Below are 57,671 nucleotides of genomic sequence, written 5' to 3'. Positions count from 1 at the left end.
CTCAAACTAGTCTGGTGACGATGGCGAAGAGGTCACACCCGTTCCCATCCCGAACACGGAAGTTAAGCTCTTCAGCGCCGATGGTAGTTGGGGGTTTCCCCCTGCAAGAGTAGGACGTCGCCAGGCACCAAGGTCATTACCAATAGGTAATGGCTTTTTATTTTCTGAAATTAACTTAAACAAAATCATTATAAACTAAGAATATGTTAGTTTACTAATGAAAAACGCCAAGATTCGAATTCGAATCTTGGCGTTTTTCTTGATTAAAGGGAAACGTTAAGAATGCCAGAGTTGGCGTTAAGATCCGAAAGTTGACGTTAGAATCGTGAAGTTGACGTTAGCAACCCTTATAATAGATAGAAGCAAAGGAAGCATGGTTTACCCAATAAAAAGAGGAGGTATCTCACGCGATGAAAATACTTGTAGTAGACGATGATCCAAATATTTTAGAGCTTGTAAATATAAACTTATCGCAGGCAGGATACACGGTGATGAAAGCACTTGATGGTTTTGAGGCGTTAAAGCTGTTGGAGGAAGATATGCCAGATTTGGCGGTTGTTGATGTGATGATGCCGGGGATGGATGGGTATACGTTGACGAAGAAGCTAAGAACTGAGTTGGACATTCCGGTTTTATTGCTGACAGCGAAGGGAGAACTTGAAGATAAAGAAAAAGGCTTTCTTGCGGGATCGGATGATTATGTTGTGAAGCCGTTTGAGCCGAAAGAATTGTTGTTTCGGATTAATGCAATATTGCGTAGATATGATAAAGCAGTGGATGTTTTCATTCAGGCAGGTCCGATGAAAATAAACCGGCAGAGCTATGAGGTGTCTGTCGGGAAGAAAGTGTTGCTTCTTCCGTTAAAGGAGTTTGAGTTGCTTTCGGTGTTGGCTTCAAGGTTGAATCACGTATTTACGAGGGAAATTCTTATCGAACGTATTTGGGGTTATGATTACCAAGGAGACGAACAGACGTTGAATGTTCATATAAAAAGATTGCGGGATAAGCTTGAAAAATTGACGGAAAGCGTGATGATTTCAACTGTACGAGGGGTAGGTTATAAGCTCGAGGTTTCGACGTTATGAGGTCGCTTTATGGGAAATTCATTGCGTTCACGGTTGGTATTATGCTGGCGAGTACGGTTATCGCATTTCTTGCAGTGAATACATATTACCATCAACAGCTGAAGGGCCAAAATGATGAGAAGAATATGAGCATTGCCGAGAGTATCGCTTCATATATTGAATCAGCAAGTAGCGTGGATCTTGAGAAATATCTTGAAGCGCAATCTGCAACTGGCTATAAGTTATATGTCATCAATGCCCAACGAGAGGCTACAGATTATGGCGTACCGTTCCGTGTTGAAAATCTTGCACAAGCGTCTATAGATCAGGTACTGAAAGGTGAAAGATATCACGGGATGAGGGACCTACCAGGTGAAACGTTTGTTACTGGTTTTTTCTCGGATGAGCTTGCAAATACGGTAGGTGTTCCGTTTGAATATGAAGGAAAGGCCTATGCGCTCTTCCTTCGCCCAGATATTAAATTGCTCTTCACGGAGGTACATTATATCCTTGGTGGAATGGTGTTAGTGATGGCGATATTCAGCCTACTCTCCATGTTGATAGTCGCTAAAAAGTTGATTGAGCCGATTACTAAATTGACGGCCGCTACGAAAATGGTTGGAGAAGAACAGTTTTCTGGAACGCTTGAAATTAATAGGCAAGATGAAATCGGGCAGCTGGCGCAAAGTTTCCAACGGATGACGGAGAGACTAGGTGAAAATGATCGCATTCGAAAAGAGTTCATTAGTGATGTTTCTCATGATTTTCAATCGCCATTGCTTAATATTAAAGGGTATGCAGAACTTCTGATGGATAGCGGACTCCCAGAGGATTCTCGGAAAAGTTATGCGCAAGTCATACAATCTGAAACGGAGCGCCTGTCTTCATTGACGAAACAGCTGTTACTTTTAACGTCGCTTGACCAACTGACGGCTCCGCTTCAAGTTAAGGCATTCAGGTTGGATGAACAATTGAAAGAGATTATTCGAAAATACAGGTGGTTGCTTGTGGAGAAGGACATGTCACTTTCGATGGAAATTGATGAAGTTCGAATGCAAGGCGATCCGGCGTTTCTTGAAAAGGTTTGGGAAAATCTACTGTCCAATGCGTTGAAATATACGGAGGTTGGTGGATCAATCGAAATTGAGTTAACAGAGCAGGTAGATCATGTGACAGTGGTGTTCTGTGATAATGGAGTCGGACTAGATGAGAAAGATATCGGGCGTATTTTTGACCGCTTCTACCGAGCTGATGATTCAAGAACACAGGGAGTCGGGGGTACGGGCCTTGGGCTCTCCATTGTGCAGCAGGTTGTCAAACTGCATGGCGGAACGATTGAAGTGATGAGAAATGAAGCGAAAGGGATAACATTCATTGTCAAACTACCGAAATTGTAACCTCTAGTTAATGTTGCGTTCATGTTGGGTGCTTAAGATAAGGGTATAACTTGAACAACACAGGAGGAATTTACGATGCAGGAAAAATGGAGTTTACGACTTATTCGTGTTGCAGCACTATTTGGTTTGGTTGGAACAGTATTAGGTTCTCATATGGCTGGGTCGGGTTCTTACGCATTCCGTCCGATTCACGCACATATTCTACTGGTCGGTTGGCTGTCGATGTTTTCATGGGGCGTCTTTTATCGAATCTATAAAGTACGTGCTAAAAAGCTTGTGGCTGTACAGGGTTGGACGGCTATCATTGGAGCAGTCGGTCTGACAACGGGAATGTGGCTACAATTTATGAAGCCATTTGATATCAATCCAACCGTATCACTCATTCTTTACATCGTCGGTGGAACGATCTTACTAATCAGCTTCGCATTGTTCGTTGTTGTCACTTTCTTAGTTGACAAAGAAGGCAAGAAGTAATGGAAGCGGGGAAATTAAAAGGTAAACGCTTATGGTGGTTATCCGTTAGTATCTGGATTGCGCTTACTGTTATTTTGTCAGGGGTCGCACCTGGGGCAAAAGAGTTCGTCGTTTCGAATAAAGATGCTGGACTTCCCGCAGATGTGGAGGCAATCATTGCAGAACGGCAGTTAGAGAAGCATTTTCCACAAGATGGGGGTATGCCACTGTTTGCTGTTTTCCATAAGGAAGAGGGCTTAACGGAAGAAGAAATTCTCGGATTTGCGGAAGCCCTTGAATCACTGGGGACAGATCCTGCTCTTAGTAAAGTGGATGTTATTCCGTTGACACAACTGAAGCCAGAACAACGCGCTTCTTTTGTGTCGGAAAATAAACAGACATTTTTTGTGCCGCTAACGTTACCTAAAGGGTTAGAGGGAAAAGACTTACATGAACTGGTTGTATTAATTAAAGAGGGTATGAGTAAAAAAATTGAAAGTGGAGTCGAGTTGTCATGGACGGGGCCAGCGGGAATTGCATCTGATGCGGTCGAGTTGTTCAGTCAAGCGGATGTCGTTTTATTGTTATCGACAGTCGGACTCATTTTGATTTTGTTGCTTCTTATCTACAGATCTCCACTGCTAACATTGATTCCACTTGTTGGCGCTGCGATTGTCTATGCGGTTGTTGACCGTGTGATTGGACTGTCTGCTTCGGCAGGATGGTTCAATGCAGAGAGTCAGGCGCTCTCTATTATGACCATTTTACTGTTCGCGGTTGTGACAGATTATTCATTGCTCATTTTTTCACGCTATCGTGAAGAATTGAAGACACATGAGTCTACAGATGCTGCGATGCGGGAAACGATACGTCACGTGAAAGAACCTATTTTCTTTAGTGGTAGCACCATTGTTCTAGGTGTCGCTACGCTAGGCTTTGCCTTATATGAGCCATACCGCAACTTTGCACCTGTGTTTGCAATTGCGGCGGTAGCGATGCTTATTGCAGGGCTTACATTATTGCCAGCATTATTTGCATTGATTGGCAGAAAAGCGTTCTGGCCAATTATTCCGAAATATGGTGAAAAGTCCATAGAGAAGAAAACATTTTGGGGTAAAGTTGCACAAGTAGTTACGAAGAAACCGTTGTTGTTCATGGTTCCGATTATGCTGTTGCTGTTACTCGGGGCATGGAATGTCACGAATATGAAGCAATCGTATGACTTGATAGAGTCGTTTCCGGATGATTTATCGTCTCGTGTTGGTTATGATCGTCTTGGCGAGTCTTTTTCGCAAGGAAGTTTGGCACCAGGCACGTTGTTGTTCGTTTCTGAGCAGGAACTTGGCAAGGAAGAACTTCAAGATGTTATTAAAAAGATTGAAAGTAAGCCGGGAATCGATAAGGTGACGATGCAAAGCAATCCAATCACGGAAGATGGAAAAAGTGCAAAATTTTCTGTGACGTTTGAAGGAAATCCTTATGATGAAGAAGCTTTTGAAACTGTTCTGGAACTTCGGGATGAAAGCGGAAAAATGCTGAAGGATGCCGGACTTGCAGATACAAAACTCTTTATCGCAGGGGAAAGTGCGAAGTATACGGATTTACGGGATATCAACGCCCGTGACACATGGCTCGTCATGATTGCCATGACGATCCTTATCACGATTATGCTTGGCGTACAAACACGTTCTATCGTTGCGCCAATCTATATGATGGGTACAATTTTGTTATCCTACGCGGCGACGCTTGGATTATCCTTGTTCTTGTTTGATGTATTTTTAGGACTTGATGCGATTAGCTATAGGCTGCCATTGTATGCATTTGTATTCCTTGTGGCACTCGGGGTCGACTATTCAATCATGCTTATTGCACGGATACGGGAAGAGATGAAGTCGATGCCTTTCGACGATGCTGTACGGAGAGGGCTTGAAAGAACTGGGGGCGTCATCAGTTCAGCTGGGCTAGTCCTAGCGGCGACGTTCATGGTACTTACAACGATGCCGATTTACGAACTAAAACTGTTCGGTTTCATCATGGCACTCGGAATCCTGATTGACACATTCATCGTCCGTCCATTGCTGATTCCAGCGATTTTGATGTTGCTTGGTAAATGGAGTTTCTGGCCGAGGAAAATGAAATAAAGAATAATAAAAGGACTGTCCTATTTAAAGGACAGTCCTTTTCAGTTTGTACAATCTTACTGTAATTCAATAGCTATCTACAACATATAATCTGTATAAGATTTTTCAATTTAAAGAGTATTGACACTATAATGACCACATGCTAATATAAGTTAATTAAATTAATTAACTAGTAATTGGAATAACCAATCAGTAATATGAAAGGTATATTGCGTATTTGAACTTTGAATTGAATGTATGTATGCGCTTACTATAATGCATAGGTAAAATAAAGTAGGCTTTAATATCAGAAAAATTAAAGTTTAAAAAATGAAGAATATAAGCAAATGGAAAGGAGCTGATTTAAAAACCATAAAATAAGAAGAGATGCTGTCGTTAAATTAGAGAATTAGTAATTGGAAGTACTGTTATAAAACCACATATTAATTTTAGGAGGAAAAAAATGAAGAAAAATTTAAGTTTAATCGTCTCCCTTATTCTTTTATCTGCATTACTGTTAGTTGGGTGCCAAAAAGAAGATGGAAAAACAGGTGAAACTGATAAAGATATAGTGACACTGGATCTTTGGAATAATATTGCTGCTGGAAGAACCTATTTCCCAATACTCATTGAGGAATTTGAAAAAAATAATTCAGGCATTAAAATTAAGTTAAATAACGTGAATGTGGAATCTAGTGAAGCAGAGTACCAGGCTGCTATATCAGACAATAATCTTCCGGATATGTTTACTACAGATGCGTATACGATTAACGAATTTGTAGAGCTTGGTCTTGTACATGAATTAAACGACCTCTTCCCTGAAAAAGTTCGTGAAGAATATACAGATGGCGTTTTTGATGTGGGAAATACGATGGTAGGCGATGACGTATATTTGTTTCCAATTTATAAAGGTGGAACATATATGATGTTCTATAATAAAGAAGTTTATGAAGAGTTAGGAATTGAAACTGTTCCGAAAACATGGGAAGAAGTAATGACTGTCGGAAAAGAAATTTATGAAAAATCCGGCGGAGCATCACATGGCTTACTATTTGGAGGCCAATCTGGGTGGTTAGTGAATGGTGTAGTGCAACTAATGGCTACAGAAGCATCACCAGAGGCTGGTTATGATTACGCAAATGGTGAGTATAACTTTGCGACTGTGGGTCACGTAGAAACGATGGAGTTTTTTAAAAATCTATTAGATAATAACGCATTATCTCCATTGTCGCTGGAAAACGATTCGACTGTTGCTAGAGAGCTGTTTACTAGTGGAAAAGCTGCATTCCTTTTGGATGGTAACTGGACTGGTCAATTGTTGCATGAAAGTGAGTTTGAAAACTGGGGTGTAGTACCTCTACCTACGAAAGATGCTAACGGGAAACAGTATGGAGAATTCCGTTTAGGCAGTAATGATGGAATGTACGTCTCTAAAGAAACAAAAAATTGGAATGAAGTAAAAATATTTATGGAGTTTCTAAGAGAAAATATTTATGGTGAAATTCTAAAAGATGGTGAACCTTTAATTGCCAAGGATTCTGCTGCAATAAAGGTTGAACTACCATTTGAAGAAGTGAATGACATAGCAGATATCTTTTTGAATATGTCGATTAGGGTTCCAAATCCTATCGTTCTTAATCCGCACACACAAGAAGTTCGAACAGAGTTCCTTAAAAATGCACCTGATGAAAGTATTGGCTCAGTAACAATGGGTTATTTAACTGGCCAAGTTAAAGATTTAAAAGGAACTCTTCAGAAGTATACGGATGATTATAATGCCGAATTTACAAAAGCGATTGATGGAAATGAACATGTAACGAAGGAAGACTATAAGTTTCCAAACTGGGTTCCATATCAGTCTTACACTGAAGAAAATTATAAGGAACTGAATAGATAAGTTAATTGATGTCATGTTATATGTAATCTGTAATCTGGATTAGCTATGGCAGCTTTCATTTGTATAAACAACTAGAAACCTAACTTCAATTATGGAAAGGTTGTAGCTAGTCCTATTTAATATACGTACGTTAAATGGTTCTCGAAGGAGGGAGATTTGATGAAGGTGGGAAAAAGGAGAAAAGTCAATAAACAAACTAGGAACCGTTATATTTGGGCGTACATATTTATTTTACCGCAATTCATCGTGTTTTTTGGCTTATCACTATACCCAATTATAATGAGCTATGTCTATTCATTTTATGATTGGACAGGGATAGGGCCACTAAATAAATTTGTGGGATTCTCAAACTATATAAGTGTTTTCAAGGAAGAAAAGTTTTGGAATGCATTTAAAAACACATTTATTTATACGGCAGGCTTTACGATGGTCTCAGTCTCAGCTGCCTTAGTATTAGCTTTAATACTAAATAACCCTAAGTTAAAAGGGATAGGAATTTACCGAACAATCTACTTTCTACCTGTCGTTACAACCACCGCAATTATCGGTATTATAATGAAAAATATATTTGGAAATCAAGGCTTGATCAACGAAGCACTGAAAATAATAGGTGTAATAGATCAAGCGGTGCCGTGGCTTATAAATCCTGTAACTGCGATGATTGTCCTAATTATAGTTGGTTCATGGAAAGAAATAGGGATAATCATGATTTACTGGTTAACTGGTCTGCAGATGATACCAAGAGAGTTGTATGAAGCGGCACATATAGATGGTGCAGGATACTGGCAAACATTGCGACATATCACATTACCGCTACTCGCTCCAATCGGGGCAACAATTATCTTGCTCACCACCGTAAGTAGTATGCACGTATTCGATCTAGTAAAAACACTAACTGGCGGCGGGCCTTATTATTCAACCGAAACCCTTGAATTGTATATTTATCGATTTGCATTTGCATCAGATGGGATTTCGCAAGTTGGTTATGCTTCAACTGTCGGTGTCATTTTGGGGCTGACTGTATTCATAATCAGTTTAGGCCTTGGTTGGGTTGTAATGAGAGTAAATAAAAGTAGAGCTGATGCGGGGGTACAGGGGTAATGAATACTAAAGTAGGGAAAATTATTACTCATGTCTGTTTGATTGTAATAGGTATAGTTTGGATATACCCTTTTATTTGGATGATCTCCTCCTCACTTAAGACCAATAAAACCTATTTAACATCTGGCATAAATCCGATTCCAGAAAAATTAAACTGGGAAAACTATACAAGAGCGTGGGAAGTTGCTAACTTTTCAACTTACTTTATTAACTCTGTCCTAATCACGCTAGGCACAGTGATTATTGTTGTTACTTTAAGTTGTTTAACAGGCTATGCCCTTGGGCGAGTAGATTTTCCAGGTAGAAAAGTTGTTATTGTTTGTATAGGTGCGCTAATGTTTATTCCAAGTGGATACACGATTATTCCACTTTATCAATTCATGAAGTTTTTAGGATTATCAAATTCGATCTATGGTGTAATTTTGGCAGAGTCCAGCGGTGCGCATGTGTTATTCATCCTGTTATTTGCAGCATTTTTCTCCCGGATTCCAAAAGAAATGGAAGAGTCGGCTGCGATGGATGGGTGTGGATTCCTAGGAACTTTCTTCAGGGTCATTCTTCCAACGGCAAAGCCAGTAATTGCTACTGCTATTATAATGCAATTTATATGGACATGGAGTTCTTTCTTGGTCCCGCTTGTCTTAACGTTGAATAATCCTGAATTGAGAACGTTGGCAGTTGGAATGCTTTCATTTGTCGGGAAGTATCAAACAGACTGGACAGGAATGGCAGCAGGTGCAACGATTTCATTGCTTCCTGTAATTATCGTCTTTATACTAATGCAACGTTACTTTATAGAAGGAATATCAGGCTCTGTGAAATAAATAATACGTACCACTATAACAAATACAGGAGAGAATACGCATGAACTTCGACTTGAAACATATACCGTTTAGTCGTTATGGATCCTATCTTTCTATTTCCTATCTACCTGCAAGAGAGAACTTTGAAGAAGGAATATACTTGCGAAACATTAGAGGCGGTGATAATGAAGATGGGGCTGTTTTCAAACTAGATGTAACGCAAGATGGGAAGTGTGTTCCCTTTAAATCAATTGGACACCCAACCTATTTACAATTAGAGGCAGAAGATGGCTATGTAAAAATTGTGATGTCTGAAGCGGGAACTATGCATGTATTTGGGGGAAATGCTGGCTTACGAATGACAATGGTTACACAAGCATATGACAATGCATTTCCTCATAAAGAGGAGAGTTGGCAAATAAATATTTTCTCTAAAAAAATAAGATTTATGTTAACACCCCAAATTGGTTCACTAGTGGTAGATGCTCCTTGGCATGTGAATCGTTGTTCTCATGTAATTGCAGAGTTCATTCCAGAAGAAAAAACCAAGGAATTCACTTGTACTATAGAAGAGTTTATTACCGTGTACATAAAACAACCTCGCTATAATGATTTTGAAACATGCCAGCAAATTGTAGCAAAGGAATACGAAGAGTGGAAGGATAATGTACTGCCTTCACCGAATAAATACGAAGAGGGTAGGAAACTTGCCTCTTATATTACATGGTCCTGTATTGTGAATCCTGAGGGCAATCTTACACGGCCTGCGATGTACATGTCGAAAAATTGGATGACCAACATTTGGAGTTGGGATCATTGCTTTAATGCAATGGCATTAGCTGAGAATAATCCTGCACTAGCTTGGGATCAGTTTATGATCTTTTTTGACAAACAAGATCCATCGGGTTTATTACCTGACTATATGAATGATCAATATGCCTATTGGAACTGCAGTAAACCACCAATTCATGGCTGGACCTTGTCGTGGATGTTAAAGAGGTCTACTAAAATCTCAAAAGATCATTTAAAGGAAGTCTATGGTCCACTATCTAAATGGACGACATGGTATTTAGAACATCGGGATGATAATGCGAATGGATTCCCGGAATACCACCATGGAAATGACAGTGGGTGGGATAATAGTACAGTTTTTCATGAGGGGATACCGGTGGAAAGCCCTGACCTATGTGCTTTTTTAATTTTACAGATGGAAACATTAGCTGACATAGCCGAAACTTTGAATTTGAATGAAGAGGCAAGAACGTGGAAGGAAGCAGCCGATAAATTGTTGCACGATATGATTGAGCACTTCTGGGTCGGTGATCGGTTTGTTGCTCACTACTTAAATGAACAAGGGGAAACTGGGGATAGTTTATTATTATTCATGCCGATTATTTTAGGGAAACGACTTCCGTTAGAAATCCGCACAAAACTTATTGATGGATTGAAAGATAAATCACGCTTTTTCACAGCACATGGATTAGCAACTGAGAGTATAAAAAGTCCTTATTATATTCCAGATGGCTATTGGCGTGGTCCTATTTGGGCTCCATCAACGATGTTATTGATAGATGGACTCGTTGCCTCTGGAGAAGTAGATTTTGCTCAAGATCTTGCTCGTAGATATTGTGAAATGGCAACAAAAAATGGCATGGCTGAAAATTTCGATGCGTTGACAGGAGAAGGATTAAGGGATCGAGCTTTCACATGGACATCAAGTGTTTTTCTTGTTTTATCGAATGAATACTGTTGAAAATAGAAAAGTGTGTCGACTCAATGGAATCCTGTATAATGGTAGTTACTACAGAACCCTCAATCAGGTTATGTCATAGAAACAATAGGGTAGGCGGCCTTTTATAGATGATACTAGTTAGAAATGCCGCTTTTAATATAATGGAGGTGTAAGTATGCGACAGGGCACGTTCCAGTGGATGAAATCCGTTAATAGGTCAATTATACTCAATAAAATCCGCACAGATGCACCTATTTCTAGAGCGCAAATTGCTAAAGAAACAAAATTAACCCCACCAACAGTAAGCAGTAATGTGAAAGAATTAATTGAGCAAGGAATTGTAAGGGAAAGTGAACTTGGAGAATCCCGAGGTGGACGTAAACCCACGATGCTCTTAATTAATAATAAAGGGTTTTATGTTATTGGGGTGGACGTGGGTCCGAAAATGATAGAGTGTATTATTGCAGATTTAGCGGGAAATATTGTTACAAGAACTTCAAGTAAGTTAACGGTACCTATAACAAATGCCCAATTCCTAACTATATTAAAGGAAGGTATTCGCACTGTTATACAGGATGCGTCCATCAACCCGGAAAAGTTTATTGGTATTGGAGTAGCGATGCATGGTGTCGTAGAAGTGGAGACGGGTATATCTTTATTTGCACCCAATCTGGGTCTTACTAATATTCCAATTAAAGAGGAACTTGAAAAGGAGTTTGAGTTAGCAGTAAAAGTCGAGAATGACGCACGGGTAATGGCATTAGGTGAGTCGTGGTTTGGTAATCATGGAAAACTAGATAGCATGTTAGCAGTGAACCTTGGCCGTGGTGTTGGTGCAGGCATTGTTATTAATGGAAAGTTATATCATGGCGCACAAGATATTGCCGGCGAAGTGGGTCATATGACCATTGATGTAAATGGTGAGATTTGTGAATGTGGTAATCGCGGATGTTTGCAAACATTTGCAACAGGGTCTGCCATTGCCAAAAAGGCAAAAAAGATGCTGAAAGAATGCTCGGAACAACAAGTTGATCAATCATCAATTACAGGGAAAAAGGTGTATGAATTAGCACTCGCGGGCAATGAGGATTGCGTGAAAGTATTAGTGGAGACAGGCATAATTATTGGGATAGGTCTAACAAATTTAATTCATATCATTAACCCTAGTAAAATCGTTTTAGCTGGAGGGGTAACAAAGTCAAGTAAGTTTATTTTACCTGCTATTTGCGAGTCGATTGAGCAACGGGCGTTAACGCCAAGAGCAAAACAAACAGAAGTAATCATCTCCGAACTTGGCGATGATGCGACAATCATTGGTGCGATTGCCTTACTTTTGGTTGATCTTTTTGATCCGCTTTAAGTTACTACCATGAAATGAATAAGTGATTGAGCTGTGGGTTCTAGTAAAAAACTGGGATACTGACAGTTTTTTGTCTTGCGTATAAATATATATAAACACAGCAATGATAAATATCCCCCGTAACAAAATCTTATGTAAGCGTCAAATAGGTTTTTTCCAGAGTTAGTTGAATTTACGGGATTCAAGCAATAATAGTTTATTCCGCAGAAGTTCAAAACTGTTTCTGCCATACATGATGCGTTTGATGGTTTTCAACTTATTTACGCTGCCTTCGGTTAATCCATTATTATAGGGAGGCGTACATGCATTTTCAACCGCATCTATATCTTTTTTTATTCCATTGAGAAAACTAGTCAATTCATTTAATTCGAGGGCTGCTGCCTCTGAAATCCATGTATGTAACAACTCTTTTTCACCCGATTGAAGAATCTCTTTGAAGCGCCAAACCAAGCGAAGTAATGTACCGAATAATGGATACTTCTCGACAACGTTTTTTACTTGTTCTTGGGAAATTGCTTTCACATTATTTAGTGGCTTGTAAAGTAACTTTACCAACCATTTTCTTTCCACAATCTCCGTGGAACCAGCGGTTACATCGTCTTCCAAATCACCTTGTAACCTTTTTTCTTTTGCTATGAATTGTCTAATCGCAGCTTCTGAGCCTGTGTATCCTTTCTTACAAATGGAAGTATAAATCTCTTTATAAGTTGTTCCTTTCGAGCGCAAGGCAATCACTTCATTTCTAAAAGGGGACAGTTTTCCAGGACGCTGTACACCATATTGACCATGAATCGGATTGAAATCGGGAGATAAATAATTTTTTATTGTCTTCTTTGTATAGCCTGTCTCATCAGCTATTTTCCTAATACTATATCCTTTTTCCTGTAAAGATTTCACTTCTTTTGCTTTATCCGTAATGTTCTGGATTGCTTCTTTATGTTCACGGCCACGCTGATCATCTGAATCTTTAGGGATGTCTTCTTCTTGCATTCTAATGTATTTTCGAATAGTTTGAGGGCTACATTTCGTTTGCAATCGGATATCTTGTATGGTGCGACCTTGGGATGCCAAGGACTTGACCCAAAGGATTTTAGTACGTCGTGAAGGGTTACTAGTTAGCAGTTCGTTCATTGCGTTCTGTTCATTGGTTAATGGAATAACAATTCGTCCTGGTAAAACTCTATACATACAGAGTGTAATCGCGTCCGTCAAATTTTTCACTAAGTGAAATCGATCACTGATATGATGGGCTTCGGGATGAGCTTCTCGAATCGCAGCGGCATAGGTAAGAGATCCATCTCTCGAGACATATTTTATATTGGGAAATAGAGAAAGCCAGGTAACCACGTCCTCTTTTTCTCTCGATTCTATGAGATCAATGACCCTACCATCGGCTAGATCCACCATGATGGTGCCGTAACTCCTTCTCTTTTTCATCGCAAAATCATCGATACAAATAGCTTCGATATTCTCTTTATCTATTACCAGTATGCTTTTTTTTTTGATAATTACAGATTGTACTCTTTTTAACGTCGACTACGTGTTTCGATAGATAGAGCGCAGCAGAGACAGAACTTTGTGTCAGTGAAACTTCCAAAATAGTTTCCTTCAATCGTTTGGTTTTCTTCGCTTTATTGTCTATAAAAGAAAATGTTTCGGCAAATGTCGTCCGATGACAGGATGGATTATCACAAAATATTTTCCGATTAGATAGCGTAATAACTACCTTTTTATCTTGAATCGGCAAATCTTGAAAGTTTCGGTTATAGTGAGAGTGGACTCGGGAAGATACACTTTGACAGGAAGGGCACACACATTCTTTTCGAGTAGATGTCACAAAGAAATAAATAAAATCTGAAGATATGTCCGTACCTGTACAAATCAAATTTTCGTCAAGTAATGTGATGAGTTCATCCATAGAGCAATTCCTCCTATACTCTTTTTCACTTTATTATAACAGAGTATAACGCCAATTCAACCAACGATGGAAAGAACCTATTTGACGCTTACATATAAAACGAAAAAAGACCAGGTACTCACTGTGATATGGGCACCTGGTCCTTAGCTTATTTATTATTACATCTACTAGAGAGTATTCGCACTTGCATAAAAAAATAAATCAATTATTATGCAATATTAACCAATTTATATTCTTTACATTTTTCCACCGAAACTTAATATTTGAGTTTGTTTAGTATTTGTTACAATTATATATCTTCCAGTACCTTTTATTGTGAATTTCCTTTGTGCAACATTCTTACCGCTCTCTGGTGTATCTACAACGGTAAAGGTACTATTAGAAGCTTTAATGCCCCATGTTGTTTCATGCATCGCAAGGGATGAATTTACATATTTTATTAGATTTGTTGCTCCGACTTTTTTTCCATGTTTACCGTAGTGATGGTCTCACTTGCTACTTTAGTAGGGAATGTCCCTTTGTGCCATGAACTTAAATCACTTTCAGTTTAGCTCCAGGTGGTATTACCTACAGTTGATATTTTACCGCCATCAGTGTTAAGGACTGTGACAGTGTATTTCATAGTCGGAGATATCATTGAGATTTTAAAATCAAAATCTGCCCCTATCACCGGCATTACCTTTGTTTTTGTTTTTGTTTGTTGACTATAGCCAGTTGCTGTTACATTAATAGTCACTGAATCTAAAGGATCCAAACCGGCATTACCTATTGATACTCTGAAATTATCACCAGTAGCTACAAGTTTAATAGGGACCATGTTCGGTAATCGAGGTTCACCTACATTAGTATACTCATCTTGAATTAATGTAGGAACAACCTCTAAATCTTCCCCATCTGCAAATGGTATAACTTCAATTGCTTCAACAGAAACTAAACCAAAAGGAATAAGAGTTAAAATCAATGAAAAAATTAAAATACACTTAATTAAGTTACCTTTGAAAAAATTCATTCCATTCTCTCCTTAAATCTTTATATGAATTAGAGTAAGTTAGATAGAGGTGTTTGTCAATACTATGTAACTTACCTAATAATTTCTAAGTTTAATATACAATTTCAAATTAAACAGTATTTTTTCATCTAATTCTTTCATTTTATATACCTACATGATATAAATAATACTCTCCTCCACTTAATTGTTTAGAAAAATTAATAATCTTTTCAAGCTTCTCTATAGTATAATCTCTATCAAAACTCATATTATCCTCTACTGAATACATAAGCTTTCTAATCTCACTAGGGCCGTTCTTAAATAGATCTCTCCAAGCAGTAAAAATAGAGCATAAAGAAGACGCTGAATTCTCATCAAATAGGGTTAGCCCAGTCGTGTTAAATCCTATGTCTTTTGGCCTTCCCGGAAATGCAGGATTCGCACTTGGAATCCATATTAGAGAATCAAAAATATAATCATATACGTTGACGTCAAGTGTAGTGTAATCAATAATTATATCTTTGTAATTGTCTCTATCCCTATAAAAATATTGAAAAAAACTGTCATCTTGTGTTTCTGTCTTTTTTATCAAATAAAGTTCATGCATAAAAATCCTCCTGTATAAGTTAATAACTTATATTTCTTAGTAAAAGCCTAATCTCACTATTCAAGTGTTAACTATTACCATTTAAATAATAGTCTTTAAATAACCTAAAGTAAATACCACTAATGATAATCGGTTACTGGATAGACCAACATGAAGATTAAAGACACCTATAAGTATACTCGCACTTGTAAGTACACTTATGCACTGTCCATGATTGATCCTCCTTTTCTGCAATAAAAAATCCCCTCGGCAATTAAGCCAGGGGCGTCTATTTAGAAACTGATAGTGAGATTCATATTTGGTTCGATACCGCCGACAATCAATTGGTAGCGGACATATGGTTGAAACTGAGCAAATAAAACGCCATGATGCGGATCCGGTATGGGGAAAGTACCAATCTCATTGAACTCCAAGCCGTCCTCCGATTCCTCAAATTTAATTGATAGGGTAGCGTCACCCTCCAAGCCTTCCGTGTCGATGCGGACATTGCACTGCCGTTCGGTTAATAGATGCAACGGCTGCCCCGTTCTATTTCCGGTAACAGCTACTTCTTTCCGTGAATTTTTAACATCTCGCATTCGATAAAATAAATCATTTAGCATTCTCGTTTACTGCCTTCTCAAAAGATCGTTACGCTTCAAACCGGCACGACTACGTTCGACCGCTTGGCGTGTCTGTTCCTTTCGAACGAGGGACGAATATAACGCTCTTGATGAAGATGTTTAACCATGTTCCGAGAGTGTTACTTTACGGTATATAGACATCACACAGGACGATATGGATGCAGCTGTGCAAGCCCTGTACCTTTCGCAGATGCCATAAACGCTGTCGCCATAAGGGATTTCGACAGCGAAAACGCCCGACAGACGCCAAGCGTTTACTCTGAAATGGTTCGTTTATCTAAGCATGAATTACATGAAATTGTGCATGTGGCAGTTAAGAATGCCATTGAGGAGGAAAGAGAAGCAATGCTCTCGTCCTTTGAGAATAAATTGAATGATGTTGTTGAAAAAAGAGATAGGATTCTAACCCAGCAGATGAAACGCTCGCTTGAAGAACAACGTGAACAACATCTCTTAGAGGTTGCTGCAACACAAGAAGAAACAAGATCGTCATGGTGGAGCAAACTTCTTAAAAAGAAAGGGTAGCATTTAGCTGCTCTTTCTTTTTTGTTGTCACACCAGCGTGACAAAATAAACTTCGTCGAAAACGAAAAGGTTATCGTAAAACGAAGGCGAACCATGTCGCTGAGAACATATTAAATCGTGAATTTAAAGCAGATAAGCCAAACAAAAAATAGTGTACGGATGTGACGGAGTTCAAATATGGCATTGGGAAAAAGGCTTATTTAAGTGCGATTATCGATTTATATGATGGATCGATTGTTAGCTATCGATTTGGTAGTTCAAACAATAATCCACTTGTGTTTGAGACGATGATACCAGCCATTCAATCATTGCCATTTGGTGCTCATCCGCTCATTCATAGCGATCGTGGCTATCAGTACACATCAAAAGGATTTAAACGAATAATAGACAAAGCAAACATGGCGCATAGTATGTCTCGTCCTGGTCGTAGTCTAGATAATGCGCCAATCGAAGGATTTTGGGGCTCTTTGAAATGTGAAATGTATTATTTGAGCAAATTCCTCACGTACGAAGAATTGGAAAAAGTCATTGCATTGTATATTCATTTCTACAACACTAGTCGCTACCAAAAACGACTAAACGGCTTAAGCCCTCTAGAATACAGAGCTCAAGCCGCTTAACGTATTTTTATTATTTCCACTGTCTACTTGACAGGGAGCAGTTCATACTACAGGTACGCTTTTTTTTTGATAATTACAGAGTGTACTCTTTTTAACATCGACTACGTGTTTCGATAGATAGACTACGGCGGAGACAGAACTCTGTGTCAGTGAAACTTCCAGAATGGTTTCTTTCAATCGTTTGGATTTCTTCGCTTTATTGTCTATAAAAGAAAAAATTTCGGCAAATGTCGTCCGATGACACGATGGATTATCACAAAACATTTTTCGATTAGATAGCGTAATAACTACCTTTTTATCTTGAATCGGCAAATCTTGAAAGTTTCGGTTATAGTGTGAGTGGACTCGGGAAGATACACTTTGACAGGAAGGGCACGCACATTCTTTTCGAGTAGATGTCACAAAGAAATAAATAAAATCTGAAGATATGTTCGTACCTGTACAAATCAAATGTTCGTCAAGTAATGTGATGAGTTCATCCATAGAGCAATCCCTCCTATACTCTTTTACGCTTACAATCATATGGTGAACAATATTGAACATTCCCTCAAAGTATAGTACACTCTACTTAGTTAATTTAATTAATAAACAATTATAGACATGTGAAAACCTAAATCACACAGGAGGTAATAAACATTGATTACTTCAAAATTACTTCAACAATTTCAATCAATCTATACGACAGTCCAAAAGCCAAGACTATTTTTTGCACCTGGACGAATTAATCTGATTGGTGAACATACAGATTATAATGGGGGTCATGTATTCCCTGCATCTATCTCATTTGGGACATACGCATTTGGCCAAACACGTGGTGACCAAAAGGTACGCTTTTACTCGCTAAACTTTCCTGATACGGGAATCATTGAATGTGATCTATCGAATCTAACATATAATAAAGCACATGATTGGGCGAATTTTCCGAAAGGGATGATTAAATTCATGAGGGAAAGTGGATTGGAAATAGCGACTGGGATGGATATCCTCTTTTATGGAGACATTCCAGGCAGTGCAGGACTCTCTTCTTCTGCTTCTATTGAAATGGTAACGGGTGTACTTTTAGAAGGATTGTATGATTTGAAGATCAATCGTGTCAAGATGATTCAGCTTGGCCAGAAAGTAGAAAATGTATATATCGGTGTCAATAGTGGGATTATGGATCAATTTGCGATTGGAAAAGGTAAAAAAGATCATGCCATTCTATTAAATTGCCTAACCTTAGCGCATAAATTTGCATCTATTGAGCTTGATGATCATGTGATTATGATCATTCATACGAATAAACAACGGACATTGGCTGGTTCAAAATATAATGAACGTCGCGCGCAATGTGAGCAAGCTTTGGCGGATTTACAAACAGAACTTCAAATCAAGAGCCTTGGTGATTTAACGAAGGAACAATTTGAACAATATAAGCATCTCATTAAGGATGAAGTAAACCAAAAACGTGCAAAACATGCCGTTTATGAAAATGAACGGACACTCGAAGCATTTCAACAGCTAGAGCAAGGGAATCTGGAAGAATTCGGTGTATTAATGAATGAGTCACATTTATCCCTTCAACAAGATTATGAAGTTACAGGATTTGAACTTGATACAATTGTTCAAGCCGCGTGGGAGCAAGCCGGTGTTGTCGGTGCCCGCATGACAGGTGCTGGTTTTGGCGGTTGTGCGATTGCGATTGTTGGAAAGGATAAAGTTGAGAGCTTTAAGGAAAATGTAAACAGAATCTATCATGCAACAATTGGCTATGATGCATCGTTTTACACTGCTGCAATTGATGATGGTGCAAGAGAGATTACTGAAGGGGTGTACTAAATGAGCGTATTGGTTTTAGGTGGGGCTGGCTATATTGGTTCACATGCGGTCTATCAGTTAATCGACCTAATGTCGGAAGTAGTCGTTATTGATAATCTCCAAACCGGACACAGAGAAGCCGTCCACCCTGCTGCAACATTTTACGAAGGTGATATTCGGGACATCTCGTTTATGCGTAAGGTATTTGAACAAGAAACAATTGGCACTGTAGTGCATTTTGCCGCAAGTTCGCTAGTTGGCGAATCAATGGAAAAACCACTTGCATACTTCGATAACAATGTTTATGGTACGCAGGTTTTGCTACAAGTTATGTCGGAATATGACGTAAAAAAAATTGTCTTCTCATCAACAGCTGCAACATATGGTGAGCCGGAATCGATTCCAATTACAGAAGATATGGAAACAAACCCGACAAATGCATATGGAGAAACGAAGTTAGCAATGGAAAAAATGATGAAATGGTGTGAACAAGCCTATGGGATTCAGTATGTATCCTTACGCTATTTCAATGTTGCGGGTGCAAGAGAATCTGGAGAAATCGGTGAAGACCATTACCCAGAAACACATCTCATTCCAATCGTTCTCGAAGCCGCACTTCAACAACGTTCACATATAACCATTTTCGGGGAAGATTATGACACTGCTGATGGGACGTGTATCCGTGATTATATTCACGTGGAAGACCTTATCAATGCACATCTTTTAGCACTTGATTACTTAACTAACGGTGGAAAAAGTGATATTTTCAATCTCGGCAGCAGTCAGGGGTTTTCTGTGAAAGAAATAATCGATGCAGCACGTACAGTTACGGGCAGGGAAATTCCTGAAAGGTCAGGTGGGCGGCGTGCGGGTGACCCAAGTGCCCTTGTCGCAAGCTCAACTAAGGCGGTCACGGTATTGGGTTGGCAGCCAACACGAACTTCGATTGAAAAAATCATCCAAGATGCTTGGAATTGGCATGTTTATCATCCTAATGGTTATCAAAAGGACGTGGTAAATAAGTGATTTACCAGCATATTAAAGGGCTTATTCAAAAAGCGATTAATGCGGAGCTCATTGGTAATTTAGATCGAACTTATGTATACAATCAAATCCTTGCCCTTCTTAAACTCGAATCTCTCTCAGAAACAAATAAACCAATACTAGATGACTCGATTCCAAATCTGCTTGAAAAGATAATTGCGTATGCTGTGAAAAATAACGTGATTGAAAATGTTTTTGATGATAAAGAAATACTATCGGCAACGATTATGAATTGCTTTGTTGCAAGACCTTCTGTTATCAATACAATCTTTCAAGACAAATATGCTAACTCACCAAAGGAAGCAACAGATTACTTTTTTGAATTAAGTAAAAACAGTAATTATATTCAGATGAACCGAATCAAGAAAAACATTCATTTCAAGGCTGAAACAATCTACGGGAAAATGGATATTACCATTAATATGTCGAAACCTGAGATAGATCCAGAACAGATTAAAAGCGAGTGGAATTTGAAGCAGGATGTTGATTATCCCAAATGCGTATTATGCATTGAAAACGAAGGATATGTAGGTCGAATAGGTTATCCAGCTAGAGCAAATCATCGCCTTATTCAAATACCACTTGTAAATGAAAATTGGTATCTGCAATATTCACCCTATGTTTATTATACTGAACACAGCATTTTACTTTCAGAAGAACATCGAGATATGAAAATTGAGAAAGAAACTTTTGAAAGATTACTTGCATTTATAGAAAAGTTCCCACATTACTTTATTGGTTCAAATGCAGATTTACCCATTGTCGGGGGATCGATTTTAAATCACGATCATTACCAAACGGGAAGATATGAATTCCCAATAACATATGCAACAAAGTTATTTTCATTTGAACTAGATAACTTTACCGACGTATCTGCTTCAGTTCTGGAATGGCCTTTAACAACCATTCGATTGCAGTGTGAAGAAATAGAGACATTGATTCAAGCAGCTAATCATATACTCACAACATGGAAAAATTATAGTGATGAAAAAGCGGATGTTAGCGCTTTTAGTGGGGATACGCCACATAATACAATCACGCCTATTGCGCGAAGACGCGGTGAAAAGTTTGAACTCGATCTCGTCTTGCGGAATAATCGAACAACTAATGAGCATCCACTTGGGATTTTTCATCCGCATACAGATGTACATCATATAAAGAAGGAAAATATCGGTCTCATAGAAGTAATGGGACTAGCGGTTTTACCAGCGCGTCTTAAGGATGAATTGGCTGAAGTTAAAAAGTTCTTACTAAATCAACCAAATGATGTGTCCGCTTATCATCAAGAGTGGGCAAATCAGATAAAAGGTAAATATGAGGAGTTCTCAGACCTAGAACAAGTTGAAGCTATTTTGGAGAAAGAACTTGGGGATAAATTCGCAAAAGTGCTTGGAGATGCTGGCGTTTTTAAAGGAAAAAAAGATTGCGAGCGATTTATAACGTCATTAAACAAATAGGTGGCCAGTTGAATGAAGATAGAGGTGCAAAATATAGCTGACAAATGGCAGCTATACACATTAACAAATAATAATGATATGAGTGTAAGTATTTTGGATTTTGGCGGAATCATTACTGAGATTAACGTTCCGGATCGAAAAAACAACATAGAGAATATAGTACTTAGTTATAAAGATTACACTGATTATGAAAAAAATCCTGAATTTTTAGGCGCGATTATTGGTCGTATTGCCGGAAGAATTAAAGATGCTACATTTGTACTCGAAGGAAAAAAACATTTTTTAGAAGCAAATGAGGGGACTCATCACATACATGGGGGGTTAAAAGGGTTTCATCAAGTCATTTGGAAGGTTACACCCTTTCAAACAGACGATACAGTTGGTGTGAAAATGACCCATACAACTCCAGATGGTGAAGGTGGATACCCTGGTAATGTGAAGGTTTCTGTTACTTATACACTGAATAATAAAAATGAACTCATCCTTGATTATTTAGCAGTAACCGATAAAATAACGGTGCTCACAATGACAAATCACTCTTATTTTAATTTAAGTGGAAATGCAGCTGAAACCATACACAGTCACCATGTAACGATTGATAGTAATGAGTTTATAGAACTTGATAGAGAACTATTTCCGACCGGCAAAAAGATCAATGTAGTGAATACGCCATTCGATTTTCAGAATGGGAGAAAATTAGCTGACGTTATTAGCTCCACATCAGCACAAAATTTAGTTGCTGACTATGGATATGATCACTACTTTATTTTAAATCATAAGAAACAAGAAAGTATTATCGTTAAAGATGAAAAAAGTGGACGCAGAATGACCATTAAAACCAATCAACCAGGCGTAGTTATGTACACATCGAATACCCTAGATGAAGATCTTGATTTAGCAGAAGGAACAGCAAGACCTTATTTAGGTGTCTGCTTTGAAACCCAAGCATCTCCGGCATCATTGCATTATGAGGACTTTCCAACGGTTATTCTGAAAGCTAATGAAACATACAACAAGCAGACCGTGTTTTCATTCGGCATAGAGAAATAAATGGCTATGTGAAAGTTAAATATGAATTCTCTACGAATAAGGGAGGGGCACCAAATGAAATATTCGATTGGCGTTGACATTGGTGGAACAAATATTGCGATTGCGATTGTCAATCAACATGGCATAATCATCAATGAAACCGTTATTCCAACTGATTTATCAATCAAACCTAGAGAAATGATTGATAGAGTATGTGAAGAAATAAAGAATAGTATTAAAAAATCTACTATTAAAAAAGCGGAAATAATAGGAATCGGAATTGGTGCACCCGCTCCATTGGATAATGAAAATGGAGTCATTATGGGTCCGACGAATTTAAAATCGTGGGTTGATATTCCAATCTGTGAATTAGTCGAACAATCTTTTTCCCTGCCAGTTACATTAGAAAATGATGCGAATGCTGCTGCATTTGCTGAAAAGTGGATTGGTGCTGCGAAAGAAAATGATAATTTTACATATATCACGATTAGTACAGGGATTGGAGCAGGGATTTTTGTTGAAGGAAAACTTCTTAGTGGTTTTAAAGGGAACGCCGGTGAGATAGGACATACAGTCATTGATCCGTCGTTTGGTCAATGTTCATGTGGGCAAAAGGGTTGTTTAGAATCGATTGCATCAGGCACAGCGATTGCAAAAGAAGGTTCGAAGATTATGGGCGTGGAGTTATCGACTAAAGAAATATTTCACTTATATGCAGAACGAAATCCGAAAATAGTTCACTATATAGAAGACGTTTTTAAAGTGATTGGAATAGCTTGTGTCAATCTAATCAATACCTTTGATCCGGAGAAAGTTGTTATTGGGGGCGGTGTCTCCAAAGTAGGTGATCCCCTGTTTGAATCGATTCGAGCATATGTCAGTCAATATGCATTTAGCCAAACCGGAAGAGAGACTGAGATTGTGCCGGCGAAATTAAATCAAGGTTCAGGTGTAATCGGTGCTGCCGCGCTTTGTTTTGTACCACGAGTAGTTCATAGCGCACTATCCCCTACTTAATCGATTTATTGGAGGTCGTTCTTGTGACATGGAAAGTTGAAGCAGAAAAGTGGCTAAATCAAGAGGATTTAGAAGTCGCACTAAAACAGCAACTTATGATTGAAGAAAATAACAAAGAATTAATGGAAGATAGTTTTTATAAAAACCTCTCTTTCGGCACAGCAGGTCTGCGCGGGGAACTTGGGTTTGGCACGAATCGGATGAATATTTACACAGTAAGAAAAGCTGCGCAAGGGCTTGCTGCATACATCGCAAGCTGTGGTGAAGACGCGAAAAAGAGAGGCGTAGCAATCGCCTATGATTCAAGGCACTACTCTCCGGAATTTGGGCTAGAAGTCGCAAAAGTTTTAGGACATAATGCGATACGTTCTTTTTTATTCGATGAACTTCAACCGACTCCATTGCTATCCTTTGCAGTACGAGAATTAAATACATTTGCGGGGGTTGTGATTACCGCAAGTCACAACCCAGCTGAATATAACGGACTGAAGGTGTACGGAGAAGATGGTGGGCAAGTCACATTAGAAGCTGCAACTGCGATTACTACTCATACGGAGAATATCGAGGATCTATTTTCAGTGAAAGTTGCAGAAGAGGCCTATCTCTTAGAAGCTGGACTACTTACCTACTTAGCAGATGAAATGAGCGAGCGTTATATAAGGCGTTTGGATGGAATTTTAGTAGACGGAAAGCTCGCTAAGAGTCTATCGATTGTTTATTCCCCACTTCACGGGGCGGGTGGTAAGTTGGTGTGTAGAGGGCTGAGGGAAGCTGGTTTCTCGAACGTAATTATCGTCGCGAAACAGGGAATTCCTGATCCTGATTTTACGACTGTCAAATCGCCAAATCCTGAAGAGTCAAAATCTTTTGAACTAGCACTTGTATACGGTCATAAAACAGCAGCAGATTTACTGATAGCCACGGATCCAGATGCAGACAGAATGGGGGTTGCAGTTCGAGATTTAAAAGGTCAATATGTTTTTTTAACTGGCAATCAGATTGGCGCGTTACTAGTAAATGCATTGTTGGAAGACAAGTCGAACCGTCATGCACTACCGGAGGATGGTATGGTTATTAAAACAATTGTCACATCAGAGCTTGGTAAGGCAATTGCCAATAAGTACGGTGTGAAAATAATGGATGTACTTACGGGATTTAAGTATATAAGTGAAAAGGTGTTGGAATTCGAAAAAACAACAGAGTCAACTTTCCTATTTGGATATGAGGAGAGCTACGGTTACTTAATAGGTGATTTCGTACGGGATAAAGATGCAGTCCAAGCCTCAGTATTGATTGCTGAAGTGGCAGAACGTTACAAGAAAAAAGGACAAACGTTATTGGAAGGCCTATATGAATTATATGAAGAGCATGGCTATTATCAAGAAGCTTTGGAATCTATAACGCTAAAAGGTCAGATCGGAATGACGAAAATGGAGAGGATTATTAATTATTTCAGGTCAGACTCATTTGCAAGAGAGTTTCCACAGCCACTTGCTTCCGTCGAAGATTACGCAGTGGGTCATTCTACTTCCGTTGAAACAGGGGAACAGTGCTCACTCAATCTACCTATTGCGGATGTTCTGAAATTTAAATTGACGGATGCTACATGGTTTGCCTTACGTCCATCTGGAACAGAGCCGAAGATCAAGTTTTACTTTGGGGTCAAGGGTGAGACGAAAGTTGAAAGTGATGAGCTTTTATTGAAGTTAAAGGAAGCTGTTATGACTGTTGTAGAAAAGATAATTTCTAACTCATAAGGATGAAGTTAATTAGGAATGAGGAATGGAGAAATGGTACTACCTATAACACTAAATCAGTCACTTATAATGACAAATGAGCTTGAGAACCTTTTTGTGGAACAAGTGAAAACGATTCACAGCGAAATGGATAAGGGGACGTCTAAAGGCGCTGCTTTTTTGGGATGGCGAAATCTCCCGAATGAGATTTCAGCGGGTGAACTAGAAAGTATCTTAGCAGTAGCTGGGAAGTTACGGAAAGCGGCAGAGTTGGTTGTTGTTATTGGCGTCGGAGGTTCTTATTTAGGTGCAAAAGCAGTACAAGACGCACTTTCGCCGTATTTTGAAAGGAAATCAGAAGATCCCGAAGTTATCTATGCCGGCCAGAATTTAAGTGGAACGTATATAAAACAACTATTGAATTATATCGATGGAAAAGAAGTTGCCGTAATTGTCATTTCAAAATCTGGAACAACAACAGAACCTGCAATCGCTTTTCGGATATTGCTTGAATACATGCAATGTCGTTACGGGTCTTCGGTAACTGAAAGAATTGTTGCAATTACCGACAAATCGGAGGGTGCCTTGAGGGAAATGGCGATACACTTAGGATTTACATCGTTCATTGTACCGGATACTATTGGTGGTCGGTATTCTGTCCTTACACCAGTGGGACTCCTTCCACTTGCAGTTGCAGGAATCGATATTAAGGAGTTACTTGCAGGAGCGAAAGATGCTATGCGTGCGTATTCGACAGCGGATATCGGTTCGAATCAGGCATATGAGTATGCAGCATTACGAAATTTTCTTTTAGTTGAAGGTTACAACATAGAGATTTTGGCTAGTTTCTCTCCGCGTTTTGCAACTTTTCATGAATGGTGGAAGCAGCTCTTCGGTGAAAGTGAAGGCAAGGATGGGAAGGGGATCTTCCCAGCAGCTGTCGCATATCCAACTGATTTACACTCCCTTGGACAATATGTGCAAGAGGGACAACGAATGCTGTTCGAAACGTTTGTACAATTTGAAAAGACGGAGGATGATTGTGCGATACCCTTTTCAACTGATAATTTAGACGGACTGAATTACCTTTCCGATAAAACAATGAATGAAATTAATGAAGTAACCTTGCGTGCAACAATGCAAGCGCATGATGATGGCGGTGTACCCCTCATTCATCTTACGGTGGGCAAGCATGATGCTTACCATATAGGCTATCTAATTTACTTCTTTGAGCTTTCTTGTACGATGAGTGCATACTTACTCGATGTAAATCCTTTTGACCAGCCGGGGGTTGAGAAGTATAAGAAAAATATATCTAAATTGTTGGAAAAACCAGGATCAGTTGTATAAGTGTTTTTCCCTTTATTTAGTGAATTCTAATAATATCGAATTGACACTAATTAAATTGCGTGTTAATTCGATTCTAGTTAATTAATTTAATTAATTAACTAGAAAACCTATAGGAATTTGAATCACAAAATGCTTATTTAGAACGAGAAATTAGGAGTAAAGTAATTACAAGTAAAGAAGGGAAGTAAGTAAATGAATTATGAAAAATTAGTAGGACTGAAAGATAAAGTTGCAGTTGTGACGGGGGCGGCATCAGGAATTGGATTCGCAACTTCTCAGTTACTCTCAAAAGCCGGTTGCCATGTAGTTTTACTGGATATTAATACGGAAGCGGGCAATGAAAAGACGAATGAGATTAACGAACAAGGTGGTAAAGCAACATTCTTCACATGCGATGTAACATCGCATGAAGCATGTAAAGCGGTTATTCAAAAAATTGAAAGCGATTTCAAAAGAATTGATGTTCTCTTTAATAATGCGGGCGTTATTCGTAGAAAAAACATCGTTGAACATAGTGAAGAAGAATGGGATTTAGTTATAAATGTTTCTCTAAAGAGTGTCTTCTTATTATCTAAATATGCGATTCCGGTTATGGTGAAAAATGGTGGTGGAAGCATTATCAATACAGGATCTGGTTGGGGTTTAAAAGGTGGAGATAATGCCGCGTCTTATTGCGCTGCCAAAGCTGGCGTAGTAAACGTAACGAAAGCAATGGCAATTGATCATGGGAAAGATAATATTCGCGTAAACTGTATTTCCCCTGGCGATACTGATACACCCCTTTTAAGAGGAGAAGCTGAACAATTAAAACTAGATACGGAGCAATTTTTAAAGTCGTCAGGTGTCGATCGTCCACTTCGACGAATCGGAACGCCAGAAGATATTGCGAAAGGTGTGTTATTCCTGGCCAGTGATTTATCTTCGTGGGTAACAGGAACAAGCCTTGTTGTTGATGGTGGCGGGTTAGCTTAGTAGATGAACATGCAGGAGAATACCAGAATTTTCTTAAATAAAGGAGAGAGTAAAATGGTAAATAAAAGTATAGGTCGTGCACACCCTTATATTCCAAATACAGTGCCAGAAGTAAAGGAAGAAATGCTTCGCATAATCGGTGTCGATACAATCGGTGAACTCTTTAAAGGAATCCCAGAGGACCTTCAATATAAAGGGAAGCTGAATATCCCTGAAGTTTTAGATGAGTTTGAACTTCGTAAGAATGTAGGCAAAACGATTAATAAGAATGTTAGTACAGATGAAGTCATTAGCTTTTTGGGCGGTGGCTGTTGGGAGCATTTCATTCCAGCGGTTTGCGATGAAATCAATCAACGGGCAGAGTTTGTAACTGCATATGCTGGTGATGCCTATGAAGATCACGGCAGATATCAAGCAATGTTTGAATATCAAAGTTTAATGGCTGAATTAGTCGATATGGATGTTGTGAACGTTCCTACATTTGACTGGGCACAAGCGGCAGCTACAGCGATTCGAATGGCCTCTCGTATAAAAGATCGCTACGAAGTATTAATTCCAAAAGCGATATCACCAGAACGATTAAAGGTAATTAAAAACTATTGTTCTCCACATATAACTTGCATCATGGTCGATTATTGTGAAAAGACAGGGCAATTAGATCTGGAAGATTTAAAGAATAAAATATCATCAAATACAGCGGCAATTTACTTTGAAAACCCTAGTTATCTTGGCTTTATAGAAACTGCTGGAGAGCAAATTAGTGAGATTGCTAGGGAACATGAAGCAATTACAATTGTCGGTGTTGACCCATCTTCATTAGGGGTTCTTGAGCCCCCGGTTCGTTATGGAGCTGATATTGTTTGCGGGGAATTACAACCTTTAGGCGTGCATATGAGTTACGGCGGCGGGTTGTCTGGTTTTATCGCAACGAAAGATAAGGTTGAATACGTGCAGGAGTATCCTTCTAGACTATTTGGTCTCGCGCCAACAGTTAAAGAAGGGGAATACGGTTTTGGCGATGTGTTATATGACCGCACATCATTTGCACAAAGGGAAAACGGGAAAGAATCGGTGGGTACCCAAACATCCATGTGGGGGCTTACGGCCGGTGTTTACTTAGCGTTGATGGGTCCTAAAGGAATGTACGAGTTAGGCCAAACAATCATGCAGCGATCACAATATGCAATAAAAGAGTTAGGGAAGGTTGAAGGAATTACAGCTTCACGCTTTGGAAACGTAAACTTTAAAGAATTTGTTGTTGATTTTAATGAAACAGGTAAAACGGTAGAAGAAATCAATAAACAGCTTCGGGCAAAAGGTATTTTCGGCGGAATTGATTTGTCGAAAAACTTCCCGGAATTGGGAGAGTGCGCGCTGTACTGTGTAACAGAAGTTCATACAAAAGAAGAAATTGATACGCTTGTCAGCTCAATTCGTAGTTGCAAGTAAACTAGAATAAAAAGAAATGAGGGGTAATTTTGAAAAAAATTAAAAGAGAGCATAAAGTACGCGATTTCCATCAAGCAAAATGGGATGAACCTATTATCTTCGAACTTCATAAGGAAGGTGAAAGAGGCGTAAGACCTCCTTCTGTAGAGCAAGAAGTCATTGACTCAGTTGGAGATGGTGTATCAATTCTTCCAGTAGGAATGAGGCGAACAGAAGAGCCGAACTTACCGGAGATCTCACAAAACAGGGTGCTCCGCCATTATTTACGACTTTCCCAGGAAACATTAGGTGCAGGGCTCAACGTTGAAATTGGGCAAGGGACATGTACGATGAAATATTCACCAGTTATTAATGAAGCATTTGCATCTTCACCTAAAATGACTGCCTTACATCCATCACAAGATGAAGAGACTGTGCAAGGAATGTTAGAAGTAACGCATAATCTCGACCTTTACATGAGAGAAATATCTGGAATGGATAACTTTTCATTTCAACCAGGGTCAGGAACACAAGCACTCTTCGCTATGGCATCGATTGTAAGGGAGTACCATGATACAAATGGTGAGGGTAATCAGAGGGATGAAATTATTACGACGATATTCTCGCATCCATCACAAGCATCAACAGCGGCAGTAAAAGGGTATAAAATCATTACTTTATATCCAGATGAAAATGGATATCCAGATATTGACAAATTAAAAGAAGTTGTCTCGGAAAGAACAGCTGGATTTGTTGTAGCTAACCCTGAAGATACGGGTATTTTTAACTCTAAAATAAAAGAGTTCACTAAAATTGTCCATGATGCAGGCGGTATTTGTTACTATGACCAGGCCAATGCAAATGGATTATTGGGAATCACAAGAGCGAAAGAGGCTGGGTTTGACATGTGCTTCTTCAATCTTCATAAAACATTTTCAACTCCGCATGCATCTGGAGGTCCAGCTGCCGGTGCACTAGGTGTGACAGAAAAGTTGAAACCGTTCCTACCGACCCCATTAGTGGAATTTGATGGCGCAAAATATAGTTTAAACTATGATTTAGCAAATAGTATTGGTAATGTTCGCTCATTCCATGGAGTACCACAAAATATACTAAGAGCGTATGCATGGATTCGTGGATTAGGCGCTGAAGGGCTACGAGATGTAGCGGAAATTGCAGTTCTTAATAATAACTACTTATACAATCAAATTTTGAAGATAAAAGGAGCAAGTGCCCCTTATATTAAAGGTGAACGCTTAGAACAGGTTCGTTATAGCTGGGAACAGTTAACAAAGGAAACGGGTGTTACAACGGATGATATCTCACGTAGAATGGCGGATTTTGGTCATCAATATTGGACCAGCCATCATCCATATGTAGTACCAGAGCCATTTACACTTGAACCAACCGAGTCCTACTCGAAAGAGGATTTGGATGAATATGTAGCTTCATTAACGTATATCGCTAACGAAGCTTATTCAAATCCTGAAATGGTGAAAAATGCACCTTATAACAGTACAATTCATCAAGTTGTTGATGAAGACTGGTTTGAAAATCCGGAAAAATGGTCAATTACATGGAGAATGTACTTAAGGAAATTAGAAAAGCAGAGTGTGAAAGTCTAAGAACTCAAGTCGTGAGCTGTTATAAAGTTGTCAACCAATCGAAACAGAATATGTATTCATAGGGGGGATAATGTATGAGAAAGTGGCTATTGTCTTTACTGGTGCTCATAGTAATTGTATCCGGTTGTTCCAATGATGCAGAGAAAGGTGAAACGGGAAAAGGAATAGAAGACCCGGGTGAAGTCGCAGGAAAGATCACTGTTTGGGGTTGGGACGTTGCAGCAGAAACATTAAAGTTATCAGTCGATAAATTTAAAGAAGAATATCCCGACGTAGAAGTCGAAGTTGAAGATTTTAATAGTGGGGATTTATACGAAAAGTTAACAGTTGGGCTTGTTTCTAAAGGTTCTGGAATGCCTGATGTCATCTTGATGGAAGATGAAAGAATTCCAGGGTATGTTAATCAGTTCCCAGAGGGTTTTCTAAACTTATCCGAGATGGGCTATGACAAACATAAGGCCCTATTTAGTGAAGCGAAGTTGGAAAATGTCATGCATGAAGATTCTATTGTCGCAGCACCATGGGATATTGGACCAACAGGCGTTTTCTACCGTGTTGATTTATTTGAAGAAGCAGGAGTAAATGCTGAAGATATCGTCACATGGGATGATTATGTGAAGGCAGGAATTCAGATTAAAGATAAGTTAGGTATCAAAATGCTTCCAATTGATATTGCAAAATATGATGGTGTGTTTAGCCAGATGATGCAACAGCAAGGAACATCCTATTTTAATGAAAACGATGAGATTGATTTAACATCTGAAGAAGCTGTAAGATCGATGGAAATGGTTAAAAAGCTTTATGACAATGATTTAGTTCTTAATAATAGTGGTTGGGATGGTATTGTAACTGCAACGGTTAATGGTGAAGTTGCTACTGTTCCTTATGGAGCATGGTACACAGGAACAATAATGGACCAAGCACCTGACCTTAAAGGGAAATGGGATATGTTCTATCTACCTCAGTTTAGTGAAGGTGGAACAAGATATGGCAACGTAGGAGGATCTGCAATCCTTGTTTCAGCTTATTCAAAGAATAAAAATGCTGCCTATGCATTTACGGAATTCTTCACTACAGATGTAGATACGCAATTGCTAGGCTTTGAAAAGTATGGTTTATTTCCTTCATTGAAAAGCACATATGATTCACCGATTCTTACGGGTAACAGTGCGTATTTCAACAATAAGCCAATCTTTAAAAACTTTGCTGATATCGTTTCCGAAGTTCCGAAAGTAAATATGAATAAGTATAACGCACAAGCATCTCAAATAATGGCGAATGCACAAGCATCGGTTTTACTCGAGGGAACTCCAGTACAGGAAGCACTAGAAAAAGCTGAAAAACAATTAGTGAATGAAATTAGAGAATAACAATGAGTGATTATGGAAGAAGAAATCAACCATTTCTTCTTCCTATTTTCAGCTAAATAGAGGTGAATATAGGATGGGAGAAATGAAAACAAATCCAAACGACGCTAGCAGTACAGTAAAATCCAAAGGTAAAAAGACGAAAAGGGTATACATTACGCCCAAAACAGCACCTTACTACTTTCTAGCACCCTCAATGCTACTACTTGTAATCTTTACATTGTATCCCGTTATATCTTCATTTATTTTAAGCTTTCAGAGTATGAAAGGCAGTGACAAGTATTTTATTGGGATGGCGAACTATGTAAGGCTGTTTAAAGATCCCGTTTTATATAAGTCACTCAGTAATACATTCCAACTCTTAATCGTTCAAGTACCGATTATGCTTAGCATAGCAATCGTTATAGCGGTAGCACTGAACTCTGCATCATTACGGTATAAAGGATTTTTTAGAACGGTCTATTTCTTACCAGCAATTACGGCGCTTGTAGCTGCCTCCTTAGTGTTTATGATTATGTTAGATGAAAACTATGGATTGGCCAATTACGCTCTATCATTAATTGGGGTTGAGCCAATAAGTTGGTTAAGTCATCCGTTTTGGTCGAAAGTATCGATCATTACTGTTATGACATGGAGATGGACAGGATATAATATGGTTATTTTTTTAGCCGGTTTGCAAACGATTTCACCGGATCTTTATGAAGCTTCGGATATTGACGGCGCAGGACCCATTAAGCAGTTCTTCTATATAACATTGCCTCAATTAAAACCGGTATTTATCTTTACGGTTGTCATGTCTACAATTGGAACACTCCAATTATTTGATGAGGTGTACATACTTACAGGTGGAGGACCTAATAACGTGACAATGACAATTACCCTTTATTTGTATGAAACGGGTTTTAAATATTTTGACTTTGGCTATGCCTCTGCCATAGCTTATGTGTTGGTAGTTATTATTGCGGTAATTTCCTGGATACAAATGAAGTTAGTAGGTGATTCCGATTGAAGAATAAGGAAAATACAACAAGAAAAATTAATATGTATGTCTTATTATTGATAGGAGTAGTCATATCGTTGTTCCCTTTTTACTGGATGGTTGTAGGTTCAACGCTTCCATCTGGGAAAATATTTAGCGTGCCACCGAAATTAATACCAGGTAACCACTTGCTTGAGAATGCTAAAACATTAAATGAGTCACTCGATTTTGCAAGGGTTATGTGGAACTCTTTATTTATAGCGATTATATATACAGTTATTAGTGTATTATTATGTACAATGGCAGGCTATGCTTTCGCTAAGTTTCAGTTTAAAGGAAAAAAGTTTTTGTTTTTCTTAATTCTTTGTACGTTAATGATTCCATTTCAAGTGACACTTATTCCGTTATTTGAAATTATGGTCACTTTAGATTGGCTTAATACGTACCAAGCGATTATTTTACCATCGATTGCCTCTCCATTCGCAATTTTTTTAATGAGGCAAAACATGATAACCATACCGGATTCAATGCTTGAGGCCGCTCGCATTGATGGAGCTGGAGAGTTTAAAATATTCTTTTCAATCATTATGCCAACAATGAAACCCGCATTGGCAGCAGTATCTATTTTTCTATTTATGTCTCAGTGGAATAATTTGCTCTGGCCACTCATCACATTAAATTCAAAGGATATGTTTACACTGCCGGTTGCTTTATCGAGCTTAATTGGTATGGCACGAATTGATTATGGTCAAGTAATGCTAGGAACCACGCTTTCTGTTATCCCAATTCTAATCTTCTTTTTGATATTCCAAAAGAACTTTATTGCAGGAATCTTGGGGGGATCTGTTAAAGGATAATTGTAATTTATCATCTAAATAGAGGAGAGTCATCATGAGAGAATGTAAAGTTTGGGAAGATATTTCAATTACAGATATCAATAGGATGAATGCAAGAGCATCTTTTTACTCCTATCCGAATAAACAATCTGCACTTTACAATGAGCCCATCTATACGCATAATTTAAAGAGTTTAAATGGGAGCTGGAAATTTTTATTCATGGAAGCGCCGGAATATTCACCGCTGAATTTTGAACAAGCTAATTTTGATGTGGGCGATTGGGACACGATTACTGTTCCGAGTAACTGGCAAATCGAAGGCTATGGCAATATGCACTATTCGGATCTTTGGTATAACTTCCCGATTAGGCCGCCATATGTACCTACGGATAATCCAACAGCCATCTATAAGCGCACATTTACAATTGGTGAGAATTGGTTAGATGAAGATGTAATTCTGCGTTTTCAAGGAGTGGATTCTGCTTTTCATCTGTGGATTAATGGACGCGAAGTTGGGTACAGTAAAGGCGCGCGAATGACAACTGAGTTTGATATTAGTTCATACGTTACACCGGGAGAAAATGAAGTAACTGTGCGTGTTTATCAATGGTCAGATGGAACCTACCTAGAAGATCAGGATATGTGGTGGCTTAGTGGTATTTTTAGAGATGTCGAGTTATACACGCAACCAAAAGCAGGTATTGATGATTTTAAAGTGGATACGATTTTAAAAGATTCATATATGACAGGTGAACTAACCGTTGCCGGGAAAGTACGTGGCGGTAGAGAAGGTCTTACCCTGTCTTATGAATTGCTAGATGACAGGCTTGAAACAGTCATTTCTGGAGAACAGAAAATGATAGACCAGTTTTCATTCGCGGAAAAAATTGACCAGCCAAAGCTTTGGAGTGCAGAACGTCCAAATCTGTATACATTGTTATTAACGGTTAAACAAGGTGAGGAAATTATTGAAGTCATTCCGCAAGTTGTCGGGTTCCGTCATATCGAACCGCAAGGGAAAGCGTTTACAGTAAATGGTGTTGCGATAAAATTCAAAGGGGTTAACCGTCACGATTACCATCCTGCTACAGGGCGAGTTGTTTCAAAAGAAGCTATCAGGAAAGACATTCATTTAATGAAACAGCATAATATTAACGCAATCCGTACAGCGCATTACCCAAACTCTCCTTATTTGTATGAGCTTTGCGATCTATACGGTATGTATGTAATCGATGAAGCGGATATTGAGTGTCATGGGTTTGAACTAACGAATAATTACAATTGGGTTGCCGATGATCCAGCATGGGAGAAAGTGCATGTGGACCGTCTTGTGCGCATGGTCGAAAGAGATAAAAACCATCCGTCGATTATTATGTGGTCATTAGGAAATGAATCAGGCTTTGGCCACAACTTTAGAAAGATGGCTGAAGTTTGTAATGAACTAGATTCGAGTCGTCTCGTTCATTATGAGGGTGATTCTAAAACAGAAGTAACAGATGTATATTCCACGATGTATACATGGTTAGAGAATCAACCTGAAGGCAGAATTTCAATGCAAGACATTATTGATAAGACAGAGAAGCCGCATATTCATTGTGAATATGGTCATGCGATGGGGAATGGTCCTGGTGGTTTGAAAGAATATCAGGAGCTTATTTATAAGCATGAACAGTTACAAGGCGGATTCATTTGGGAATGGTATGATCATGGAATCGAAACGACTGACGAAAATGGCAATGTCTATTATCGTTATGGCGGCGATTACGGAGACGATCCTACCAATGGGAACTTCTGTATTGATGGATTGCTAATGCCGGACAGGACTCCTTCTCCAGCGTTAATCGAGTATAAGAAAATTATTGAACCAGTTCATACACATGCTGTTGATTTAGCGCAAGGTAAGATTCAAGTGGAGAATAAATATGATTTCATCAACTTAGATGACTTAACTTTACATTATTCGATTGAAAAAGACGGTAAAATAGTGCAAACGGGAACCGCTGCGCTAACAGGGATATCTGCACGGACAACAAAAGAAGTTCTGTTAGATTATGATTTAACTTTTCCTAAAGAGTTAGGAACTGATTACTATTTAACGATATCGTACGTAACAAACCGTGATTTTAACTGGGGAAAACAGGGTCAACAATTAGCAACTGCACAGTTTAAGTTGCCGATTGAGACAGAAGCACTGATCATTTCACCAACAGGAACATTACAAGTCGAAAAATCACATACCAAACTAGTAATTAGTGGTGAAGAGACGGAGATTACATTTGATACGGTAAAAGGGCAAATGACATCGTGGAAGAAAAACGGCGTTGAGGTCGTTGAACAAGGGCCTAAGCTACAGTTCTGGAGAGCACCTATCGATAATGATATGTATTTATTAAAAGACTATAAAGAAAAATACTTTATGCATCTATGGCATGAAATGGTTGACTCAGTGGACTATGAGCAAACAGAGGACTATGTAACAATAACAGTGAAAACGGTTAATGGAACAACGAATTCCGCTTGGTATTACCGTTGTAGCTATGAGTATCGCATTTATCCAAATGGAGATATTCTATTTGAAGTGACTGGCACGCCAGATGGAATGATTGAAAATGCTCCGAAAATGATTCCGAGAATTGGTGTGGAAATGCGAATAAATAAAAACTGTGAGAATGCTCGTTGGTATGGAACAGGGCCAGGCGAATCCTATAGTGATTCCAAACAAGCAAACTTAACAGGTGTTTATGAAAAGACTGTTGAAGAAATGTTTACAAACTATGTTCATCCGCAAGAAAATGGGAATCGCACGGACACTCATTGGGCGCGTTTAGTTAATCGGTATGGTGTAGGAATAATGGCTGTGGCCAATAATTCTACATTTGATTTTGGAGCTACTTATTATGAAACTACTGATTTGGAAGCAGCTAAACATACGATTGATTTACAAAAAAGAGATTATATTGTCTTGCATTTGGACTATAAACAGAACGGTTTAGGTTCAAATTCATGTGGACAGAGCCAACTAGAGAAGTATCGTTGTAAGTTTGAAGCTTTTACACTGAAAACAAAGCTGTCTGTTTACTCTACTAAAGAAATTAGTGATAGTATAAAAGCCAAAGAACAATTGGTGTGATTGTGTAGATTTTAAGTGTTTAACAAGCATCTGCTATAGCGGTTTTCCTATATAGAAACAGGGGATATAGAGTTTCATCTTTTATTCCCCTGTTATATCAGGAAAAACTGCTTTAACTGAAGAACTCCCCAAAATGAGGTGTTTCTATGATCAATCAATTGCGTAAAATCTATCCTTCACTCCTTGTATATAAAGAAGGATGTGATCATCTTGATCGTGCATATAAATGGTTTGTGACGGATGATAATAAGATTATTGGTATTCGTGAAGAAGAATTAACCTGCAAAGACGTTGCATTATTAGTCACCTTTTTAAATCCGTATACGACTGATTTACCTGTTCTTACAGTTGAAGAACAAAAGTGGAGAAAAGTAATCCAGATGGCTGAATTAAGTCCTACCTCTGAATTTAAATTAGAAAACCCTTACCGCCTCATTTATTTTTCATTCAAAGAAAATCAAATTAGCCCTATTTTATTTAAAGACGCAATCAATGAGCTTTTTGCAAAACAGGTGTCTATTCTATGGGAGAATGGACATGAAGGGATCATTATAGAAGAACAGATGATGTATGAAGAGTGTATTTCATATGAACAAATTATCGATGTACTTATGAGTGATTTATATGTGAAAATCAAGTTCTTTGTTGGATCTTTCAAGGAAGAATTAAAGGATATAAATCAACATTACCAGTCATTAACTAAAGCTGCTAAAACAATATTTTCCTATTCGAATAAGACGGTAGTTACATACATTGATGCTGTGCCTTATTTACTTATAGATCAAACAGAATTAGAAGCACGCCTCGATATTAGCAAGACAGTGTTACAAGATTATATAAACGATGAAGAAACGCTGAAGATGATCGAAGCATTTGTTCAATGTAATTTAAATATATCGGAAACTTCAAAAGTCTTGTATATGCACCGAAACAGTCTTCAATATCGGTTGGATCGTTTTTTGGAGAAAACAGGAATAGATGTCCGTCAATTTCATCATGCAATGGCGGTTTATCTAGCATTAATCGCAAGAAAATAATTTTGATTTATTGTTAGATTCGTTTTTGGTAAACATGCACCAATATTGTTCAGAATTTTGTGCACACTGCCCATTACTTAACTAATGCTGATTTTGTATACTATTAATAAGTAATGAAAGCACTTACATACCTTGGAGGGAATAGAATGGCGGATCTGAAATTAGTGAATATTAAAAAGATCTATGATAAAAACGTTGTTTCTGTACAAGATTTCAATTTAGAAATTAGAGATAAAGAGTTTTTAGTATTAGTTGGGCCATCAGGTTGTGGGAAAACAACGACACTCAGAATGATTGCAGGTTTAGAAGAAATAACTGAGGGTGATCTTTTCATTGGAGATAAAAGAGTGAATGATGTGCCTCCTAAAGACCGTGATATCGCAATGGTTTTCCAAAACTATGCACTCTATCCACATATGAATGTTTATAATAATATGGCATTTGGTTTGAAACTACGTAAATTTAAAAAAGATGAAATAAAGAAACGTGTTGACAATGCAACTAAAATTTTAGGGCTTGAAGACCTCTTAAGTCGTAAACCGAAGGCGCTTTCAGGCGGTCAACGTCAGCGTGTTGCTTTAGGACGTGCGATTGTTCGAGATGCCGAAGTATTCTTAATGGATGAACCACTATCCAACTTAGATGCGAAATTACGTGTACAAATGCGGGCGGAGATTCAAAAACTACATAGTCGCCTGCAAACAACCACAATTTATGTAACACATGACCAAACAGAAGCAATGACAATGGCGACACGCCTCGTTGTAATGAAAGATGGACTTATCCAGCAAGTAGGGGCGCCGAAAGAAGTTTACGATAAACCAAATAATATTTTTGTAGGTGGATTTATCGGTTCTCCCGCAATGAACTTTTTGAATGGTAAATTGGAAGAGGATTATTTTGTTATGGAAGCTACAAGAGTTCGTGTTCCCGAGGGTAAGATGAAATCGCTTCGTGAACAAGGTTATGCGGGTAAAACTATTGTTCTTGGAATCCGTCCGGAAGATGTTCTGGAAGGTCCAGTAGTCAATGATTCTCCTGATACAAAAATCAGGGCATCGATTGAAGTTTCCGAATTAATGGGGGCGGAAATTGTTCTTTATTCTAAAGTAAACAACCAAGACTTTGTTGCGCGTGTCGATTCGAGTTGCAATGTTGTGGCTGGAGAAACAATCGACTTTGCATTTAACCTTGAGAAGGCACACTTTTTTGATGAAGAATCAGAATTACGAATCAACACGAACTAATGTAGTGATAGAGTATCGTTTTTGCTTAATAAAAAGAGCCTTAAACCATAGCGGTTTACAGCTCTTTTTGATGTTTTATTTGTTACTTTACAGTGGTTTGTTCACTATCCTTTATTCTCCGTTGCAAACTCTAGGTTTAATTTGCCGTCAACTAATATAAGTTGTGCGTCAAATTGATTACCAGTATTGGCGGTGAAGTTTTTGATCATATTCGTTTTTCCTTTTGTACACAGCAGTTTGATTTGACGAGGTGTGAGTTTCTTCTTTAAAAAGACACCTGGGAAAGTCTGTTTGCAACCACTTCTGTAGCCACTGCAGCCGTAAAAGGTTTTATGTGCAATGATGACGCCGTTATTACAAGTTGGGCACGGGGTAATCCCATTTTGGACTGGTTCGCTAGAAGTTGTGGCGACCATTTTCATATCGATATTCTTTGTTTTTAGCTGGGCTGGCACTTCTTCGAGTAAGCTATTGATGAATTTAGCGATGCTTCCGAGAAAACGTTCTTGTGTTCCTTCGCCGTTACCGATTTTACGCAAATAGGTTTCCCATTTAGCGGTCATCGACGGGCTTGCAAGTAGGTTGCCTTCGAGGGCTTGGCAAAGGATTCGTCCTTTATCCGTAATGGAGACGATGTTTTTAGTCACATCGATATAGCCATGCCGTTTGATTGTTTCGATGATTCCACTCCGCGTAGCTTCTGTACCGAGCCCTTCTATTTCTTTTAAAATGTCCGTTTCATCTTTATCTTCGACGAGCTTCCCGCATGTTTTCATCATTGCGATGAGTTGGCCTTCTGTATACGGTTTTGGCGGCATGGTTTTGCCTTCTTTAATGCCAATATCACTTTCGACCGCTTCGTCTTTCATGAGTGGCGGTAGTGTTGGCTCGTCCTTGTCGTTGTCCTTTGCCGAACGGACGAACAATGCTTTCCATCCTTTGTCGCGTTCCGTTTTGCCGGTTGTGAAGAAGGGTAATTCATTTACGTCGGTCGTCACTTTTGTTTCGGTGTACAAATAATCCGTATGGAACATGGCGAGTGTTGTACGGAGAACTTCCTCATACAAATTGCGCTCGATATTCGACAAACCAGCAAGTACCGCTTGTGACGGGATTTTCTTTGTTGGGATGATGGCGTAATGTTCCTGCACTTTTGAACTGTCGACATAGCGCTTTTTTGGAGCAAGTGATGCGACAGGGAATGGATGATTGATTAGTTGCTGATAATCATTTACCTGTCCGGCAAGATACGAAAATTCACTGGGTGTAATATGTCGGGAATCTGTCCGTGGGTATGTGACCAGTTTCTTTTCATAGAGGCCTTGCATCATTTTTAGCACATTCGCGGGACTCGTTTTCCAAAGTCTGTTCGCAGTTGCTTGCAGTGTCGATAGCGAATGGAGCTGAGGAGGCGGCGTCCGTTTTTCGGTATTTTTAACGGATGTTACGACCCCAGGTGATTTGGGACTAAGTTTATGTTTTCTTAGAAGCTCAACAATCAGTTCTTTTTTGGCTTCCTTTGCTTTCGCTTTTCCTTTATAAGTTCCTTTTTCAGCAGTGAAAGTTGATTCGATTTCAAAAAAGGGCTCAGACTTGAAGTTTTCAATTTCCATTTGCCGTTGATAAATGAGGTAAACCGTCGGCGATTGAACTTGTATTACGCTTATTGGGTGAATAAAGGGGTATACATTAAGAAATACCTATAAAGGCGATAGATTAGGCTATAGATAAAAATATTTATTTCACCCAAAATACATTATAATGGTTTTAATTGAGGAGGTGGTAGTAATTGAATAAATTTGTTGTAAGGGAATACAAGATTGAAGAGATTATTGGAGAGACGATCATTAAGACAGCTACAATTGGAATTGGGTTTGTGAGTAAAGACACGGGGAATGTCTATCCATCCCCTCTTACCAATTTTATAAAAAGTAATTATAGAAGAAAAGGGAAATCATTAAGCTCCCAAAGAAATGCAGCATATGCTATTACACGATTTTTAAATTATATAGAAGAACAAATAGAAGAAGGCGATGATGATTTTCTATTGCTTAAAACTAAAGGATTATCAGGATTAGAATTAATACATGGCTCTAAATACATTACCCACCTTTCTTTACAGGTTCGGATAAAAAAACTCTCGGCAAACTATGTGAAAAACCAAATGATGTACATTATATACTTTTATGCATGGTTAAGGGATCAAGAGATTATAGAAGGAGATTTTGAACTGACGTACAAAGAGGTACGGGGGAAACGTGGAGTGTTGTCTGTAGCTTCTAATCCCTTTGATGATATTGAACTTGGAACAGTCATTGTAGGAAGAGATGAAAGAGTCCCAACTGCACTAGTTGACTTTGGAAGTAATCGATATCCATTAACATTAAAATTTATTAACACTGCTCGTTTAATTGCACCCGAAATTGCTCTTGGCATTTGCTATCAATTTTTTGGTGGCCTAAGAAGGTCAGAAGTTATTAATTTAACAAAGCAAAGTATTAAACAAACGGGTAAAAGTACAATTTTAGAAGTTCGAGATAATCAAGAAATTCTTTTTTCTCATATTAAAAATACATCACACCTACAAGTGAAGAATCCACGAAATCAAGCATTGTTGGCGAACGATTTAACGGACTCGATCTATAGAGAGCACCTAACGTGGCTCGAACAGTCAGAGAAAGACGGCAAGGCCAAAAGCAACCAGGCGTTGTTTATCTCGCCTACAACGGGTAATCCAATGACGGGTAAGCAGTATTATATTAAATTCACGGAAGTTAAAATGAAATTTTTGAAGCAATTAAGTGATGAGGGAAATACGGATGACTATTTATTACTTGCTCAAAATGACTGGTCTACGCATATAGGAAGGGGCGTATTTACAAACTTTCTATTGGACATCGGTCTAAATTCAACGCAAGTTGCAATCGCAAGAGGAGATAACAGCATAAATTCATCTTTAGCCTATATCGATGAGAAAACTGCGATAGAGAGTATGAATTTAGCAGTAAATAATATTAGAGAAGCATTTCAAAGGCGAGAAGCCTTAATTGATGATGAGTATACCAATAAGTGGAGAAGGATGTGATCTTAAATAATGGATGTGGAACTTATTCCCAGATATTTGATAGCTAAAAAATTGAATATAACATACTTGAGAAAGATAGAGAACATCATTCTTGAATACGGTTTAAAGCCTATAAAAACAGATTCTCGTGGAATTCAATACTTTGAGGAGAAGGACTTTGTCTTCTTACAGAATACACAAACAGAGCTCTACAATTACTTCGCTGAAAACTACCTTACCTATGATGAGTGTGAAAAGGAGGGGATGGATTCTTTTCACATAGCAACAATAGCTTCGAAAGAATTGCCTGAACTAATAAGAATTAATAAGTTTTATTCTAAACGACTTGTTTACGAGAAAACTGCTGCTCAAAAATTGATAGATACATTAGAAAAAAGGGGGAATTTTCTTAACATCACTCAAATTTCAAAGCTATTAGGCGTAAGGTATCAGTTTACAAATACGATTTTAGAAGAATGGGATATTATCGCAAAAGACAAAAGTTTGGGTAAATATTATGACCCTAAAGACATTGATTATTTGTTGCAAATACAAGCAGAGCGTTTTAAATATTTTACGGGAAATTTTTACACGGCAAAAGAAATCGAAGCACTAGGTGTAACATCTTATAGGGATTATTTTAAAGAAATAAAGGGAGAAAACATAGATTCTATTGCCAAAATCGACAGACTTAAAAATCTCCGAGTTGTTTATCCAAAGGAAAAGGTCCATAAATTTTTAGCGAAACAACCAGAAATTGAAGAAGAAAAGAGAAGAGTAAGCAAAGAAAAAGAATTAATGAGGGAAGAAAGGAAAAAGAAGAAAAGAGAAAAAGAAAATATAAAGGAAAAACATCTCACCTTTCAATCTGAAGCTTTAGATAGTGTTGGATGCTTGCGGGATGAAATTATAGAGAAGCTACAGGTAAACTTTACGGATAAAGAATTAAAGGAAATATTAGATGAGCACAAAATAGCTTTTCTTTGTCTTTCCGGTAAAGTTGTTGGTATTTACAATAAACAAGATATAAATATTTTAATAGAAAGTCAATCCAAGCAATATCAGTATTTCGCTGCAACCTATTATACGCTTTATGAGGTTAAAGACATGGGAATTAGTAGTGAAAACTTGGTGAAGAAAAAAGTACCTACCCTAGTGAAACTAAAGAGGTTTGAAAAAAAGGTATTAGGATACGGAATAAAATCTGCTCAAGAAAAACTGGAAGTTAAAAATATCAATTCGCTAAAAGATAATATAATCGAAAAGCATTTTTCAGATCCTTATAATGCTTATAAAACTATTTTGAAACAATTAGAAATTAGGTTTTCGGAAAAAGCAGTTCTTACGGATAAGTATTGGAAAGCTTATGTGAAAAACTTTCTTTATACTTCTACAGGCAGTGTGACCACAGTTAAAAAGAATATTAAGAGATTCGTGTCTTTAACTGAATTGCTCATTTCTGTAACTAAGGAAAAAGAAATATTTGCATTTTCGGCTAAGGAATTAAACTTGCTATTGTTCAGTGAAAAGTTGTTTTTAGGTTATCGAGAATTTCTATTTACATTTATAAATAAAGTAAATGAAAGTCTACCGCAAAAGATTATTAACGTGGAGTTGTTAAATAACCCCTATGCAGAGAAAAGGGGAAAGAGAAAATTAAAAACGACTAAAGAAATATATACAACTAATGAATTTGTTGATCTTTTAGATTATGTATGTAATACGGATCTACATATAAAGCGTTCCCTAAAGGATATCAACAATTATTTTAAAGGAGAAAGAATACACAAGAAGTATGATTCAACGTGGCTATATATATTACTACACATGAATAATGGTTGGAGAAGTTCGGATATTAGTACCTTCCCAAGAATTGACTTATCGATGATAGGTATTGGAAGCTTAAAAGATTACAGTGAAAGTACATTATCAATTGATGATGCCCAAAAAATTATTAACCAAGTGCGGACTAAAATGCCTTTTATTCATTCGAAAAATCAACAAAAGCGTTATTTCTTTTGTTCAGAGGAATTGGTATACCCTTTGGCAAATGCTATCTTACTCTGTGAATTAAGAACAAGAGAATTTAGTCCAGACAATGCTTCCATAATAGATTTTAAAAATGCGAGACAAGAACTACTTGCTTCGGCACACGACAATTTTTTCGTGAACTTTCACAACAAGGAATTTAAGTTTGCTTCTTTAAAAATGAACAGAACACTTATTACATTCATGACTAATATCGTGAAGGAGAAAACGGGTAGAAATCCATTAGAAATCAGTAAGTTTATACGTAATCATTCTGATATAGATACTACAAATATTTATGTTGAAATTCCTACAGAACATCTTGATATATTGACGGAGCAATTATTCGATACTGGATACTTTGGGTATACGTATGAATTGTTAGCCACCGTTTTGTTAAATAAATCGGGTAGTTCAGATGCAAGAGAGATTCAAACGATTGAAATAGTTAAGGAAGTTTTTGGTGATATATACAAGATTGAGAACCTTTCAGGCTATATAAACTTGATAAAACATGAAAGCCGGGCGCTGGGTGATTATTTGAATGAACAGAGTGTTGATGAAATTAGTAAGAAATTGAACTTGATACACTTAGGACAACTCCCAAGTAAAGAAGCCTATTACCAATGTCTCTATGGCGAATGTATATTTTCTGAACGAGATTGTAGCAAATGCCCTTTTTCGATTCCGCATTTTCATGTTCTTTCTTTATTGGGAGAAAAGATTAATAAAAGAATATCGGAATATAAAATCGCGATAAACGGTGGAGTTAAAGGGGAAAAGGTAAGAGCAGCCAACCTACTATTTTCAGAGTTATTATTGCTTAAACAAGCAAAAGATAGATTTGGAGAAGAAGTAATCAGTGAATTCATTGATGTTGACTACAATGATTTGCTGTTAGAAATACAAAGTCTTGATAATCCCTACAAATATATGTCGATTACTAAAAAGGATTGATAAGTTGTGTTGAATATAGACTATGAAGAATTAGATATCCTAGATTTAACAAACGAAGAAGTTTTCGATTTTGAAGATACTGTAGAACAAGCGAAAGAAACGCTACTGAATTATAAAGAAGAAAGTAAAGAGTCGGAAGTAGAGTTTACTAGCAATCATTGGAAGTTGTACGATAATGGCAGAGATGGTCACTGCCATATATTCTTCGAGGAGTTTGAAAATTTAAGTAGTTCTGAGAACGGAAAGTTGAAATCTGATATCGTGAAATGTTGGATAGCATCCTTAATTCAAAAAAACTTGTCAGTGAAAAGTATTCAAAAGTATTCAAAAAGAATTAATCAAATAATAGAAATCTCTTCATTTTTTGATTCAAATAAAATTAAACAAACTAAAGACTTCATTAAGGTTATGGGCAACAGACAGAAAACCGATTATACAAGAACTGCAATAAATTTCATTGATTATTATCAGGAAATGGATTCCAAAGGTATATATACGAAAGAACTTTGGGAAATAAAAAATCAAAGTGATTATGAACTAGGTATTAGAGAGCTCCCAAGCTCCCAAGATATACTTAAATTTTCCCTAGTAGTTGAGGACTTTTTTCAACCCGAAATGTCTGAACTGGATTATTTGAAATACTACCCTGTTTATTTATGGTGGAAACTTACAACGATTATTCCGTTAAGAATATCTGAATTCTGTAATATAGACAGAAACGGGTTAAGGAATAATGATAGCGATTATTATATAAAACTTCCTAGAAAAAAACTTAATAATCGTAGAGTCCAAATTCTTGACGAAATTTACATCCCGAATAGCTTGGCAAATAATATCCTTGAATACGTGCAGAGAACAGATAAATATGGGGATTCAAAAACACTTATTTCCTATAGGTCTATTCCAAGGCAAGTGGACATTAGTAATACACTCAAGCACGATATAGAAATATTTAATTATAGGAATATGGCCCATGTATTATATATGTTCTATCAAGAAGTTGTTTTTGGGAAGTACAAATATAAATATTATGGGGAGAACGTGAAGGTCAATGAAAAAGCGACTGTAGAAAGTGTTACCAATGTTATTAATAGGCAAATACGACTGAATGATACACGCCACTTTGCCTTTTTAAATCTAATTACTTTAGGATACCACCCTACCGAGATAGCGCGATTAGGAGGGCATTCATCTATTTATTCACAATATCATTACCACCAGCATTTAGAGTACTGGGTCGATTCAGAAGTTATGGAATTGATGCTTAGCTTCAACTATAAACGAAATTTTAGGGAGGAAAATAGTACAGCAGATTTTGATAGTAAGAAGTTCAAGGAAAAGTTTATTTTGAAGCCGTCCACTACATCTACCAAGATACCTTTGAAAGTCGGATATTGCACAGATCCTGATCAATTATGCAAAGTTGACGAATGTTACTTTTGTGAGTCTTGGCGAATTGAATTTGAAGATTATAAAAGGCATACAGCAGAGATACATTCAAAAATAGTGAAAAGTGAACAGGAAGTTGAGAGCTTAATAAAGAATTTAAGAAACTTATATTACATTGGGATAGGTGAATATAAGACACCCGAGTATAGCGAAACCAGTACAATTTTTAATAAAAAACTTACCGAGAATGCAAAGCAGCTTAGAGCCTCCTTGTTCAAGCTAGCAAGCTTAAAGGAAAGAGTGAATAGCTATGAGTAAACGGGGTAGAAAACCAAAAGAGTATCCCAAAGAAGCCATTGACGCAGTAATATATGACTTTATCCAAGAAAATAAAAGTACCGGAACCTTAAAATATATGGATGTATTTCGTCACAGCAAAAAGATGCACGAACTTGGATCATGTGAATATTTGTTTAGTGAAGATTTTTGGCGAAAATCAGGTAGACAAGGTCGGGAAGCAATTGACCAGGCCAATAAAGTGTATGAGTATTCGTCCGATAACTCACAAAAGACCAGCAGAATTAAGATTGTTGATACGGTAGATGCAGTAAATAAATTATTCGACGGGACTTCTAAGAATAAAGAAAAACTAATTGGTGCTCTAATTATGAATGAGAATAAACTGAAGGAAATTATTAAGAGTAATGATGATTTGCAATTGAAGCTGGAAGCTCAGAATGAAGTAACCATTGAATTAAAACAAGATATAAATGCATTAAAGTCAAGGTTAGAGGAATACGAAGTCTTATTCTTTCAATGGCTGGATGCAAGTAGTGACGATAATGTACCATTAGTTAACCTTGTAAGGACAGGAAAGACACGCAGTAAGGTTGTAGACAAACTATTTGAGACAATGTTTACTGAAGCCCCTTTACAGGGGTACGAGGAATTTGAGCGCTTTAGAACAAAGAAAAAGACGTCAAGTTCTCCGAAGGAAAAGATAATCGAATTCAAGCCGCAAAACACATTAATAGATGACTTAGAATTGTAGAAAGCCGAGGGGTTGTAATATGGGAGACGATGAAAATCCATTTGAGAAATTTAAATTATCAATAGAAATGGAACGATTGATCGAATATCAGAAACAGATGGCAAGGGCTGTCATGCCGATGGTTGAATTACAAGAAAAAATAGTCGAATCTATGAAGCCTATTTTTGAAATGAATACAAGGATTAAAGAATTATTTGAGCCATTAGCAAATATCGATTGGAGGGCGTTAAGTGATGCAGCTGCCGAAAGGATTAAATATACTGATGGGCAGCTTAAAGAGTACGGAGAATTATTATGGTGTTTAGACATTGAGACTCTTGCAGTGGTGGAGGAAAAGCAAGTGGGAATTGAAGACCTTCCAAAGCATATTAAGGAAAGTCTTCCGGAATATATTGAAGAAGTTCTTGGTGATCCGATGTTTGCACTTCATTCAAGCTTAATTAAGGAAACGTATGCTGCATATAACTCAGGTTATTATAAGCTATGTATTTTTCCTCTATTCGCCGTGTTTGAACATATTATTAACTCTTGGTTTGATGGTAATATTCAAGGAGAATCAATACTAATTACGAAAAGGCCTCAAGGGAGACGATATCACACTAAAATAAACAAATTAGTCGATGGTGATAAAGGCAATGAGCTAAATGCATATATTAAAGTGTTTGCTTTTTCAGTGTTGAGAGTATACTTGAAAACATTTGAGACATTTGGAGATGAACCGAATAAGGAACTAAATCGCCATTCGGTAGCGCATGGATTTCACGATTACGATTCCATAACCGAGACTGATGTATTAAAGTTATTCCAATTATTAAAAGCCACTACGATTTTGTCATATATAACAGTTGAGGATATAAATACGCAATAATCAGGAGTTGTAGTATATTGTATAGTTAAAATATTTCCTTAGAGTAGGAGATATAATAGCCTAGTCTTTATTGCTTTCGTGTTGCTCAAGTACTCTCTTTCCTGAAATTAAGATTTTATTGTAGTCTGTGTTGGAAATCAGCCTATTTATTAATTCTAGTTTACCGAGGCTTATATAGGTTTTTTTCAAGTTTAGGTTTTCATTCTTTTTATAAATGCTGTCAATGAAGTCACAAAACTCAACAACAGTTTCTTTGAATAATATATCTACAAAGTCATCATTTAGAAATAAATAATCTCTACCGCAATTGAATGATTTATCTTTAGACTTTAATTCCAGGTTTGTGTCAATCACCTTCTTTAAATAGTAATAAAAGGAATCCAAGTCTTTGCATTTTTTTAAAGAAGTGATTGTAAAGGCGCTAAATTCTGATGTATCAAATTTATACAGGGATATGTAATAAATATACAAGTCTTCAATTTCAGATAGGATTTTCTTAGTTATCAATGCTTGAATGCTTTCACTTGCCGTAAAGTATTCTTTTAGTTGACTTGGTAATTTTGAATCGTTTACAAAAGTTTCTATCTCACTCATGTTTTCTACCCCATTTCATTATCCAATTGTAGTTTTATATTACAGATAGTGTAGCATATCAGGCCCTTCTTTGCAGACTATAGTCCGTGGACTGAACACCACATTTCTCTGAGTATAGAGAAAAAGAGTGTGGTGCTATAGTGGATGGAAATAGAAGAGGTTTTTGGGAAAGTACTTAGAGAAATTAGATTAGAAAAGAAGTTTTCACAGGAAGAGTTAGCACATATTTGCGGTTTAGATCGTACATACATCAGCTTAATGGAGAGAGGAAAGAGAAAGCCGACCATAAATACTATTTTTGCTTTGGCTTCGGGTCTGAATGTATTGCCAAGTTCACTTGTATTAGCAACTGAAAGCATATTTGATTTGGAAAGTTGATAAGCATTAAATGTGGTTGTTCATACATTATTTTCATTTCTGATAGTAGAGGATATACTCCATCAGAATATAGTAACAGACGGCACTGGTGCTATCCATTAAAGTTGAAATCATATAAATTAATGAAATGGAGAATGATCATTAATGGCTGTTAATAACATGGACTCAAAGATTACATCGGCCTATTATGATATGTTATCTTTGAAAAGGTTTCTTCTAAGAGTTCAAAAAGAACCGTTTTTTAATGAAATAATCTCTTATTCAGTTTTAAGGGATAGTTGCCTAGTGATTTTTGAAATCTATAAAACTATAATTAAAGACATTGAGATCCTTCCAATAGAAATAAAAGAAATAAGAAACGGTATTAAACTGTATCGTAATGGTGCAAATGATAAAATATTCGAAGAAATAATTGGGATACACGTGGATAATTATAAATCATACACAGATAATGTAGGGTTCTATTTAAAAGATGGCGATATGATGGGAAGCACAATATACGTTGAGTATTTGATTCGTAGATTACAATATTTGAAGGAAACTAACGACTAGGGAAAACCAGAAATTTATAATCTCTCTGTTCAGATAGGCACAATTCTTCAAGCGCTGATTGAAGCTATTGAAAGTAGCTTTCAAGAGGTTCTTCCATCATTAAAAGTACGCTCAGAGTATTCTTTGTCAGAACAAGGCAACGCAATTTGTAAGGATATTAATCATTCAAAAATATTCGATGGAGAAGTTTCGGATAATGTGTTTAAGTATAGATTAATATTAATATTACAAGAAGCAGCTACTATCAAATGGGGGTATGAAGATTACTATTTAAGAGTGGATAACCCTGATGAATTAGATGAATATTTTCTTTATCGCTATACGCTAATAAAAATTGACAGCATCATGGACGCTGTTGAGAATTTAAATGATTTTTATCCTGCTCAATTTACAGAATTGGATAGACATAGCAATGATCAATTTTCGAATTTGTTGTATGAATATAAAAAGGATAATTTTGAATCTGTTGCTGAATTAAGAAATACTATTCACTATGATGATAACAAAAACTTCTATGATTATTTTCTTGAAATAGAAACATACATTGATTTTAGATATATTTTAGCTTTAAACAAAAAGCTATTTACAATAATTAATTCGTTTTTAAAGATAGAAAGTATCCCCGAGACCTCACTGAATGATTTATATAGTGGTTGGCTTAGTGATAGGGAATAATTTGTATTTGTATCTCATGATCAAACATTCATAAATAATGTAGCAGATCTACAATACACTATTCACGCTGGAAAAATTGAATCAATTGCAATTTCAAGTTAATTTTAAAAAGAAAGCCGCTGAGATTGTCTCAGCGGCTTATTGCCATCCCATTTCTCTTTAACTGTACATTGGAGCAACAGTAGAGCATTTCTGCCACAATACATCTAAATTCCCTTTGTCGCTATTTCCGCCACAGATATGCTCACATTTCATTATATTAAACTCGATTCCATCATTATAAAACACATGAATATCTTCGCTTTTTGTAATAGTATTATACTTTCCAATTAAATAATATATATAATCTTTACCTTTACAAACGAATGTTGTTACAGGGTTACCATCTGTGCCACTACTATTATTGTAGGCAGCTATAGTTTTACCCATTTCTCGGAAATTACTTATCATGACTTCATACACAATGTGGAAATCCTCGTTATGAGCTCCAATAGCACTCACTCGATTATCAACTCGTACTACATCAACTTTTTTATTTTCTATCTGCCATAATAAATTTTTCAAAATAATTTCTTTCGTCCAGATAAATGGTAACTTCATCTCTTCGCCATACTCCTCTTGTATAGCACGTTGTATAGAGTCGCTCCAAGTGTTTTGTTCCGCTTCCCTATATTCAACTGCTTTCCTGAACGTTGTGACAGCTCTAAGATCCAAAGCTTGATGTTTTTCTATTAATCCGTACTTTTGGATCTCCATCCTAAATTGATCAATTGTCCCTCTTTTTTGATTGGTTAGCTCCATTATTTCATCTACTGTCATCTTCAATCATCTCCTCTAATTCGAGTCTAATCATACATCTTAAGTCTGATTGTAGTCCGATTGATGTTCGGTGTCAAGGGGACAGTTCAACCTTGTTCAAAACGCGTTGGTTTATACGATTAAACTTTTTTATAAAAACTGGGGATGATGCTGCCCGCATTTTTAGATTTTGATCAAACTTTATTCCAAACCAACAAAAGGATCAAGTTCAAAAATTACATGGCAATCTTTTTTGGTGATATCTGATTGAAATATGCGCGAATATTAATCAAGTTATTAGCTATCACAGGGATTTCGTTCACAATTATTTCTATCATTTAAACTTTTGAAGTTTTTATACTGGGGATGGTGAAACCATGATGTTAGTCTAAGTAAAAAGAGTCCGAAGCCCCTTGATATAAAGGAGTTTCGGACTCTTTCATTCATCCATGATGACAATTCAAATATACTTTCAGTGGTGTATCCAGACAACTTTATCAGTCAGAAAAATCTGTTACTTTTATACTTAATTCGCTTTTCTTCTCATATTCGAAACTTGTTCAAATCGTTTTTACGATGGCGTTCCAGTTACAATAAAATGGATTTATCCGATTATCATCACGCGCTTTATAAAGTAGAGTGGGTATCTTCATAGGTTTCGAAATAAATCCACAAAAAATAAATGGGCGTTACATACATAATCCCTATTTGCTGTTGAATCTATTTTATTAAATTTTGTCTTATTTAGAAACTACCGCACTCACAAAAAGCACCTCTCATTTGTTTATAATTATACTTATTGTAATCTAACTTGAATTCATCATATTATATGTTGAATAGAAAAGGCGAGTCTAGAATGAATACTGCTAATCCCATATCCCCTGTGTTAAAAGTTGGACTTTTGGACACATTAAATAGTTGACGTTATTTGTAATCACTCTTTATTGAATTCCATCTTCCAACTGAAATATTCGTTATCCTGATTTTTTTCATACCTCATATTAGCATCAAACCTATTCCCCTTTTTACTAGTTAATCCTTTAACTGTTACTACGCCATTCTTCAAAAGTATTTTCACCATTGTTTTAGTTGGTTTTTTCTTCATAGTCGCTAAAAATTTATCATTCTTCCAAATAACATATTTACAGCCACTTCTCCAGTTACTGCAACCATATCCTTTAGTCCCTTCAATTACTCCGTGACCACAAAGGGGACACTTACCCAATACTTCATGCTTCTTTTCTTTTTGTTGAATCTCATTAATAATTGTACTTTTTTCATTTTTTATTCTACCGACAGCATTAGTCGTAAATTCATAAATCAAGTTAAGAAAATCTTCCCTAGAAACTTTCTGTTTTTCTATATCAGATAATGTTTTTTCCAACCGCCCAGTAAACTCCAAATCAAACAACTCTTTAATTGGAAAGGTTTCTACGAGTTTATATCCAAGTTCCGTGCACATTAAACTTTTACTTTGCCCTGTAATATAGCCGACATCTTTTAGTTTTTTAATTGTCTCAGCTCTTGTCGCAGGTGTACCAATGCTATAACCACTTAAAATGGCAGCCATCATTTCTTCACTGTCTTCATCCTTATAACCTTTTCCGCATGTTTCCATCACTCTCAGTAATGTTTTTTCAGTATGGTATTTAGGTGGCTTTGTAACATGTGAAGTTAGATCGTGATTTAGAATACTTACAATGTCATTAATATTAACAAGTGGTAGGAGTATGTCCTTTGAGTCAATCTTCTCGACTTTTTTCCAGCCTTCGACTAACTGTACGCGTCCCTTAGAGACGAAATGACCTTTTATCTCATGACTATTAATTTTAGTGATTATTTTTGTCTCTTCATGTTCTGCAATGGGCATGAATTGCATGATGAAACGATTTTTTATTGCGGCATAAACCATTTGCTCATCACTTGTTAAGCTCTTTGGAATTAAATATGTTGGTATGATGGCGCTGTGGCTTTCGACTTTTGTATTGTCGAAAACACGTTTTAACTTGGCAAACTTAATTTCCTTCTCGTAGGATAAATCTTTTTTCAATTTTTCCAGTACCTTAGCAGATTTTTCTACCAGACTTTCCTCTAATACAACGCTGGCCGTTCTTGGATACGTAATGTATTTCTTTTCATAAAGCGATTGTGCTACCTTTAAAACTTTATCAGATGTCCATCCTTTGTATTTGCTTGTAATATAACCTTGTAAATTTGAAAGATTAAACAAGTACGGAGGATACTCTCTTTTTCGTTCAACTTGTTTGTCGTTGATAGATGCAGATTGATTTGACAGCGCTTGTTCAATTCGTTCAAGTATTTCCTTAGATCCGAACTTATCTATATCATTTTCAAAATATGTTCCGTTGTATTCTTTTTCATCTTTAGTTTTAAATGTGGCTTCAAGTTTAAAGAAATCCTTTGGCACAAAATTCTCTATTTCCTTATCTCGATCATAAATAACTTTTAAGGTCGGCATTAATACCCGTCCAATATTTAGGGCTTGTCCCGAGCCTTTCTGATACTGCAATGTTGCCACTGATGTTAAGTTGATGCCAATTACCCAATCAGCCCATTGCCGGCTAATACCAGCATCCAGAAGGGGTCTCATTTCAATATTAGGCTTTATGTTTTGAAGCCCCTTTAATACTTCTTCGGGTGTCCATTCATTTTGTAGAAGTCGATACACTTTCTTCTGTGTCTTGAGATTGTAAATAATCGTATCACCAATAATTTGACCTTCTCTATCAAAATCACAGGCTGAAATAATCATATCTACATCATTTCGTTTCATTAAGCTATAAATAATCTTCAGCTGCTTTTTAGCACCGGAATCTTCTTTTCCTCGATTTCGTGGATCACCCTTAACCTTATATCGAAAGTTAGTTGGAATGAAAGGGAAGTTCTCTAGGTTCCATCTCGCCATTTTTTCATCGTAATCCTTTGCATCGTAGAGCTGAAGTAAATGTCCAAACGCCCAAGTAATGATATATCCATTTCCTTCAAAGTAGCCATCTTTTCTGTTTTTGATATTTAAAGCATCTGCAATATTTTTCGCGACAGAAGGCTTTTCGGTGATAATTAAATTAAGCATATTGTGCCTCCTATAAAAAGTAATTCCGTTTACTATGAAGTGAATGTAACCACTGAAGAAATTAATTTTAAAAATGAAATATTAAGTAAAGTACAGTATACTAAAGAAAGTAGATTGAATATACTTTCAGGCATTACTCTTTAATATAGGTTCAAAACAATAAAGAATTCATATGAAAAGTTACAAAAAATATAGAAGAAGCGAGCATAGAAAGTATATATGAATAGGAAATTAAAGAAAGAACTTAAACTAGAAACATTTTTAAAACTACGTGAAATATTTAACAAGAAGGATTGGGAAATTGAAGATGATGATTCAAATGAAATGAGTCTTTTTAATAGATTTAGCAGTTTATTGTCTGAGTTATCACTTGAAGAACAAAATTTGACACTAGAACTTACAGAAAGATTTACCAAAATTGATTTCGATGATTATATGACACATATTAAAAAGGCAATTGCCAAATTTATATCAGAGGGCTCTATTGATATGACAAAAATAACAAGAATACATATTGCACCTTTAATTTCTCCAGAGGATTTTGGTAAATCAAAAAGTTCCACTATGGTCCATTACTTATTCAAAGGTAGTATAAGATATATAAATCATATCGGAAATAAAAAACTTTATTACACGGATGATTTGAATATTGATTACAATCAAATTAATAAAGAAGGAAATATTTTAATCGTAGTAGATGATTTTATTGGTACAGGAGAAACGGCTTGCTCGGCAATTGATTATTTAATTGATGAAAAAAATGTGATCAAGGAAAAAATTGTTGTAATTTCAATTGCATCTTTAGAACAAGGAATTCAATTGTTGTCTGAAAAAGGGATTTATCATTACTCGTCAGTTGTTTTTAATAAAGGAATCACTGATTATTGTTCAACAAAAGAAGAGTTGGATTACAAACTGGAAATTATGGATTCTATTGAAACGAAGATTAAAGCGCATAAAAATGAGAGGTTAGGCTATAATAAATCAGAAGCACTTATAACTCTAATAAGAACACCCAATAACACATTTCCTTTATTTTGGAAGGAGAAAGGGGCTAGGGTTGCACCATTCCCAAGAAACTAAAATGGAAAAAGATGATTATATTTTACTTTTGAAAATAATTGGAAACAACGGAAATTTGGAAAGTTTACACAAGCATGGTTATCAATATTCTCAAATAGCGAAATACGTTTCTGAAGTTATAGAAAAAGGGTACGTACAACATACAGAAGAAAATGGTTTTGTTTTAACTAGTAGTGGACAAGATGTTTTGTTATTATATAATAGAGAATTAAAGCGAAAGAATACAGAAATGATAATAAGTCCTCAAAAAGAATATGTATTAAAAGAAGTTTTTTCAAGGTATGATATATACTTCCCTAAAAAGATTAAAGACTTAGATTAGTTCAATTAGACTTAAAGTGGTTTAACCACGCGTTTGGCGAGTCGCCAAGCGAAGAAGAACCTTACTTACAAGCCTGGTGTTAATAGCTTCGTCTGTTCGCCTGGAGGCTCTCATCCAAAGCTATTAACACACTACGGCTGGCGCCTTCGTGGCATGTTCTTGTCATTAAAGCAATAAACCAAGAGCAGCTTTAATGACAAGAACATGGACAGATAATAATATTGAATTGGTAATTAGAACTAACTAAGTTGATAAAGGTGAGTTTGATTATGAATTGGGAAGTATATCGAGATAATTTTTATTCTTCTGCAAAAACAAAGGGTTATAAAGAAAATTATATAAATCGTTGTCTGGAATACTCAAAAATTCTGTTTGATCAAAAGTTGCCTATAATTTATGATCAAAAACATTTGTCGTTATTAATCGGCTACCAAGAGATCTATTTGATAAAAGTATCCAACTCGCAGGAACCATTTTACAGGGAATTTAAAATACCTAAAAAAAATAAGAATGAATTTAGAAAAATACATGAGCCTTTGCCTAATTTGAAAAATATTCAACGTTGGATATTAGAAGAAATTTTAAATATATTGGAGCCAAGTCCATATTCAAAAGGATTTAGGAAAGGTTATTCAATAAAGGATAATGCAAGATTTCATAAAAAACAAAAAAAAGTATTAAGTATTGATATTGAAAATTATTTTGGTTCAATTAGCTATGATATGGTCTATTCGTTTTTCAGAAATTTAGGGTATTCTAAGCAAGTTAGCGTGATGCTTGCAAATCTATGTGTTCTAGAGGGGCGTTTACCACAAGGTAGCCCTACAAGCCCTATGTTATCTAATTTAATTACTAAACGGCTTGATAATAGGATAGGTGGCTATGCCAAAAAACGAGGAATAAGATATACAAGGTATGCTGATGACCTTACTTTTTCTGGAGATTTTAACGAGGGTGCTCTCATAAACTTTGTAAAGAACGTATTTGAATCCGAGGGGTTTGTAATAAACGAGAAAAAAACTAGGGTACGTCTACAGTCTCAACAACAAGAAGTGACTGGAATAGTCGTAAACGAAAAGATGCAGGCTTCTAGAAAATATCGCAGAGAGTTTAGAACGAAAATGTTTTTTATTAAAAAGTATGGGTTGGACTCTCATCTTGATTATGTCGAAGAAGAAAAAAAGATTGAATATGTATATCATCTTTTGGGGACGGCAAATTTTATTGTGAATGTAAACCCGAACGATTTGGAAACAAGAGAGCACTATATTTACTTGAAAGAATTGTTGTCTGATCTAAAAAAGAGTTGAATATCCAAAGTTAATAAGTATTTCGAGTCACCCCCTATTTGTTACTTTTAAGTAGTAATTAGGGGGTTTTTAATAATTTGCAATTACTATTTTTATAGTTTTAGATAATTCATTCATATGATTCTTCAAGTGTCATTTGCAAATACTTATAAATTGATTACAGCCAATGAAATGTACCACTCGTGACATGTTTTTTACCACCAAGTGACATAGATTGTACCAGTGAGTGACAAAGCCCTTACCACTTCA

The 57,671-nt window shown here is 37.0% G+C and carries 47 protein-coding genes, 1 rRNA gene and 1 pseudogene; 39 read left to right on the top strand and 10 right to left on the bottom strand.

Features of this window, described 5'->3' with window-relative positions; all coding sequences use genetic code 11:
* Nucleotides 1-10 precede the first annotated feature (10 nt).
* The 10 genes from rrf to H4683_RS16755 all read left to right on the top strand — a co-directional run bounded on the left by rrf (nt 11) and on the right by H4683_RS16755 (nt 11,927).
* Nucleotides 11-126: ribosomal RNA gene (rrf, locus tag H4683_RS16800) — 5S ribosomal RNA — on the top strand.
* A 284-nt stretch (nt 127-410) separates the two neighbouring features.
* Nucleotides 411-1,085 (top strand): response regulator transcription factor, encoded by a 675-nt coding sequence (locus H4683_RS16795; RefSeq protein ID WP_192599990.1) that lies wholly within the window; start codon nt 411-413, stop codon nt 1,083-1,085.
* A complete protein-coding gene (locus H4683_RS16790) occupies nt 1,082-2,461 on the top strand; it encodes a sensor histidine kinase (RefSeq protein ID WP_192599989.1) in 1,380 nt (459 codons plus the stop codon). Before H4683_RS16795 ends, H4683_RS16790 begins: the two co-directional genes overlap by 4 nt.
* Nucleotides 2,462-2,536: 75 nt before the next feature.
* A complete protein-coding gene (locus H4683_RS16785) occupies nt 2,537-2,935 on the top strand; it encodes a hypothetical protein (RefSeq protein ID WP_192599988.1) in 399 nt (132 codons plus the stop codon).
* Nucleotides 2,935-5,055, top strand: a complete 2,121-nt coding sequence (locus tag H4683_RS16780; protein ID WP_192599987.1) for an MMPL family transporter — start codon at nt 2,935-2,937, stop codon at nt 5,053-5,055. Before H4683_RS16785 ends, H4683_RS16780 begins: the two co-directional genes overlap by 1 nt.
* Before the next feature lie 442 nt (nt 5,056-5,497).
* Nucleotides 5,498-6,931: an ABC transporter substrate-binding protein gene (locus H4683_RS16775; RefSeq protein WP_192599986.1), complete on the top strand. Its 1,434-nt coding sequence runs from the start codon at nt 5,498-5,500 to the stop codon at nt 6,929-6,931.
* A 159-nt stretch (nt 6,932-7,090) separates the two neighbouring features.
* A complete protein-coding gene (locus H4683_RS16770) occupies nt 7,091-8,032 on the top strand; it encodes a carbohydrate ABC transporter permease (protein WP_192599985.1) in 942 nt (313 codons plus the stop codon).
* A complete protein-coding gene (locus H4683_RS16765) occupies nt 8,032-8,856 on the top strand; it encodes a carbohydrate ABC transporter permease (protein WP_192599984.1) in 825 nt (274 codons plus the stop codon). Before H4683_RS16770 ends, H4683_RS16765 begins: the two co-directional genes overlap by 1 nt.
* Nucleotides 8,857-8,896: 40 nt before the next feature.
* Nucleotides 8,897-10,588, top strand: a complete 1,692-nt coding sequence (locus H4683_RS16760; RefSeq protein ID WP_192599983.1) for an amylo-alpha-1,6-glucosidase — start codon at nt 8,897-8,899, stop codon at nt 10,586-10,588.
* A gap of 154 nt (nt 10,589-10,742) precedes the next feature.
* Nucleotides 10,743-11,927 (top strand): ROK family transcriptional regulator, encoded by a 1,185-nt coding sequence (locus tag H4683_RS16755; protein ID WP_192599982.1) that lies wholly within the window; start codon nt 10,743-10,745, stop codon nt 11,925-11,927.
* Between the two features lie 162 nt (nt 11,928-12,089).
* On the opposite strand, the gene H4683_RS16750 is transcribed toward H4683_RS16755, so the two are convergent.
* From H4683_RS16750 to H4683_RS16730, 5 genes are all read right to left on the bottom strand, one after another.
* Nucleotides 12,090-13,379, bottom strand: a complete 1,290-nt coding sequence (locus H4683_RS16750) for a transposase (RefSeq protein WP_338062488.1) — start codon at nt 13,377-13,379, stop codon at nt 12,090-12,092.
* Nucleotides 13,380-13,401: 22 nt separating this feature from the next.
* Nucleotides 13,402-13,845, bottom strand: coding sequence for a transposase family protein (locus H4683_RS16745; protein WP_192599980.1), 444 nt, complete (start codon nt 13,843-13,845; stop codon nt 13,402-13,404).
* A gap of 547 nt (nt 13,846-14,392) precedes the next feature.
* Complete coding sequence (locus H4683_RS16740; protein ID WP_192599979.1) at nt 14,393-14,854, bottom strand: hypothetical protein; 462 nt, start codon at nt 14,852-14,854, stop codon at nt 14,393-14,395.
* A gap of 142 nt (nt 14,855-14,996) precedes the next feature.
* A complete protein-coding gene (locus H4683_RS16735; protein WP_192599978.1) occupies nt 14,997-15,440 on the bottom strand; it encodes a hypothetical protein in 444 nt (147 codons plus the stop codon).
* 272 nt (nt 15,441-15,712) lie between these two features.
* Nucleotides 15,713-16,042: a hypothetical protein gene (locus H4683_RS16730; RefSeq protein WP_192599977.1), complete on the bottom strand. Its 330-nt coding sequence runs from the start codon at nt 16,040-16,042 to the stop codon at nt 15,713-15,715.
* Nucleotides 16,043-16,168: 126 nt separating this feature from the next.
* Between H4683_RS16730 and H4683_RS16725 the strand changes: the two genes are divergently transcribed.
* Together H4683_RS16725 and H4683_RS16720 are read left to right on the top strand one after the other, a co-directional pair.
* A complete protein-coding gene (locus tag H4683_RS16725; protein WP_192599976.1) occupies nt 16,169-16,588 on the top strand; it encodes a hypothetical protein in 420 nt (139 codons plus the stop codon).
* A gap of 41 nt (nt 16,589-16,629) precedes the next feature.
* A pseudogene (locus H4683_RS16720) lies at nt 16,630-17,208 on the top strand (IS3 family transposase); the annotation flags it as partial.
* A gap of 42 nt (nt 17,209-17,250) precedes the next feature.
* Here the strand turns inward: H4683_RS16720 and H4683_RS16715 are convergent.
* Nucleotides 17,251-17,691 (bottom strand): transposase family protein, encoded by a 441-nt coding sequence (locus tag H4683_RS16715; RefSeq protein WP_192599974.1) that lies wholly within the window; start codon nt 17,689-17,691, stop codon nt 17,251-17,253.
* A gap of 153 nt (nt 17,692-17,844) precedes the next feature.
* Between H4683_RS16715 and H4683_RS16710 the strand changes: the two genes are divergently transcribed.
* The 16 genes from H4683_RS16710 to H4683_RS16635 all read left to right on the top strand — a co-directional run bounded on the left by H4683_RS16710 (nt 17,845) and on the right by H4683_RS16635 (nt 39,259).
* A complete protein-coding gene (locus H4683_RS16710; protein ID WP_192599973.1) occupies nt 17,845-19,026 on the top strand; it encodes a galactokinase in 1,182 nt (393 codons plus the stop codon).
* On the top strand, nt 19,027-20,031 hold the full coding sequence (gene galE, locus H4683_RS16705; protein WP_192599972.1) for a UDP-glucose 4-epimerase GalE: 1,005 nt from the start codon (nt 19,027-19,029) through the stop codon (nt 20,029-20,031).
* A complete protein-coding gene (gene galT / locus H4683_RS16700; protein WP_192599971.1) occupies nt 20,028-21,506 on the top strand; it encodes a UDP-glucose--hexose-1-phosphate uridylyltransferase in 1,479 nt (492 codons plus the stop codon). The genes galE and galT overlap by 4 nt, the downstream gene beginning before the upstream one ends.
* A 12-nt stretch (nt 21,507-21,518) precedes the next feature.
* Nucleotides 21,519-22,556 carry an aldose epimerase family protein gene (locus H4683_RS16695; RefSeq protein ID WP_192599970.1) on the top strand — a complete coding sequence of 346 codons (1,038 nt, stop codon included), beginning with the start codon at nt 21,519-21,521 and terminating at the stop codon, nt 22,554-22,556.
* A 54-nt stretch (nt 22,557-22,610) separates the two neighbouring features.
* Complete coding sequence (locus H4683_RS16690) at nt 22,611-23,552, top strand: ROK family protein (protein ID WP_192599969.1); 942 nt, start codon at nt 22,611-22,613, stop codon at nt 23,550-23,552.
* A gap of 23 nt (nt 23,553-23,575) precedes the next feature.
* On the top strand, nt 23,576-25,309 hold the full coding sequence (locus H4683_RS16685; protein WP_192599968.1) for a phosphohexomutase domain-containing protein: 1,734 nt from the start codon (nt 23,576-23,578) through the stop codon (nt 25,307-25,309).
* A 33-nt stretch (nt 25,310-25,342) separates the two neighbouring features.
* Nucleotides 25,343-26,638 carry a glucose-6-phosphate isomerase gene (locus tag H4683_RS16680; RefSeq protein ID WP_192599967.1) on the top strand — a complete coding sequence of 432 codons (1,296 nt, stop codon included), beginning with the start codon at nt 25,343-25,345 and terminating at the stop codon, nt 26,636-26,638.
* Between the two features lie 192 nt (nt 26,639-26,830).
* Nucleotides 26,831-27,610: an SDR family NAD(P)-dependent oxidoreductase gene (locus tag H4683_RS16675; protein WP_192599966.1), complete on the top strand. Its 780-nt coding sequence runs from the start codon at nt 26,831-26,833 to the stop codon at nt 27,608-27,610.
* 54 nt (nt 27,611-27,664) lie between these two features.
* Nucleotides 27,665-29,059, top strand: coding sequence for an aminomethyl-transferring glycine dehydrogenase subunit GcvPA (gcvPA, locus tag H4683_RS16670; RefSeq protein WP_192599965.1), 1,395 nt, complete (start codon nt 27,665-27,667; stop codon nt 29,057-29,059).
* A 29-nt stretch (nt 29,060-29,088) separates the two neighbouring features.
* Nucleotides 29,089-30,663, top strand: a complete 1,575-nt coding sequence (gene gcvPB / locus H4683_RS16665; RefSeq protein ID WP_192599964.1) for an aminomethyl-transferring glycine dehydrogenase subunit GcvPB — start codon at nt 29,089-29,091, stop codon at nt 30,661-30,663.
* 74 nt (nt 30,664-30,737) lie between these two features.
* Complete coding sequence (locus H4683_RS16660) at nt 30,738-32,033, top strand: ABC transporter substrate-binding protein (protein ID WP_192599963.1); 1,296 nt, start codon at nt 30,738-30,740, stop codon at nt 32,031-32,033.
* Nucleotides 32,034-32,106: 73 nt separating this feature from the next.
* Complete coding sequence (locus H4683_RS16655; protein ID WP_338062486.1) at nt 32,107-33,039, top strand: carbohydrate ABC transporter permease; 933 nt, start codon at nt 32,107-32,109, stop codon at nt 33,037-33,039.
* The gene (locus tag H4683_RS16650; RefSeq protein ID WP_225942160.1) at nt 33,036-33,866 is read left to right on the top strand and encodes a carbohydrate ABC transporter permease; all 831 of its coding nucleotides are present in this window, start codon (nt 33,036-33,038) and stop codon (nt 33,864-33,866) included. Before H4683_RS16655 ends, H4683_RS16650 begins: the two co-directional genes overlap by 4 nt.
* A 34-nt stretch (nt 33,867-33,900) precedes the next feature.
* Nucleotides 33,901-36,975: a beta-galactosidase subunit alpha gene (gene ebgA, locus H4683_RS16645; RefSeq protein WP_192599962.1), complete on the top strand. Its 3,075-nt coding sequence runs from the start codon at nt 33,901-33,903 to the stop codon at nt 36,973-36,975.
* A 146-nt stretch (nt 36,976-37,121) separates the two neighbouring features.
* A complete protein-coding gene (locus H4683_RS16640) occupies nt 37,122-38,012 on the top strand; it encodes a PucR family transcriptional regulator (protein WP_192599961.1) in 891 nt (296 codons plus the stop codon).
* 146 nt (nt 38,013-38,158) lie between these two features.
* On the top strand, nt 38,159-39,259 hold the full coding sequence (locus H4683_RS16635) for an ABC transporter ATP-binding protein (RefSeq protein ID WP_192599960.1): 1,101 nt from the start codon (nt 38,159-38,161) through the stop codon (nt 39,257-39,259).
* 104 nt (nt 39,260-39,363) lie between these two features.
* On the opposite strand, the gene H4683_RS16630 is transcribed toward H4683_RS16635, so the two are convergent.
* A complete protein-coding gene (locus H4683_RS16630; RefSeq protein ID WP_338062487.1) occupies nt 39,364-40,917 on the bottom strand; it encodes a type IA DNA topoisomerase in 1,554 nt (517 codons plus the stop codon).
* Nucleotides 40,918-41,048: 131 nt separating this feature from the next.
* On the opposite strand from H4683_RS16630, the gene H4683_RS16625 reads away from it, so the two are divergent.
* The 5 genes from H4683_RS16625 to H4683_RS16605 are packed head-to-tail and all read left to right on the top strand — an operon-like array spanning nt 41,049 to nt 48,616.
* Complete coding sequence (locus tag H4683_RS16625) at nt 41,049-42,344, top strand: hypothetical protein (RefSeq protein WP_192599958.1); 1,296 nt, start codon at nt 41,049-41,051, stop codon at nt 42,342-42,344.
* Nucleotides 42,345-42,353: 9 nt separating this feature from the next.
* Nucleotides 42,354-45,308: a hypothetical protein gene (locus H4683_RS16620; RefSeq protein ID WP_192599957.1), complete on the top strand. Its 2,955-nt coding sequence runs from the start codon at nt 42,354-42,356 to the stop codon at nt 45,306-45,308.
* A 6-nt stretch (nt 45,309-45,314) separates the two neighbouring features.
* Nucleotides 45,315-47,015 (top strand): tyrosine-type recombinase/integrase, encoded by a 1,701-nt coding sequence (locus H4683_RS16615; protein WP_192599956.1) that lies wholly within the window; start codon nt 45,315-45,317, stop codon nt 47,013-47,015.
* Nucleotides 47,008-47,748 (top strand): hypothetical protein, encoded by a 741-nt coding sequence (locus H4683_RS16610; protein ID WP_192599955.1) that lies wholly within the window; start codon nt 47,008-47,010, stop codon nt 47,746-47,748. Before H4683_RS16615 ends, H4683_RS16610 begins: the two co-directional genes overlap by 8 nt.
* 19 nt (nt 47,749-47,767) lie before the next feature.
* Entirely contained in the window at nt 47,768-48,616 is an 849-nt protein-coding gene (locus H4683_RS16605) for a hypothetical protein (RefSeq protein ID WP_192599954.1), read from the top strand.
* Between the two features lie 60 nt (nt 48,617-48,676).
* On the opposite strand, the gene H4683_RS16600 is transcribed toward H4683_RS16605, so the two are convergent.
* On the bottom strand, nt 48,677-49,210 hold the full coding sequence (locus H4683_RS16600) for a hypothetical protein (RefSeq protein ID WP_192599953.1): 534 nt from the start codon (nt 49,208-49,210) through the stop codon (nt 48,677-48,679).
* 144 nt (nt 49,211-49,354) lie between these two features.
* On the opposite strand from H4683_RS16600, the gene H4683_RS16595 reads away from it, so the two are divergent.
* From H4683_RS16595 to H4683_RS16585, 3 genes are all read left to right on the top strand, one after another.
* A complete protein-coding gene (locus H4683_RS16595) occupies nt 49,355-49,588 on the top strand; it encodes a helix-turn-helix domain-containing protein (RefSeq protein ID WP_192599952.1) in 234 nt (77 codons plus the stop codon).
* 144 nt (nt 49,589-49,732) lie between these two features.
* Nucleotides 49,733-50,140, top strand: coding sequence for a hypothetical protein (locus H4683_RS16590; RefSeq protein WP_192599951.1), 408 nt, complete (start codon nt 49,733-49,735; stop codon nt 50,138-50,140).
* 123 nt (nt 50,141-50,263) lie between these two features.
* Complete coding sequence (locus H4683_RS16585) at nt 50,264-50,815, top strand: hypothetical protein (RefSeq protein WP_192599950.1); 552 nt, start codon at nt 50,264-50,266, stop codon at nt 50,813-50,815.
* Between the two features lie 159 nt (nt 50,816-50,974).
* Here H4683_RS16585 and H4683_RS16580 read toward each other — a convergent pair whose 3' ends face one another.
* Nucleotides 50,975-51,634 carry a hypothetical protein gene (locus H4683_RS16580; protein WP_192599949.1) on the bottom strand — a complete coding sequence of 220 codons (660 nt, stop codon included), beginning with the start codon at nt 51,632-51,634 and terminating at the stop codon, nt 50,975-50,977.
* Nucleotides 51,635-52,547: 913 nt separating this feature from the next.
* Entirely contained in the window at nt 52,548-54,707 is a 2,160-nt protein-coding gene (locus H4683_RS16575; RefSeq protein WP_192599948.1) for a type IA DNA topoisomerase, read from the bottom strand.
* A 219-nt stretch (nt 54,708-54,926) separates the two neighbouring features.
* Between H4683_RS16575 and H4683_RS16570 the strand changes: the two genes are divergently transcribed.
* From H4683_RS16570 to H4683_RS16560, 3 genes are all read left to right on the top strand, one after another.
* A complete protein-coding gene (locus H4683_RS16570) occupies nt 54,927-55,790 on the top strand; it encodes a phosphoribosyltransferase-like protein (protein WP_192599947.1) in 864 nt (287 codons plus the stop codon).
* A gap of 1 nt (nt 55,791) precedes the next feature.
* Nucleotides 55,792-56,112 (top strand): hypothetical protein, encoded by a 321-nt coding sequence (locus H4683_RS16565; protein WP_192599946.1) that lies wholly within the window; start codon nt 55,792-55,794, stop codon nt 56,110-56,112.
* A gap of 269 nt (nt 56,113-56,381) precedes the next feature.
* The gene (locus H4683_RS16560) at nt 56,382-57,422 is read left to right on the top strand and encodes a retron St85 family RNA-directed DNA polymerase (protein ID WP_192599945.1); all 1,041 of its coding nucleotides are present in this window, start codon (nt 56,382-56,384) and stop codon (nt 57,420-57,422) included.
* Nucleotides 57,423-57,671 lie beyond the last annotated feature (249 nt).

The sequence above is a fragment of the Sporosarcina limicola genome (genome assembly GCF_014873855.1).
Lineage (GTDB): Bacteria > Bacillota > Bacilli > Bacillales_A > Planococcaceae > Sporosarcina > Sporosarcina limicola.
The sequence above is the reverse complement of the archived record's forward strand: the minus strand, read 5'-3'. Positions and strand labels throughout refer to the sequence as shown.

Excerpts from the sequence above, each read along its gene's own strand:
- H4683_RS16795 (WP_192599990.1), top strand. The coding sequence starts at position 411 with ATGAAAATACTTGTAGTAGACGATGATCCAAATATTTTAGAGCTTGTA.
- H4683_RS16790 (WP_192599989.1), top strand. The coding sequence starts at position 1,082 with ATGAGGTCGCTTTATGGGAAATTCATTGCGTTCACGGTTGGTATTATG.
- H4683_RS16785 (WP_192599988.1), top strand. The coding sequence starts at position 2,537 with ATGCAGGAAAAATGGAGTTTACGACTTATTCGTGTTGCAGCACTATTT.
- H4683_RS16780 (WP_192599987.1), top strand. The coding sequence starts at position 2,935 with ATGGAAGCGGGGAAATTAAAAGGTAAACGCTTATGGTGGTTATCCGTT.
- H4683_RS16775 (WP_192599986.1), top strand. The coding sequence starts at position 5,498 with ATGAAGAAAAATTTAAGTTTAATCGTCTCCCTTATTCTTTTATCTGCA.
- H4683_RS16770 (WP_192599985.1), top strand. The coding sequence starts at position 7,091 with ATGAAGGTGGGAAAAAGGAGAAAAGTCAATAAACAAACTAGGAACCGT.
- H4683_RS16765 (WP_192599984.1), top strand. The coding sequence starts at position 8,032 with ATGAATACTAAAGTAGGGAAAATTATTACTCATGTCTGTTTGATTGTA.
- H4683_RS16760 (WP_192599983.1), top strand. The coding sequence starts at position 8,897 with ATGAACTTCGACTTGAAACATATACCGTTTAGTCGTTATGGATCCTAT.
- H4683_RS16755 (WP_192599982.1), top strand. The coding sequence starts at position 10,743 with ATGCGACAGGGCACGTTCCAGTGGATGAAATCCGTTAATAGGTCAATT.
- H4683_RS16745 (WP_192599980.1), bottom strand. The coding sequence starts at position 13,845 with ATGGATGAACTCATCACATTACTTGACGAAAATTTGATTTGTACAGGT.
- H4683_RS16740 (WP_192599979.1), bottom strand. The coding sequence starts at position 14,854 with ATGAATTTTTTCAAAGGTAACTTAATTAAGTGTATTTTAATTTTTTCA.
- H4683_RS16735 (WP_192599978.1), bottom strand. The coding sequence starts at position 15,440 with ATGCATGAACTTTATTTGATAAAAAAGACAGAAACACAAGATGACAGT.
- H4683_RS16730 (WP_192599977.1), bottom strand. The coding sequence starts at position 16,042 with ATGCTAAATGATTTATTTTATCGAATGCGAGATGTTAAAAATTCACGG.
- H4683_RS16725 (WP_192599976.1), top strand. The coding sequence starts at position 16,169 with ATGTTCCGAGAGTGTTACTTTACGGTATATAGACATCACACAGGACGA.
- H4683_RS16715 (WP_192599974.1), bottom strand. The coding sequence starts at position 17,691 with ATGGATGAACTCATCACATTACTTGACGAACATTTGATTTGTACAGGT.
- galE (WP_192599972.1), top strand. The coding sequence starts at position 19,027 with ATGAGCGTATTGGTTTTAGGTGGGGCTGGCTATATTGGTTCACATGCG.
- H4683_RS16695 (WP_192599970.1), top strand. The coding sequence starts at position 21,519 with ATGAAGATAGAGGTGCAAAATATAGCTGACAAATGGCAGCTATACACA.
- H4683_RS16690 (WP_192599969.1), top strand. The coding sequence starts at position 22,611 with ATGAAATATTCGATTGGCGTTGACATTGGTGGAACAAATATTGCGATT.
- H4683_RS16680 (WP_192599967.1), top strand. The coding sequence starts at position 25,343 with ATGGTACTACCTATAACACTAAATCAGTCACTTATAATGACAAATGAG.
- H4683_RS16675 (WP_192599966.1), top strand. The coding sequence starts at position 26,831 with ATGAATTATGAAAAATTAGTAGGACTGAAAGATAAAGTTGCAGTTGTG.
- gcvPA (WP_192599965.1), top strand. The coding sequence starts at position 27,665 with ATGGTAAATAAAAGTATAGGTCGTGCACACCCTTATATTCCAAATACA.
- H4683_RS16660 (WP_192599963.1), top strand. The coding sequence starts at position 30,738 with ATGAGAAAGTGGCTATTGTCTTTACTGGTGCTCATAGTAATTGTATCC.
- H4683_RS16655 (WP_338062486.1), top strand. The coding sequence starts at position 32,107 with ATGGGAGAAATGAAAACAAATCCAAACGACGCTAGCAGTACAGTAAAA.
- ebgA (WP_192599962.1), top strand. The coding sequence starts at position 33,901 with ATGAGAGAATGTAAAGTTTGGGAAGATATTTCAATTACAGATATCAAT.
- H4683_RS16640 (WP_192599961.1), top strand. The coding sequence starts at position 37,122 with ATGATCAATCAATTGCGTAAAATCTATCCTTCACTCCTTGTATATAAA.
- H4683_RS16635 (WP_192599960.1), top strand. The coding sequence starts at position 38,159 with ATGGCGGATCTGAAATTAGTGAATATTAAAAAGATCTATGATAAAAAC.
- H4683_RS16620 (WP_192599957.1), top strand. The coding sequence starts at position 42,354 with ATGGATGTGGAACTTATTCCCAGATATTTGATAGCTAAAAAATTGAAT.
- H4683_RS16610 (WP_192599955.1), top strand. The coding sequence starts at position 47,008 with ATGAGTAAACGGGGTAGAAAACCAAAAGAGTATCCCAAAGAAGCCATT.
- H4683_RS16605 (WP_192599954.1), top strand. The coding sequence starts at position 47,768 with ATGGGAGACGATGAAAATCCATTTGAGAAATTTAAATTATCAATAGAA.
- H4683_RS16600 (WP_192599953.1), bottom strand. The coding sequence starts at position 49,210 with ATGAGTGAGATAGAAACTTTTGTAAACGATTCAAAATTACCAAGTCAA.
- H4683_RS16595 (WP_192599952.1), top strand. The coding sequence starts at position 49,355 with ATGGAAATAGAAGAGGTTTTTGGGAAAGTACTTAGAGAAATTAGATTA.
- H4683_RS16590 (WP_192599951.1), top strand. The coding sequence starts at position 49,733 with ATGGCTGTTAATAACATGGACTCAAAGATTACATCGGCCTATTATGAT.
- H4683_RS16580 (WP_192599949.1), bottom strand. The coding sequence starts at position 51,634 with ATGACAGTAGATGAAATAATGGAGCTAACCAATCAAAAAAGAGGGACA.
- H4683_RS16575 (WP_192599948.1), bottom strand. The coding sequence starts at position 54,707 with ATGCTTAATTTAATTATCACCGAAAAGCCTTCTGTCGCGAAAAATATT.
- H4683_RS16570 (WP_192599947.1), top strand. The coding sequence starts at position 54,927 with ATGAATAGGAAATTAAAGAAAGAACTTAAACTAGAAACATTTTTAAAA.
- H4683_RS16565 (WP_192599946.1), top strand. The coding sequence starts at position 55,792 with ATGGAAAAAGATGATTATATTTTACTTTTGAAAATAATTGGAAACAAC.
- H4683_RS16560 (WP_192599945.1), top strand. The coding sequence starts at position 56,382 with ATGAATTGGGAAGTATATCGAGATAATTTTTATTCTTCTGCAAAAACA.